We start from the raw sequence: 57,671 nt of genomic DNA on the forward strand, positions 1-57,671 counted from the left end.
GAGCCGTCGAACAGTTGCAAAAGCTGGTCCGGCCCCATACGCAGCACGCGGCCTACGTGGTTGGCGGCGTCGTCGCTTAAAGCGGTTTCAGTATTGATGCTGAGGAGCTCAGGGTGATAAATGCGGGGAATGCGCATAACGATAATCCGGTCAAAGGCGTTCCCCCTTACATGAGGGGGGGACGGCAGTTTTCAATGCCCGGTAGTGTAGGTTAGCTCTTTTGGGCCTGGCAAGCCTGCTGAACATAGGGGTTGTGATTGCCCTGCACGCTGGCGATCCGCTCATCGCGCTCGCATTCCCACACGCTTACCGGGTAAAGCTTATTCCAGGCGTTGAATAGCTGGGTTTGCTGACGAGACAGCGTCAGAGAATATTTATCGCGCATATAGAAGTAGGTGCGGGCGATGGCCCCACGTGCGCGTGCTGGCGGCTCGGCTAATTTTTCTTTGAAATCGACTTTCATGGCGCATTGGCCGTACTGGCCCTCACCGCCATTCCATTGGCTGTACATAAAGTTGCCGCGATCGCCGTTTACTTCACCCACAGCAGGCTGCAGGTTGTGCATATCGCTTTCCATGGCGCGATAAACCGGATCTTTGGCGCAGTTTTTCCGGCCGCCGTCCTGCCAGCACTGGCGCTGATGGCCGAATTGCCAGGCGGGCACCACGTGCTCCCATTCGATGCGCGAGGCGCGGTTTTCATTTTTTCGCACTTTATAGCCACAAGATTCCAGATCGGGGATGCCTTTTTTCCCCTGCCAGGTAATCTTGCAGCCGCAATAAAAATCGCCTGGCGCGTTAGCGTTCACTTTTACCCCGGCGGCCTTGGCCTGGGAAAAGTTATTAATCCCCGCGCTGAATGCGCTCCACGAAAAAGCGGCTGCAACGCCTGCAACCGCCAGAATAAATTTGCGAGACATCCCGGACTCCGTGTCAAAACGAGCCCGCACCGTAACCAACGGTGGCGTCAGATTCAATCAGTCAGATCAGAAAATTTCCGGATAACGCGCTAAAAATTACTCGGTTGCCAGTTCCGGTGTGAGTTTCTCGCCGCAGTGTACGCAACGGTACTCGGTTTCGCCACGCAGTACGCGATTATGACGCCGCACGGTAAGCTGATGGAGTTGGCAGCTACAGCGGTAGGGAAAGGTGTTGCGCGCCAGCGAATCCAGCGCGAACTGATGGGTTCGCCGAGCCGGAATGCCCAGCACGCTCTCCATCATCCATTTCCACTCTTTGCCATGAGGTGGAACGCGGCCAAACTGTTTCCACACCAGCAAATGCGCCAGTTCGTGGGGCACCACTTCTTCAACAAACGCCTGAAGGTTTTCCTGTAGCAACGTGGGGTTGAGACGGATTTCATAGCGTTCAAGCCAGGCGGTACCCGCAGCGGTGCCACGCTGTTGGTAGACCAGTTTTGGTTCAGGATAGTCACGGCCAAGATGTTGGTTAGCCCGCGCTAAATTCTCGCGCAGACTGCGCATCACGGCTTGTTGAGTAGCAATAGGGAGACGCAGGGTTTTCATAACGGCAAGGATAGAGGGAAGGGGATAGCGCTGCAACCGAAAGACGCCCCCTCCGCAGAGAGGGCGTAACGATTAATGGTGTGAGCCGATTTCGCGCAGGCGACGGCCTTTCATCAGGTTGCGTTCGATGTGCTCCAGGGAGATGTGTTTGGTCTCCGGCACCAGCCACAGGGTCAACACGATAAAGAACAGGTTCAGGCCAGCGTATACCCAGAAGGTATTGGCGTTGCCCAGCGTATTCAGCATCGTCAGGAAGGTCGCACCAACAATCATATTGGCGATCCAGTTAGTGGCGGTGGAACAGGTGATGCCGAAATCACGGCCTTTCAGTGGCTGGATTTCCGAGCACAGCACCCAAATCAGCGGACCGGCGCTCATGGCGAAGCCTACGATAAACATCAGCAGCATTGCGACGGCAAAATACTGGCCGGTTGCGGTTTCGATACCGACATGCATCTGATAACCCAGAATCCCCATGCCTGTCGCCATTACCAGGAAGCCCAGCACCAGCGTCGGCTTACGGCCCCAGCGGTCTACCAGACCGATAGCGATAAAGGTCGCCAATACGTTGGTTAAACCAACGATCACCGTACCCCACATCTGTTCTTTGGTATTGGCATAGCCCGCCAGTTCAAAGATTTTCGGCGCGTAGTACATGATGACGTTCATCCCGGTGAACTGCTGCATCACCTGCAACAGCACGCCCAAAAAGACCGCACGACGGAAATTGCTGTTGCCTTTAAACAGCGCCCAGCCGCTTTGCTTCACCTTCAGGCTTTCGCGGATCTCTTCCAATTCACGCTTTGCTTCAGCGCTGGAATCACGCAGATGCATCAACACGCGCTCCGCATCGTGGAAGCGACGCTTTGCGGCAAACCAGCGCGGGCTATCGGGAAGGAAGAACACGCCAATCAGCAGCAGCACCGCCGGAAGGGTGATGATCCCCAGCATCCAGCGCCAGGCGCCCGCATCGCTAAAGGCGGTATCAGAAAGATAAGCGGCGAGAATACCGATGGTAATCATCAGTTGATACATAGAAATCATGCTGCCGCGGATTTTTTCCGGGGCGATTTCTGAGAGATACAGTGGGGCAGTGTAAGAGGCGATACCCACAGCCAGGCCGAGCAGCACGCGGGAAACAATTAAGATCTCAACGTTCGGTGCGGCAGCGGAACAGAGCGAACCTACCACAAAAAGCACCGAGCCGATCATCAGGCTTTTTTTACGCCCGAGAGAGGATGACAGCCATCCGCTGCCCACGGCACCCACGGCGGCACCGAACATCATCGAACTTACCACCCATTCCTGCTGGTGCGAGGTGATCTGGAAGTCGTCGGTGATAAACGGTAGCGCGCCCGCAATAACGCCGATATCCAGGCCAAACAGTAACCCCGCCAGTGCAGCCAGAAAGCAGACGAAAAACGTCATACGTCTATTTTTGTTTTTGTCAGGCATCACGCCCTCCCATTGAATTATTGGTTTTATCAATGAAGAAGGTAGGCGGTGAAAGTGTAAAGATATGTGGGAAAATTCGTAATTATGTAATCGCTTCCATTGGTAAGTAGTGAATAAACGGTAACGGAAGTGATTGAATAAATTCAATTGCTGGAATAACCAGGACAGTAACTACTGGGTTTCATTATCCGGTTGGAGTACGATTTCTGCTCTGTTTGCGTTGCTTATACATGGAGGTTGAATGAATGCTCTGAAGCAAAATAGATGGAGTTCTACAGGAACGATTCTGGGGGCTATTGCTCTGATTCTCGGTATTTTCCATTTTTCAGTAGGGCCTTTTCACCCCGCACCAACACTTGAAGGCGTGGTCGCCAGAGAGGTATCAGCCATCAAGAAAGGGATTATTGCGGGCCTGAAAGGCGAAGAAGTCTCTGAGCCCGTTCACCATCAACGCCTTGATGTGGATAAAATTCTGGATAACGCCGGGACCGCGCTGGCAATTGTTGCGCTGATATGCGCCTTTATCGGCGGCTTACGTAAGGAAAATCACTGGGGAATCAGTGGGGCGTTATTTTTTGGCGGAGCCACGCTTGCTTTTCACGTTCTGATTTTTGGTATTGGCCTGGTGTGCGGCATTATTTTGCTACTGCTGATATTCTCCTGGCTTAATGGCACAGGGCTGGGCTAGTCACGTTCGAACAGGTCTCAATCGTTTATGATCGCGGCTCTGATAAGCAAAAAATCCGGAAACGCAGAACGTTCCCGGATTTTTTTACAGCGTTTATTGAGTACGCAATAAACGCCTTTTACCTTAAGCGTAAAACTTATTTCAGACCGGCAGCGTCACGCAGCAGCGCGGCTTTGTCGGTTTTTTCCCACGGGAAATGCTCGCGGCCAAAGTGACCGTATGCCGCCGTCTCTTTGTAGATCGGGTGCAGCAGATCCAGCATCTGGATCAGGCCGTAAGGGCGCAGATCGAAGAATTCGCGAACCAGCAGGGTGAGCTGCTCGGTCGGCACTTTCTCAGTACCAAAGGTTTCCACCATGATGGACGTCGGTTCCGCCACGCCAATCGCGTAGGACACCTGGATTTCACAACGGTCAGCCAGGCCTGCGGCAACGATGTTTTTCGCCACATAGCGCGCCGCGTAGGCTGCGGAGCGGTCAACTTTAGACGGATCCTTACCGGAGAACGCGCCGCCGCCGTGACGAGCCATACCGCCGTAGGTATCAACGATAATTTTACGACCGGTCAGGCCGCAGTCGCCCATCGGGCCACCGATAACGAAACGGCCGGTTGGGTTGATGAAGTATTTGGTGGTTTCGCTCAGCCATTCTGCAGGCAGAACCGGCTTGATGATCTCTTCCATCACCGCTTCGTGCAGGGATTTCTGATCGATGTCTTCTGCGTGTTGAGTAGACAGCACCACCGCGTCGATACCAACGATTTTGTTGTTATCGTACTGGAAGGTCACCTGGCTTTTCGCATCCGGGCGCAGCCACGGCAGCGCGCCGTTTTTACGCACTTCAGCCTGGCGCTGCACCAGACGGTGCGCGTAGGTCACCGGTGCTGGCATCAGCACGTCGGTTTCGTTGGTAGCATAACCAAACATCAGGCCCTGGTCGCCCGCGCCCTGTTCCAAAGGATCGGTACGGTCGACACCCTGGTTGATGTCCGGGGATTGTTTGCCAATCGCACTCAGCACCGCGCAGGAGTTGGCATCAAAGCCCATATCAGAATGCACGTAGCCAATTTCGCGGACCGTGTTGCGGGTGATCTCTTCGATGTCTACCCATGCGCTGGTGGTGATTTCACCGCCCACTAAAACCATGCCGGTTTTCACATAAGTTTCGCAGGCCACGCGCGCTTTCGGATCTTGCTCCAGAATCGCGTCAAGGACTGCATCGGAGATCTGGTCAGCGATTTTATCGGGATGCCCTTCTGATACAGACTCGGATGTAAAAAGGTGTTTAGCCATATTCGTTTAAACTCGGTAATAATTAGTTAACTCAACGTATTGTATTTAAAGCGCTTACCTGCCTTGGGGCAGCGGCTTGCAGGCAATACAGGCGATGAGTGTTAATCCTCTTTTTCTCTTACCGGGCGATGTCGCCTTGTGCAAAGTGTCCTGAAGCACAGTGGGTATATAGATGGATTAACATCTGGACGGCTATTCTAGGTCATTTATTCGTCCCTTTTCCAGCAATTTTTATTCTGCATAAAACCGGCGAAACGGCGGAAATGGCAATATTTCCTGACATCAGCGTCAAACCCACGATTTTTATTTTGCATTTACCCCCTGTTGTCGGTATAAAACGGCGCGCGCGGCTTCCCCGTTTTCGCTTCTGTGGCGAAGGGTGAAAAAAGCGCACGACGATTGTTCGTGTCGCCACTTCCAGCCGGGTTGAGCATTAACCATTAGCTTTGCTTGTCGCTTGCCCATCAAGGTTGGCGTGGAGGTGATACGAAATAATGAATCGGAGTAATCTGCAGAATCTGTCACACCGTTCTGGTGTACTGTTGTCCCTCTCAACCTGCATCCCTTTTTTGCAAACCTGCCGATGTTCTACCCATCTCGGCGCTTCTCAGGATTCCCGGGCCGGTTAACAGCTTGCGATGACTGAACAAGGGCGCTCTTGCTAAGCAAGGGTTTTCTCGTGGTTTCGTCGAACCTGTCATACAGCGTTCGGATACGTGTTTTACAATGATATGAATATGAAACCGGTCGCACAGCGGGGCGGTCAGCGTACTATGCTGCCAGGTCCGGCTGTTTATGGGTTGTTATCGCATTTTAACGCTGCGATAGTAGTCAACTTCGCTATGCCCGACGGTATCGGGTATACACTTTCAACAGAGTTTGAGGTTCGCTATGTCTGACGACATGTCTTCATTTTCGCCTTCGTCAGCAGGCGAACAGGGTGTACTACGTTCCATGCAGGAGGTTGCAATGAGTTCTCAGGAAGCCAGCAAGATGCTGCGCACCTACAACATTGCCTGGTGGGGCAATAATTACTACGACGTCAATGAACTGGGCCACATCAGTGTCTGCCCGGACCCCGACGTCCCGGAAGCCCGCGTGGATCTCGCCAAACTGGTGAAAGCCCGCGAAGCGCAAGGCCAGCGCTTGCCTGCGCTATTCTGCTTCCCGCAGATTTTACAGCACCGCCTGCGTTCTATTAATGCCGCGTTCAAGCGCGCGCGTGAATCCTATGGCTATAACGGCGATTACTTCCTGGTTTACCCGATTAAGGTTAACCAGCATCGTCGCGTTATCGAAACGCTGATCCACTCCGGTGAACCGCTGGGCCTGGAAGCAGGCTCGAAAGCGGAGCTGATGGCCGTACTGGCTCATGCGGGCATGACGCGTTCCGTTATTGTCTGTAACGGCTATAAAGACCGTGAATACATTCGTCTGGCGTTAATCGGTGAGAAGATGGGCCACAAGGTCTATCTGGTTATCGAAAAAATGTCGGAAATCCGCATCGTGCTGGAAGAAGCCGAGCGTCTGAACGTGGTGCCGCGCCTGGGTGTGCGTGCGCGTCTGGCGTCTCAGGGCTCCGGCAAATGGCAGTCCTCCGGCGGCGAAAAATCAAAATTCGGCCTGGCGGCGACTCAGGTGTTGCAACTGGTTGAGATGCTGCGCGAAGCGGGCCGCCTCGATAGCCTGCAACTGCTGCACTTCCACCTCGGCTCGCAGATGGCCAATATTCGCGACATCGCCACTGGCGTGCGTGAATCGGCACGTTTCTACGTTGAACTGCATAAGCTGGGTGTTAACATTCAGTGCTTCGACGTGGGCGGTGGTCTGGGTGTGGATTATGAAGGCACCCGCTCGCAGTCCGACTGCTCGGTGAACTACGGCCTGAATGAATATGCCAATAACATCATTTGGGCGATTGGCGATGCCTGTGAAGAAAACGGCCTGCCGCACCCGACGGTGATCACTGAGTCTGGCCGCGCGGTGACCGCGCACCATACCGTACTGGTGTCCAATATCATCGGCGTCGAGCGCAACGAATACACCGTTCCGACTGCGCCTGCCGAGGATGCGGCGCGTGCGTTACAGAGCATGTGGGAAACCTGGCAGGAGATGCACGAGCCGGGCACCCGCCGTTCGCTGCGCGAATGGCTGCACGACAGCCAGATGGACCTGCACGACATTCACGTGGGTTATTCTTCAGGCGCGTTTAGCCTGCAGGAGCGCGCGTGGGCGGAGCAGCTCTACCTGAGCATGTGCCATGAAGTGCAGAAACAGCTCGATCCCAGCAACCGTGCGCATCGTCCGATCATCGACGAATTGCAGGAGCGCATGGCGGACAAGATGTACATCAACTTCTCCCTGTTCCAGTCCATGCCGGATGCCTGGGGTATCGACCAGTTGTTCCCGGTCATGCCGCTGGAAGGGCTGAACCAGATCCCTGAACGCCGCGCGGTGCTGCTGGATATCACCTGCGACTCTGACGGTGCCATCGATCACTATATCGACGGCGACGGGATTGCCACTACCATGCCGATGCCGGAATACGACCCGGAGAACCCGCCGATGCTGGGCTTCTTTATGGTGGGCGCGTATCAGGAAATTCTCGGCAACATGCATAACCTGTTCGGCGATACCGAAGCGGTTGACGTGTTTGTCTTCCCTGACGGCAGCGTGGAAGTTGAACTGTCTGACGAAGGGGATACCGTGGCGGACATGCTGCAATACGTGCAGCTTGACCCGAAAACGCTGCTTACCCAGTTCCGCGACCAGGTGAAAAACACCGATCTGGACGATGCGCTGCAACAGCAGTTCCTGGAGGAGTTTGAAGCCGGTCTTTACGGGTACACCTACCTCGAAGACGAGTAGTCACCCGGCTGGGTCTGCCTGGCTATACTGATAGTCATGCAGACGCTTGAACCCGGCATGAAACACGGCGATAATTCGCGCCAGCAAACTGACTCTAATCAATCCCTTCCTCGTCGGGCTTAACGACGCGGAGGGGATTTTTTTTACATCGACTTTACGAAAGAGGTCATATCAATGAGCACCTTAGGCCATCAATACGATAACTCTCTGGTATCCAACGCCTTTGGTTTTTTGCGTTTACCAATGAATTTCCAGCCCTACGACAGCGACGCTGACTGGGTGATCACCGGCGTCCCGTTTGATATGGCGACGTCTGGCCGCGCAGGTGGTCGTCACGGCCCGGCGGCGATCCGCCAGGTTTCCACCAACCTTGCGTGGGAGCACAACCGCTTCCCGTGGAACTTCGACATGCGCGAGCGTCTGAACGTAGTGGACTGTGGCGATCTGGTTTACGCGTTCGGCGATGCCCGTGAAATGAGCGAAAAACTGCAGGCCCACGCGGAGAAGTTGCTGGCTGCGGGCAAACGCATGCTCTCTTTCGGCGGCGACCATTTCGTTACCCTGCCGCTGCTGCGCGCTCACGCTAAACACTTCGGTAAAATGGCGCTGGTGCACTTCGATGCGCACACTGACACCTACGCGAACGGCTGCGAGTTTGACCACGGCACCATGTTCTTCACCGCGCCGCAAGAAGGCCTGATCGACCCGAACCACTCCGTTCAGATCGGCATTCGCACTGAATTCGATAAAGACAACGGCTTCACCGTACTGGACGCCTGCCAGGTGAACGATCGCGGCGTGGACGATATTATCGCCCAGGTTAAACAGATCGTTGGCGATCTGCCGGTTTACCTGACCTTCGACATCGACTGCCTGGATCCGGCGTTTGCACCGGGCACCGGCACCCCGGTGATCGGCGGGCTGACCTCCGATCGCGCCATCAAGCTGGTGCGTGGTCTGAAAGATTTGAACATCGTGGGGATGGACGTGGTGGAAGTGGCGCCGGCCTACGACCAGTCTGAGATCACGGCGCTGGCCGCAGCCACCTTAGCGCTGGAAATGCTGTATATCCAGGCCGCTAAGAAAGGCGAGTAATCTGGCTATTTTGCTTGCCATTTTGAACCCGGGCAGTGCTCGCCATCCTCACGTATCGCATGTACGTTCCGGTAGCTGCGCGCTGGCCGAGTCCAAACTGCCTGCGCCAATAACGCCAGATCAAAACCGATAAAAAAGCGCCTTTCGGCGCTTTTTTATTACTTAATCCCATCGGCTTTCATGCGATCGCGAATATGCTGGGCGCGTTCGGCAGAGCCCGGGTGATCGTCAAACATTGAGCTTTGACGGCCCGCTTCCAGCGTCTGGAGCTTTTCGAAACTGGTTGCCAGCCCGATAGGATTGATGCCGCGTTTGCGCAACAGATCATAAGAGTAATCATCCGCTTCGGATTCCTGACGCTGAGAGAACTGTGCGTTAACCAGCTTCTCGCCTAAATCGCCAAGCTGCGACTGTGACAGGCTGCCGATCACGCCGCCCGCCGAGGCGGCGGCAACGCGCGCGGCGTTAGTACCCAGCGCCACCTGCATGCCTTTCTTCACGTGCCCCAGCGCGACGTGGCCCATTTCATGGCCGATAACCGCTTCGACTTCGTTATCGTTCATCATGTCCATCAGCCCGCTGTAAACGCGGATACAGCCGTTCGCCATCGCGAAGGCGTTGACGTCTTTTGCCATGTAAACCTTATAGTTTACCGGCTGGCCGTTGATGTTATCGCCCAGCGCAGAGGCGATGGTATTCAAACGTTGAGCGTACTGGCTGCCCGCAGGCGCAATCGTCGCCTTGCCATCCATCTCTTTACAGGCTTCATCGCTGAGCGCTTTGACCTGCGCATCGCTTAAGGTATACGCCTGAAACGCCTCGGCGCCGGAGGTGAGCAACCCGTTGGAGTCCATATTCTGGCAACCGCTCAGCAGAGCAACGGCAACCAGGCCTGGCAATATCGCGCGCATCTTCATGTGTAGGCTTCCGCTAAAAGTGTCGTAATCAGTTTTTGTTTAGCACATTAACGTGCCGGTAACACTCAGTATAAAGAAGTGCTGAGGGTCTGGGCGAGAAGCTTGCGCAAGCTGCGAGAAGGATCCAGAGATTTCTTAAGCGGTAAAAGGATGCTCCATGTACATAGAAAGCGGCTTGGGTTACATTGTTGTTCAATTTTTCCGGGCGTAGCCCATAACGTGCCATCGTCAAGCCGTTAACACGCTTTGTCCTTTAACTATCCGATCTGGAGTCAAAATGTCCTCTCGTAAAGAGCTTGCCAATGCTATTCGTGCGCTCAGCATGGACGCAGTACAGAAAGCCAAATCCGGTCACCCGGGCGCCCCGATGGGCATGGCTGACATTGCCGAAGTCCTGTGGCGTGATTTCCTGAACCATAACCCGAACAACCCGGCCTGGGCTGACCGCGACCGCTTCGTGCTGTCCAACGGCCACGGCTCAATGCTGATTTACAGCCTGCTGCACCTCACCGGCTATGACCTGCCGATTGACGAGCTGAAAAATTTCCGCCAGCTGCACTCGAAAACCCCGGGCCACCCGGAAGTGGGCTACACCGCCGGCGTGGAAACCACCACCGGTCCGCTGGGCCAGGGCATCGCCAACGCCGTGGGCATGGCTATCGCCGAAAAAACGCTGGCGGCGCAGTTCAACCGTCCGGGCCACGACATTGTCGACCACTTTACTTACGCCTTTATGGGCGACGGCTGCATGATGGAAGGCATCTCCCACGAGGTGTGCTCCCTGGCCGGTACCCTGAAGCTCGGCAAGCTGGTGGCGTTCTATGACGACAACGGCATCTCCATCGACGGCCACGTGGAAGGCTGGTTTACCGACGATACCGCAAAACGCTTTGAAGCCTACGGCTGGCACGTGGTGCGCGGCGTTGACGGTCACGATGCGGACGCGATCAAACGCGCCGTGGAAGAAGCCCGCGCGGTGACCGACAAGCCGTCCCTGCTGATGTGCAAAACCGTTATCGGCTTCGGTTCACCGAACAAAGCCGGTACGCATGACTCCCACGGTGCCCCGCTGGGCGACGCAGAAGTGGCGCTGACCCGCGAAGCGCTTGGCTGGAAACACGCTGCCTTTGAAATCCCGTCTGACATCTATGCCCAGTGGGATGCGAAAGAAGCCGGAGCCGCAAAAGAATCCGCATGGAATGAGAAATTCGCTGCCTACGCGAAAGCCTTCCCGGAGCAGGCTGCTGAGTTTACCCGTCGTATGAAAGGCGAAATGCCGGCTGATTTCGACGCGAAAGCCAACGAATTTATCGCTAAGCTGCAGGCTAACCCGGCGAAAATCGCCAGCCGTAAAGCGTCCCAGAACGCCATCGAAGCCTTTGGCCCGCTGTTGCCGGAATTCCTCGGCGGCTCTGCTGACCTGGCCCCGTCCAACCTGACGATCTGGTCCGGCTCGAAAGCGATTAACGAAGACACTGCCGGTAACTACATCCACTACGGCGTGCGCGAATTCGGTATGACCGCTATCGCCAACGGTATCGCCCTGCACGGCGGCTTCCTGCCGTACACCTCCACCTTCCTGATGTTCGTGGAATACGCCCGTAACGCGGTGCGTATGGCGGCCCTGATGAAACAGCGCCAGGTGATGGTTTATACCCATGACTCCATCGGCCTGGGTGAAGACGGCCCGACCCACCAGCCGGTAGAGCAGACCGCTTCTCTGCGCGTGACCCCGAACATGTCCACATGGCGTCCGTGTGACCAGGTGGAATCCGCAGTGGCGTGGAAATACGGCGTTGAGCGTCAGGACGGCCCGACCGCGCTGATCCTTTCCCGTCAGAACCTGGCGCAGCAGGAGCGTACTGAACAGCAACTGGCAGACATCGCCCGTGGCGGTTACGTACTGAAAGATTGCGACGGCCAGCCGCAGCTGATCCTGATCGCCACCGGTTCTGAAGTTGAACTGGCTGTAGCGGCATGGGATCAACTGTCAGCGGAAGGCGTGAAGGCGCGCGTGGTTTCCATGCCGTCTACCGACGCGTTCGAGAAGCAGGATGCGGCGTACCGTGAATCTGTGCTCCCGAAAGCGGTTGCTGCGCGTGTGGCGGTTGAAGCGGGTATCGCTGACTACTGGTACAAATACGTCGGCCTGAACGGCGCCGTTGTCGGCATGACCACCTTCGGTGAGTCTGCTCCGGCAGAGCAGCTGTTTGAAGAGTTCGGCTTCACCGTGGAAAACGTGGTGAAACAGGCGAAAGCGATTCTGTAATTCGCCAGAGTAAAATATGAGGGCCGCTGATGCGGCCCTTTTTTATGCGTTAACCAGAAGCTGTTCCGGCGAGCCGTCCTGGCTGATTCGCCCCTCGCTGAGCCGGACCACGCGCGGAAAGTGGCGGCGTGCGAAATCGTAATCATGGCTGATGGCGACGATGGTATCACCGCGCCGTTTACAGCCCGTGAGCCAGCGCTCGAAAATGGCCAGCCAATACGCGTCAAAATCCCGGCTCGGTTCATCCAGTAAAATCAGCGGCGGCGCCATGGCTTCCAGACTGGCAACCGCCACCATCCGGCGTTGCGCCACATGCAAATCCAGCGGGTGCGCCTGCGCGATTTTCTCCAGCCCGCATAGCGCCAGGGCCGCTTCGGTACGCTGGCGTATTTCCGCTTCAGGCCGTTTCTGCAATCGTAAGCCAAACGCCACTTCGGTATAAACCTGGCTGTGGAGGATCTGGTGTTCCGCTTCCTGAAACAGTACGCCGATAAGCCGGGCGCGTTGCCGGGCTTTCAGTGTCGCCAGCGATTCGCCCTGCACGTGGATCTCGCCCTGAGTCGGTTGAAGTAACCCAGCCATCAGACGCAGCAACGTTGATTTGCCTGCGCCGTTATCGCCGATCAGCGCGACGCTTTCTTGTGGCGCAACCGCTAACGATAGCGCGTTGAGGCAGGATTGCGCTGTTTTCGACCACGAAAAATCAATCTGGTTTATCTTCAACATAACGGCGTGAGCTCTCCTGCCTTCAGTTGCCAGGATGCCTGGCAATAATCGAGAAACGGCTGGCGGTTGCGCTCAAACAGCACGATCAGCGCCTGCCGCTGCTGGGCCCATGCGGCAAGCACCGTTAATATCCGCCGGGTCGCCTGCGGTGTTAAGCGACTGAAGGCTTCATCCAGCAGCAGCAGGCGGGGCCGCATCGCCAGCGCGCTGGCGATCACCACGCGCTGGGATTCGCCGCCCGACAAGGTTGCAGGATGCCGATGGCGCAGCGCCTGGCAGTCGGTCAGCGTCAACGCCTCATCGATGCGTTGCAGGATCTCCTGTTCCGTCAGACAGAGGTTTTCCGGTCCGAAAGCCACTTCTTCCTCCACGCTAAAGGTACAGCCGGAAAGTTGCAGGGCAGGGGATTGCTGCACCAGTTGCACGGTTGGCGATTGCTCGACTAAAGATTGTAGGCCGATGGGCTGACCGAGCAACTGGCCTTTGCCGCTGATTTCACCGGGCAGAAAATCGGGATACCACCCGGCAAGCAGTTGGGCGAGGGTGCTTTTTCCGCTGCCGTTGCCGCCGAAGATCGCCACCACTCCCGGCAGCGAATAGTGGAAATTGAGTCTGCCCGAGGGCTGTGTTGCATGGCGCGGGCAATAGCAAAAATCGTCTAGCGTAACCATAGCCAGGCTCCCGTTTGCGCAAACATCAAAGCAATAAGCCCGTAGCGCGCAATGCGTTGAAGGGCGCTGTCCGCAGGAGCCCAGAGCGTAGTGCGGCGTGGATGCAGGCGAAACCCACGCATATCCAGCGCCGCGCCGCGTACCGCTAAATCATTCAACGCATTATGGGTCAGCGGAACGATCAGCGCCGGAATGGCACGCAAGCGCTGATGCCAGCGGCCATCAAGCGGCACACCGCGCGCCCGTTGTGCTTCGTTGATGCTGGTAAGCTGGCGCTTAAGTTGTTCCACTACCAGCAGTGGCCCGGCAAAGACATAGGCGATGCCCGGCGGCAGGCGGCTTGCGAACAGGGCGCGGGTAAACTGGCGGGCCGGAACAAATCCCATCCACAGTTGTGAGGTGGAGACTATCGCCAGAATGCGCAACCACAGCGTGGTGGCGTCTGCCCAACGTTGGGCATCGCGCGGCTGGCCGCTGATCCACTCGGCTAGCCAACCGCCGTGAACAAGCCATAAGCCCGCACCCAGCGAAAACATCAGCCAGGCGACGTATCGCGCCCTGGGGCGCGTCGCCTTAAACATCAGCAATGAGACAAACGCCGTGGCGCTATAAATAGTCAGAACCAGGCCAGCGGGAAGCAGGAGCGTGGCGCAAGCGGCCCACGCCCACAGCGTTAATGAGGTAAACGGGTGCATTTACCGCACAGCCGACATGGTCGGGAAGTGGCGGGTTGTGCGCAGAGGAAGCTGGCGCAGCAGGATCCAGACGATCACCGCCGTCAGGATTTTATCCACCAGGTTGGCACCCAGCACCGTCACAGCAACAGACTCCACCAGGTTCTGGCCCATCGAGTGCATCCAGGCGACGAACAGATCAGCGCCGCTGCCGGTCACGCCCGCAAACAACGCGGTACGCAAAGGAACCGCCACCACGGTCACGGCGAGGGTGATGATCACGCCGCTGACGATCACTTTCGGCAGGGTGCGGAACCAGCCTGCTTTCGCCAGCCATCCGGCCACCAGGCCAATCACCATCGCCACCGGCGCGAAAGCTGCGGCGATGGGGTCGGTAAGCAGGCCCCAGATCAGGTTAGTGATAAGCCCGGTCAGCATGCCGATTAACGGGCCGAGCAGCACGGCGCTGATCAGCGTGCCGATGGAATCGAGGAAAATAGGCAATTTCAGCATGCTGATTAATTGCCCGCCGATCATGTTGATGGCGATGGCGATAACGATAAGTGCCAGCGTTTGACTGGAAAATTGGCGCTGAGCCATAAAATGACCTCTTGTTAGATTAGTAACGGGGATGGACGACCAGTTCTTCGTAACTGGAAATTTCACAGGGTTGGCGGCTAAAGGTCAGCGCCGTTAGCTCGCCGATAATAATTTCCAGCGTAGTGCGAACGGTGCAGCCAGGCATCATATGGCCGCCGAGCATCGCGCCTTGTGGATCGGAAATAGAAAGATGTAAATGCTCGCCGGTAAGTTCCAGCGTCCCGCTCAGGGATATTACCTCCCAGGTGCCGCGCAGCTGGGTGGTTTCTTCCCGCCCCGCATAACGCAGCGCGACATCGGTCATACTGCCGGTACACCCGGCAATCCAGGCGGCGTGCAGTTGATGGTGTTGAATAAATGCGCGTAACTGGCTTAGTACCTCGTCGCCGGGAAGCAGACGTAACGCGTAAAAGCGCGCCCCGGAAGCGGGTGAAGATGTAAGAGATGTTTTTGACATGGATTCGGGTTACTCCGAGACTCGGACGTGAGGCTGATAATATAAGGACGCAAGAAATGAATTGCTGATATAAATCAGGAAACGGGAGCCAGAACAAACAATAGATCCAGCAATGCTTAGCGATAATTCTGCGATTGGAATAATTTGCTGGTCGGATTTGCAGGAAAGTGTGATGCAGATCAGATATCAGTTTTTGTTCACGCCTGATGAATATCTTTTATTCCGCGTTTCGCTTATCCTAGCTGAAGCGTTTCAGTTTGTATTTCGCTCGACAAATAAACGGTTGGCATGGGTTTATGGTCGGCAAGCATTCCCCTGGTGACGTCGCTGCATTACCCTGTCAGCCACTTCTCTCACCTGGAATGCCTTGCAGGGGATATATGACATTACGCATTGCGGTAAACGGGTTCGGGCGCATTGGGCGCAACGTGGTTCGCGCGTTATACGAATCCGGGCGTCGTGCGGAAATCACACTGGTGGCCATCAACGAGTTAGCCGATGCCGAGGGCATGGCGCACTTGTTAAAATACGACACCACGCACGGACGCTTTTCCTGGGATGTTCGCCAGGAATGTGAACAACTCTGGATTGGTGATGATGTGGTCCGGCTTCTTCATCACCGTGAGCTTCAGGATTTGCCCTGGCGTGAGCTGGGTATTGATGTGGTGCTGGACTGCACCGGGGTTTACGGATCGCGCGCCGATGGCGAAGCCCATCTGGCGGCGGGGGCGAAAAAAGTGCTTTTCTCCCACCCCGGAGGTAATGATTTAGACGCCACGGTGGTGTACGGCGTCAACCATGACGCGTTGCTGGCGGAGCATCGTATTGTCTCCAACGCCTCATGCACCACCAACTGTATTATCCCGGTGATCAAGCTGCTCGATGAAGCTTTTGATATTGATTCCGGGACCGTGACGACGATCCACTCGGCCATGAACGATCAACAAGTTATCGATTCCTGGCATTCAGATTTGCGTCGTACGCGGGCGGCCAGCCAGTCGATTATTCCGGTGGATACCCGGCTGGCGGCGGGGATTACGCGTATTTTCCCCAAATTTAACGACCGTTTTGAGGCCATTGCCGTTCGTGTGCCGACGATTAACGTCACTGCCATTGATTTAAGCGTGACGGTGAACAAAGCGGTTAAAGCCTGTGAAGTCAACGGGTTGCTGCAAAAAGCGGCGCGAGAGACATTTCGTGGTATAGTTGACTATACGGAGTTACCGTTGGTCTCAAGTGATTTTAACCACGATCCGCACAGCGCTATTATTGATGGCACTCAAACGCGGGTTAGCGGTTCGCATCTGATCAAAACGCTGGTCTGGTGTGATAATGAATGGGGCTTTGCTAACCGAATGCTCGACACGACGTTAGCGATGGCCGCTCAAGGTTTCCGGTAAGGTGCAATTTGTGCCTGCAAAACTTTAAGAATCAACGAGAGGATTCACCATGTCTGTAATTAAGATGACCGATCTGGATCTGGCAGGTAAACGCGTACTGATCCGTGCCGATCTGAACGTGCCGGTTAAAGAAGGTAAAGTGACTTCTGATGCCCGTATCCGCGCATCGCTGCCGACCATCGAAATGGCCCTGAAACAAGGCGCGAAAGTGATGGTAACCTCTCACCTGGGTCGCCCGACCGAAGGTGAATACAACGAAGAATTCTCTCTGCTGCCCGTTGTTAACTACCTGAAAGACAAACTCTCCAACCCGGTCCGTCTGGCTAAAGACTACCTGGACGGCGTAGACGTGGCTGAAGGCGAGTTAGTGGTTCTGGAAAACGTTCGCTTTAACAAAGGCGAGAAGAAAGACGACGAAACGCTGGCGAAAAAATACGCTGCGCTGTGCGACGTGTTTGTGATGGACGCATTCGGTACTGCGCACCGCGCGCAGGCGTCTACCCACGGTGTGGGCAAATTTGCCGATGTGGCTTGCGCAGGCCCGCTGCTGGCAGACGAACTGGAAGCGCTGGGTAAAGCCCTGAAAGAGCCGGCTCGCCCGATGGTGGCTATCGTTGGCGGTTCTAAAGTTTCTACCAAACTGACCGTACTGGATTCACTGTCTAAAATCGCCGATCAGCTGATCGTCGGCGGCGGCATCGCTAACACCTTTGTGGCTGCCCAGGGGCACAATGTGGGTAAATCCCTGTACGAAGCGGATCTGGTAGATGAAGCTAAACGCCTGCTGAGCACCTGCGATATTCCGGTTCCGACCGATGTTCGCGTAGCAACTGAGTTCTCTGAGACCGCTGAAGCGACCCTGAAATCTGTTGCTGACGTGAAAGATGGCGAACAGATCCTGGATATCGGCGACGTTTCCGCACAGAAACTGGCTGAAATCCTGAAAAATGCCAAAACCATTCTGTGGAACGGCCCGGTTGGCGTGTTCGAATTCCCTAACTTCCGTAAAGGTACCGAAATCGTGGCTAACGCCATCGCAGACAGCGAAGCGTTCTCCATCGCAGGCGGCGGCGACACGCTGGCAGCCATCGATCTGTTCGGTATTTCCGACAAAATTTCCTACATCTCTACTGGCGGCGGCGCATTCCTTGAGTTCGTGGAAGGCAAAGTGCTTCCAGCCGTAGCTATGCTCGAAGAGCGTGCTAAGAAGTAAGCGTTGAACAGGCGGGGAAACCCGCCTGATTTTCAAATAACTTTTCTACCCAATGGATTTTAGGTCGCAGGAAGGCGGCAAAACGATGCGCTGATTTGAAGCTACGGTTTCGGATGCGCCGGTTTAGCCATCACGCCAGCGGCGCGAATGACAACGGGTAAAAGATGGTCGACGATACAGGACAACCTAAACATGTCTAAAATTTTTGATTTCGTAAAACCGGGCGTAGTCACGGGTGATGACGTACAGAAAATCTTCCAGGTGGCTAAAGAGAATAACTTTGCTCTGCCAGCGGTTAACTGTGTAGGCACCGATTCCATCAACGCAGTGCTCGAAACCGCTGCAAAAGTTAAAGCTCCGGTCATTGTTCAGTTCTCTAACGGCGGCGCTGCGTTTATCGCGGGCAAAGGCCTGAAAGCAGAAGGCCAACAGGCTGCGATTCTTGGCGCGATCTCTGGCGCGCATCACGTGCATCAGATGGCTGAACACTACGGTGTGCCGGTGATCCTGCACACTGACCACTGCGCGAAGAAACTGCTGCCGTGGATCGACGGTCTGCTGGACGCGGGTGAGAAACACTTCGCAGCCACCGGCAAACCGCTGTTCTCTTCTCACATGATCGACCTGTCTGAAGAGTCTCTGGAAGAGAACATCGAGATCTGCTCTAAATACCTGGAGCGCATGTCCAAAATGGGCATGACCCTGGAAATCGAACTGGGTTGCACCGGTGGTGAAGAGGACGGCGTGGACAACAGCCACATGGACGCTTCTGCACTGTACACCCAGCCGGAAGACGTGGATTACGCGTACACCAAACTGAACGCTATCAGCCCGCGCTTCACCATCGCAGCTTCTTTCGGTAACGTTCACGGCGTTTACAAGCCGGGTAACGTAAAACTGACCCCGACTATCCTGCGCGATTCTCAGGACTATGTGTCCAAAAAACACAACCTGCCGCACAACAGCCTGAACTTCGTGTTCCACGGCGGTTCCGGTTCTTCTGCTCAGGAAATCAAAGATTCCGTCAGCTATGGCGTGATCAAAATGAACATCGATACCGACACCCAATGGGCGACCTGGGAAGGTATTCTGAACTATTACAAAGCTAACGAAGCGTATCTGCAAGGTCAGTTGGGCAACCCGAAAGGCGAAGACCAGCCGAACAAGAAATACTACGATCCGCGCGTATGGCTGCGTTCTGCCCAGACTTCTATGATCACCCGTCTGGAGCAGGCTTTCAAAGAACTGAACGCGGTTGACGTTCTGTAATTTGCAGCGCTAACGCCTGTCTATAAAACCCGCCTTGTGCGGGTTTTTTCTTAATTTCTCCCGCTAAACCCGCTTCGGTATGCTATTTCTGTGAGCAACTTGGCACACTTCCCTGTTTTTGTTTACCCTTTATAAACCGTGATTCAAAGCCCAGCGGGGCAGTGAAGACCCTAATTAGCGATAGCAAAAGGAACCGTGAATGGAAGATTTGAATGTTGTCGACAGCATCAACGGTGCTGGCGACTGGCTGGTGACCAACCAGGCGCTGCTGTTGAGTTATTTAGTTAATATCGTTGCGGCCATCGCGATTATTATCGTGGGTATGATTGTGGCGCGCGCGATTTCCAATACCGTCAACAAGCTGATGCTGGCGCGCCATATTGATGCCACCGTGGCGGATTTCCTGTCCGCGCTGGTGCGTTACGGCATTATCGCGTTTACGCTGATTGCCGCGCTGGGGCGCGTGGGCGTGCAGACGGCCTCGGTGATCGCCGTGCTGGGTGCTGCGGGTTTAGCCGTGGGCCTGGCGTTGCAGGGGTCGCTGTCGAACCTGGCGGCGGGTGTGCTGTTGGTCACCTTCCGTCCGTTCCGCGCCGGGGAATATGTCGATCTCGGTGGGATTGCAGGCACCGTGCAGCACGTGCAGATTTTCTCGACCACATTGATCACTGCCGACGGTAAATACGTGGTGGTACCAAACGGTAAGATTATCGCAGGCAACATTATTAACTTCTCTCGCCAGCCGGTACGCCGTAACGAGCTGGTGATCGGCGTGTCCTACGATGCGGATATCGATCGCGTCCGCGAGATCCTGACCGATATCGTGATGTCCGATGAACGTATCCTGCCGGATCGCGAAAGGACGGTACGAATGAACGAGTTGGGCGCTTCCTCTATCAACTTCGTGGTTCGCGGCTGGAGCAAAAGCAGCGATTTGCAGGACGTTTACTGGGATATCCTTGAGCGCGCCAAAAAAGCGCTGGATGCCGAGGGGATTAGCATCCCGTATCCGCAGATGGATGTGAACGTCAAACAGCTGGCACAGCCTAAGCAGGAACAACCAGAGAGGCCGCAACGCGAGCCTAAGCCTTCTGCAATTATTACTGAATCGACGGCGCAGGATATTAAAGCCCCGTCTTTCGAGAAGCCTAAAGATACGCTTTAAAACGACAAGGGCCAGCATATTGCTGGCCTTTTCGTTTTAATAATAAATGTTGCTGCTTAATAAAATCCAAATTAAAAGTTTCAATTAGAAATGGTTATTTCTGAATATATGATAATTTATGAGGAATGTAATTTAGTACGTTAAAACACTCGCGACTCTCTCTGCGCCGGAAAGTAATTATAATTCCCTTGGTTTTTAACCAAAACACCAAAAGGGAAATACTCATGAAAAACATTAAATCGACGTTAGCAATAAGCGCGCTTATATTTTCAGGCGGCGTATTCGCAGCGGGAACAACGGATGATACATCCGCAACCCTGACAATCACGGGCGCGGTTAACGCCTCTGCGCACTGTGACTTATCGCTCTCCCAGAGCACGTTGCCTGTTTCAGCAGATATCGACCATTTGATAGACCAGGGTTATAAAAATTATGATGAAAGCGGGCCGCAGTTGTTAATTTATTTAACCGGCGGGCAGGCATGCAGTGACTTAGTGAATCAAGGAAAAGTTGTTTTACACTTTATCGGTGAGGCAGACACGAGCCTTGGTACTGTCATAAGAAATGACGACACTTCTGCTGAAGGTGCCAGAGGCGTAGGCGTAGGCATATTTGATAGTGAGCACACGCCAATCAACCTCAATCAGAATGTATTAAAAGCGACCGGACAAAATAACTCGATTTTTTTACAAATGGTTAAGTTGCGAAATCAAACGGCAACTACGGGTAATTATCAGGGGTCGTTAATGATTCAGGAGGAACAACTATAAATAATTAAATGCCCCTCTTTGAGGGGCATTTAATTACCGGGTCTTGATTGTGGCATGTTTATTAATTTTGCTAATGGGATATTATTTTTATCCATTTCAGTTAATGACCAGCAACTTGTATAGTGCCTGCTGTTAAGAACATTCAGGACAGCAAAAGATGTTATCTTTTTACTTTCAAGGGCTTGCTCTTGGCGCAGCCATGATCCTCCCCTTAGGCCCGCAAAACGCGTTTGTAATGAACCAGGGCATTCGCCGCCAGTATCATTTAATGATTGCGCTGCTCTGCGCTATCAGCGACTTAGCGCTGATTTGCGCAGGGATTTTCGGCGGCAGCGCGATTTTGATGCAGTCGCCGTGGCTGCTGGCGTTAGTCACCTGGGGCGGCGTCGGTTTTTTACTGTGGTATGGCTGGGGCGCGTTTCGTACTGCGATGAGCCAGAATATCGAACTGGCCAATGCCGAAGTGATGCGCCAGGGGCGGCTGCGTATTATCGGCACGCTGCTGGCGGTAACCTGGCTGAACCCGCATGTTTATCTCGACACTTTTGTGGTGCTGGGCAGTTTGGGTAGCCAACTCGAAGAAGGGCCAAAACGCGCCTTTGCGTTAGGCACGGTCAGCGCGTCGTTCCTGTGGTTTTTCGGGCTTGCGCTACTGGCTGCCTGGCTTGCGCCGCGTCTGCGTACCGCCAAAGCGCAGCGGATTATCAATGGGGTAGTCGGGCTGGTCATGTGGGTGATTGCTTTCCAGTTGGCGAAAGATGGCGTTAACCATTTGTCACACCTGATTAACTAATCTTTCTCTTATAGACATTCGCACGGCAGCGGCTAAGCTTGCACGTGGCGCCCGTGTTATTTCCGGGCGTGTGATCTGGAACGTACACGGAGGAAGAACAGTGAAGTTTAAAGTGATGGCCCTGGCGGCAATGATTGGATTAGGCGCGGGTGGCGTACAGGCGAACGAACTGCCTAACGGCCCACATATCGTGACGTCAGGGACGGCCAGCGTCGATGCGGTGCCGGATATCGCGACACTCGCTATCGAAGTGAATGTTTCAGCTAAAGACGCCGCCGCAGCTAAAAAACAGGCTGACGACCGCGTTGCGCAATACCTCACTTTCCTGCAGGAAAACGGGGTAGAGAAAAAAGATATCAATTCGGCAAATTTGCGTACCCAGCCGGATTACGACTACCAGAACGGCAAAAGCATTCTTAAAGGCTATCGCGCGATCCGTACCGTTGAAGTCACTGTACGCCAGCTCGATAAGCTTAATAACTTGCTCGACGGGGCGTTAAAAGCGGGCCTGAACGAAATTCGTGCAGTCTCCTTAGCCGTAGCGGACCCGGAGCAATACAAAGATAAAGCGCGTAAAGCGGCGATTGATGACGCCACCCACCAGGCGCAACAGCTGGCGGAAGGTTTCGAAGGCAAACTCGGCCCGGTTTACAGCGTGCGTTATCATGTTTCCAACTATCAGCCGAGCCCGGTGGTTCGCATGATGAAAGCAGACGCCGCGCCTGCGGTATCCGCTCAGGAAACCTACGAGCAACCGACCATTCAGTTTGACGATCAAGTCGATGTGGTGTTTGAACTGCAGCCAGGTCAGGGGCAGACCACCACGCCTTCGCAAACCGCGCAGTAATAACAACAAACCCGCCAACTGGCGGGTTTGTTTATACCTGGCGCAACACTCTGTGTCCGTATTCCAACAGTGCATCGGTGACGTTGCGCATCATCCGGCTTTCCGGCGCAAAACGGTGCCAGTAGAGCATCCGGCGCTGAAACAGGCCCGGCGTCAGGTCGATTAGCTCACCGCTTGCCAGCTCTTTTTCAATCTGCAGATGCGGGATCATACAGCAGGTGGTGCCCTGACGCGCCAGTTGCACAAAGGCTTCAGACGAGTTGACGATGTGGCAGGGTACGCTGCCCGGCGACAGGTCGAAGTTCTGCTGCAAAAACGCCTGATGCATATCGTCCAGATGATCGAACGCCACGGCAGGGGCTTTCAGCAATGCGGCGCGGGTAACGCCGTTAGGGAAATAGCGTTCCGCAAAGGCTTTCGAGGCCACAAACAGGTAATCCAGCGCGCCCAGTTGATCCACAAGGCAGCTTGGCAGCGGTTGGGGCTGAATACTCACCGCGCCGACCACTTCGCCGCGACGCAGGCGTTCCTGGGTACGGGTTTCATCTTCGACCTGAAGATTGAGGCGAATCGGCGAATCCACCAGCACCGGCGCTAACGCTGGCAGCAGCCACGTCGCCAGACTGTCGGCGTTGACCGCCAGCGACAGCAGCAGCGGCGTCGAGCCGGTTTGCTCATCCCCCAGCCACTCATCTTCCAGCAGCTCCACCTGGCGCAGCAGTGCCAGCAGTTTTTGCCCTTGTTCGGTCGGGCGGGGCGGCACGGTACGCACCAGCAACGGCTGGCCGAACAGAATCTCCAGTTGCTTTATCCGCTGCGACACCGCCGATTGAGTGATGCACAGTTTCTGCGCCGCGCGCTCAAAACCGCGTTCACGAATGACTGCGTCCAGCGCCTGCAATGTTCTGTAGTCCGGGCGTTTCATGTCTCGGGGCTGCTCCTGAATTCCTGATAATCGGTACTATTGGGCACTATGACATAATTTTCCCGGCGTTACCGACAAAAACAGAATCTGGCGGATATTTGCCGCGCCAATAGATACCCCTTTTCGTCACGCCTTGTTCTATAATGCGCCACAGATTTCATACCACAGGCAAAAGACCATGACGCAGGATGAACTGAAAAAAGCAGTGGGTTGGGCAGCGCTTCAGTATGTGCAGCCCGGCACCATCGTAGGAGTGGGTACAGGATCGACCGCCGCACATTTTATTGATGCGCTTGGCACCATTAAGCATCAAATCGATGGCGCGGTTTCAAGCTCTGATGCTTCCACCGAAAAACTCAAGGCGCTCGGCATTACCGTTTACGATCTCAACGAGGTGGATTCGCTGGGGATCTACGTTGACGGCGCTGACGAGATCAACGGCCATATGCAGATGATCAAAGGCGGTGGCGCGGCGTTAACCCGCGAGAAAATCATAGCCTCGGTGGCGGAGAAATTTATCTGTATCGCGGATGCGTCCAAACAGGTGGATATTCTTGGCGCGTTCCCGCTGCCGGTGGAAGTGATCCCGATGGCCCGCAGCTGCGTGGCGCGTCAACTGGTTAAGCTGGGCGGCCGTCCGGAGTATCGCCAGGGCGTGTTGACCGATAACGGCAACGTGATCCTTGACGTGCATGGCCTTGAAATCATTGACCCTGTGGCGCTGGAAAACGCAATTAACAGCATTCCGGGTGTGGTCACGGTAGGGCTGTTTGCTAACCGTGGCGCTGACGTCGCACTGATCGGCACCGCCGACGGCGTGAAAACTATCGTGAAATGATCTGAGCGGGGTACGAAAGTACCCTGTTCCAGAAAAAAATTTCCCCTGGGAAATTTGGTGACATCTGTCACAATTACGACACACTCCTGTCATTCCTTTCGTCTTTATTCTTTCGGGCAATATTTTATTCTGGCTTTTGCAGTTGGATGATATTTCTTCAAAATCGTGACGCAAACGTTCATATTGCCGGGCCGCGAAATTTTGATATGTTGGCAGAAGGGTGACTTATTACCCAGCACAACATCAGCTCAGAATAACAGGGTCGGGAAATGGCAAAAGTATCACTGGAAAAAGACAAGATTAAATTCTTACTGGTGGAAGGTGTTCACCAGAAAGCCATCGATAGCCTGCGCGCAGCAGGGTATACCAATATCGAATATCACAAAGGCGCGCTGGACAGCGAGCAACTGAAAGAGTCCGTCCGTGATGCCCATTTCATCGGCCTGCGATCCCGTACTCATCTGACTGAAGAGATCTTCGCTGCGGCGGAAAAACTGGTGGCGGTAGGCTGTTTCTGCATCGGCACCAACCAGGTTGATTTGCAGGCGGCGGCGCGTCGTGGCGTGCCGGTGTTTAACGCGCCATTCTCTAATACCCGTTCGGTTGCCGAACTGGTGATCGGCGAACTGCTGCTGCTGCTGCGCGGCATACCTGAAGCGAACGCCAAAGCGCACCGCGGTATCTGGAACAAACAGGCGGCGGGTTCTTTTGAAGCGCGTGGTAAAAAACTGGGGATCATCGGCTACGGCCATATCGGCACCCAACTGGGCATTCTGGCGGAATCGCTGGGCATGCACGTTTACTTCTACGATATCGAAAGCAAGCTGCCGCTGGGCAACGCCACGCAGGTACAATTTCTCTCTGAACTTCTTAACATGAGCGACGTGGTTAGCCTGCATGTGCCGGAAAACGCCTCCACCAAAGATATGATTGGCGCGGAGCAGCTGGCGCTGATGAAGCCGGGCTCGCTGCTGATCAACGCCGCGCGCGGCACCGTGGTAGATATCCCGGCGCTGTGCGATGCGCTGTCACGCAAACATCTGGCGGGTGCGGCAATCGACGTATTCCCGACCGAACCGGCTACCAACAGCGATCCGTTTAACTCACCGCTGTGCGAATTCGATAACGTGATCCTGACGCCGCACGTGGGCGGCTCCACCCAGGAAGCGCAGGAAAACATCGGCCTGGAAGTGGCAGGTAAACTGGCGAAGTACTCTGATAACGGCTCGACCCTGTCAGCCGTGAACTTCCCGGAAGTGTCGCTGCCGCTGCACGAAGGGCGCGTCAGCCGTCTGCTGCACATTCACGAAAACCGTCCGGGTATTCTGACCGCTATCAACCAGATCTTCGCTGAGCAGGGCGTGAACATCGCGGCCCAGTATTTGCAAACCACGTCGCAAATGGGTTATGTGGTGATTGATATCGATGCGGAGGAAGATGTTGCGTTTAATGCACTACAGGCGATGAAAGCGATCCCGGGCACCATCCGCGCGCGTCTGCTTTACTGATTTTTCTGAATTGAAAAAGCCCACTTCGGTGGGTTTTTTTATTGCCATTCCAAGGTAGCGGTCGGCGTGATCACGGCGGGCAGTGGGATATCCCACTCTTCAACCGGCAGGGATTCTACATGCTGGCAATCATGGGCATAGCCAACCGGGAAAAGGCCGTGTTGACGCCAGTTTTGCAGCGTGCGGTCATAAAAGCCGCCGCCCATGCCGAGGCGCTGACCAGCGGAATCAAACGCTACCAGCGGGGTAACCAGTACATCGAGTTGGTGGAGCGGTAAAACGTGGCGCACATCCAGCACTGGCTCATGAATTTTAAACTGATTGAGCACCAGATCGCTGTCAGGAAAGTAGCGCAGAAACAGCAGATTCCCCGGACTAAACGGATGCAGTACCGGCAGATAGACTTTTTTACCTGCGCGCCATAGCCCTTCGATTAATGGCCGGGTATCCAGTTCGCCATCGAAAGAGAGAAACAACGCCACGGTGTGCGCCTCAACAACCGGCGCAAACGCCATCATACGTGCGGCACCCTGCTGGGCGGCGTGCAACTGTTGCTGCTGGGTAAGGGATTTTCGGCGTAATCTGATCTGCTGGCGGATTTGCTGGCGCGTTGAAATGGGTAAAGGCTGTTGGATCATGAAACAGTATCCTTCAGTGTGAAGGTGTCGCTGTTGGCGTGGCTGATTAGGTAGGGAAGGGAATCTCCGAGATGCCGCCGCAGGCTGTAACCCTTGAACCCTTGGTTCAAGGTGAATGTGTCGTCATGGTCTTAAGGCTTCTCGGACGAACCGAGCATGCTCACCGACCGTGGAGCGCCACATTCTGTTGGTATGAAATATCGGCTCAGGGGACTGGCCCGCTTGCGAACATCTCAGAGAAATTTTTTCTTCACGGTCACTCTACCATAGTAGACCCTGAAGTGTTATTCAAACTTCGGCCCTGTTCTCTCACTTATGCGACCTTGCTCAAGTAATGCCTGTTCAATGGTCTGCTGGAGCATTCTGATACGCTGTTCCATGCTTTCAGCGTAGTCGCGAGTCTTGGCCTTTTCCTGCGTTAGTTCATAGCAAATGTTGAGTGCTGCGATGAAGACTAACTGCTCGGTATTTGTGACTCTAGTGCGAACTTTTAAATCTTGCAACCGTTGATTCAGCTCTTCTGCAGCCTGATTCAACGCATCTTTTTGTTCAGGCGGACAATTCACCCGCAGTGAACGCCCAAAAATTTGGATATCGACTGGTTGTGCAGACATTCCACCTTCCTGCTGTTGACTCGCCTGCTACCGCAGCCGGGGCTGCGAAGGGGCGACACTATAGCTACCCTTATATGAAGATACAAGCCCTTTTCTGGTATCCCCAGGGCCCAAAGTGGTAGCATAACACGAACTTTTCCTCCCAACGACGATGAATGCGCATGTCTATACAGAACGCTTTACCTGGTTACGATGACGTTAACCAGTTACTCACCCAACAGGGTGTGGGACTGACGCCCGCCGAAATGCATGGCCTCATCAGTGGGATGCTGTGCGGCGGCAACCATGACAGTAGCTGGCAGCCGCTGTTGCACGACCTGACCAACGAAGGTCTGGCCTTTGGTCAGAACCTGGCGCAGGCGCTGCGCCAGATGCACTCCGCCACCAGCGATTCGCTGGAAGACGACGGTTTTCTGTTCCAGCTCTACCTGCCGGATGGCGATGACGTCACGGTATTTGACCGCGCCGATGCGCTGGCGGGCTGGGTTAACCACTTCCTGCTGGGCCTCGGCGTTACCCAGACTAAGCTGGATAAAGTTACCGGCGAAACCGGCGAAGCGATTGACGATCTGCGCAATATCGCCCAGTTGGGTTACGATGAAGAAGAAGATCAGGAAGAATTAGAAATGTCTCTGGAGGAGATAGTCGAGTACGTCCGCGTTGCCGCGCTGCTTTGCCACGACACCTTTAGTCGCCAGCAGCAGCCGACCGCGCCGGAAGTGCGTAAACCGACACTCCATTAATTTTCGTCACCGCGTAGGAGGCGCCATGACCCAACAGGAATTCCTTCGTCGTCGCCAGCAATTACTGGCAAAAATGGCGCCAGGCAGCGCCGCGTTGATTTTCGCCGCGCCGGAAGTGAACCGCAGCGCCGACAGCGAATACCCATTCCGCCAGAACAGCGATTTCTGGTACTTCACCGGATTTAACGAACCCGAAGCCTTGCTGGTGCTGATCAAAAGCGACGATACCCATAACCACAGCGTACTGTTTAACCGGGTACGCGATAAAACGGCGGAAATCTGGTTTGGCCGCCGTCTGGGGCAAGACGCCGCGCCGGAAAAACTGGCCGTAGACCGCGCGTTAGCCTGGGATGAGCTCAACGAGCAACTGTTCCAGTTGTTGAACGGGCTCGACGTGGTGTACCACGCCCAGGGCCAGTATGATTTTGCCGATACGGCGGTGTTCCACGCGCTGGATAAACTGCGTCGCGGCTCGCGCCAGAATCTCACCGCGCCCGCCACGCTTACCGACTGGCGTCCGTGGGTACATGAAATGCGCCTGTTTAAATCCGAAGAAGAGATCGCCGTGCTGCGCCGCGCCGGAGAAATCACCGCGCTGGCGCACACCCGGGCTATGGAGAAATGCCGCCCAGGAATGTTCGAGTATCAGCTCGAAGGCGAAATCCTCCATGAATTCAACCGCCACGGCGCGCGTTTTCCCTCTTACAACACCATTGTCGGTGGCGGCGAAAATGGCTGCATTCTGCATTACACCGAAAACGAATCGCAGTTGCAGGATGGCGAACTGGTGCTGATCGACGCGGGCTGCGAATACCAGGGCTACGCGGGCGATATCACCCGTACCTTCCCGGTCAACGGCAAATTTACCCCGGCTCAGCGCGACATCTATGACATCGTGCTGGCGTCGCTGGACGCGGCGCTTGAGCTGTATCGTCCTGGCACCTCAATGCTGGAGGTCACCCAGCAAGTGGTGCGCATTATGGTCACCGGCCTGGTGAAGCTGGGCATTTTGAAGGGCGATGTCGAGCAACTGATTAGCGAAAACGCCCACCGGCCTTACTTTATGCACGGCTTAAGCCACTGGCTGGGGCTGGATGTGCATGACGTCGGAGTTTATGGCCCGGATCGCTCCCGGACTCTGGAGCCGGGCATGGTGATTACCGTGGAGCCGGGCCTGTATATCGCGCCGGACGCCGACGTACCGCCGCAATACCGCGGCATCGGTATCCGGGTTGAGGACGATATCCTGATCACCGCCACCGGTAATGAAAACCTGACGGCAAGCGTCGTGAAGCGCCCCGACGATATCGAAGCGCTAATGGCTGCGGCGAAACAGCCATGAGTATCATCATCGTCGGCGGAGGAATGGCAGGCGCGACCCTGGCGCTGGCGATTTCCCACTTAACCCAGGGCAAGCTGGCGGTGCATCTGGTTGAGGCGACGCCGCCTTCCAGTACCGCACATCCTGGGTTTGATGCGCGCGCAATCGCGCTGGCCCAGGGCACCGTAGCGCATCTGGCGCGCATCGGCATATGGCAAAATCTGGTCGACTGCGCCACTGCCATTGAAACGGTGCATGTCAGCGACAGAGGCCACGCCGGGTTCGTCACCATCGACGCGCGCGATTATCAGATTGATGCGCTGGGGCAAGTGGTTGAGCTGCATGAAATCGGCCAACGGCTGTTTACCTTACTCAAACGCGCCCGTGGCGTGACGCTGCACTGTCCGGCCAGAGTGACAAAAGTCGTGCGCGACGAACAGCACGTCGATGTCACCCTGTCCAACGGCCAGCAGATTCGCGGCGCGCTGTTGGTAGCGGCAGACGGTTCGCGTTCCGCTATCGGCGAGCAGTGCGGCATCCGCTGGCAAAATATTCCTTATCAACAGTTGGCGGTCATCGCTAACGTTACCACCGCGCAGCCGCACCGTGGCCGCGCGTTCGAGCGCTTTACTGAAAATGGGCCGCTGGCAGTATTGCCGATGACCCAGGGGCGCTGTTCGCTGGTGTGGTGCCATTCGCTGGAAAACCAGCAGGTGCTGGACTGGAGCGATGCGCGGTTCTGCGATGAATTGCAGAAAGCGTTCGGCTGGCGGTTGGGCCGCATCACCCATGCAGGGGCCAGAAGCGCCTATCCGCTGGTGCTAAGCCGTGCCGAATCGTCGGTATCCCATCGCGTCGCGCTGGTGGGCAATGCCTCCCAAACGCTGCATCCCATTGCCGGGCAGGGGTTTAACCTCGGTATGCGCGATGTGATCACTCTGGCGGAAAACGTGGCGGCGGCCTGGCAAGCGGGGCAGGATGTGGGCGCCTTCGCGGTACTCAACGGCTGGCAGCGCCAGCGCGAGCCGGATCGCGAAGCCACCGTAGGCGTAACCGACGGGCTGGTGCATCTGTTTGCCAATCACTGGTCGCCGCTGGTGGTGGGGCGAAATTTAGGGCTGATGGGCGTTGAGATATTCACGCCAGCGCGCGATGCGCTGGCCAGGCGGACCCTGGGTTGGGTTGCGCGCTAAGGAGAAAAATGTGCAAAGCGTAGATGTGGCGATTGTAGGCGGCGGAATGGTCGGGCTGGCACTGGCGTGCGGATTGCAGGGCAGCGGCCTGCGCGTCGCGGTGCTTGAGCAGCAGCAACCGCAACCGCTGGCGGCGGATGCGCCTTTTGCGCTGCGGGTATCCGCCATTAACGCGGCCAGCGAAAAACTGCTGGAAAAGCTCGGCGTCTGGCAAGCCATTCTGGAACAGCGCGTCAGCCGTTATCACGGCATGGAAGTGTGGGACAAAGACAGCTTCGGGCGCATCGCGTTCGACGACAAAAGCATGGGCTACAGCCACCTCGGCCATATCATCGAAAACAGCGTGGTCCATCAGGCGCTGTGGGAGAAAGCCTCCCGTAACGCAGACACCACGCTAATTGCCCCGTCGCAGCTACAACAGGTGGCATTCGGTGAAAATGAAGCCTTTCTGACGTTGCAGGACGGCACCATGCTGACGGCGCGGCTGGTGGTGGGTGCGGATGGCGCGAACTCCTGGCTACGCAACCGCGCGGATATTCCGCTGACGTTCTGGGATTACGGGCATCACGCGCTGGTAGCGACGATCCGCACCGCAGAGCCGCACGGCGCGGTGGCGCGGCAGATTTTTCATGGTGAAGGCATTCTGGCATTCCTGCCCTTACCCGATCCGAACCTGTGCTCCATCGTCTGGTCACTGTCGCCAAAAGAGGCGGAGCGGTTACAGCAGTGCGATGTTGAGACCTTTAACCAGGAACTGTGCATCGCCTTTGATAACCGGCTCGGCCTGTGTTCAGTGGAAAGCGAGCGTCAAATCTATCCGTTGACCGGGCGCTATGCCCGCCAGTTCGCCGCCCATCGTCTGGCGCTGGTGGGCGACGCGGCACACACCATTCATCCGCTCGCCGGACAGGGCGTCAACCTCGGCTTTATGGATGCGGCAGAACTGATTGCCGAGATCCGCCGTCTGCACAAGCAGGGCAAAGATATCGGGCAGCACCTCTACCTGCGCCGCTACGAACGCAGCCGCAAGCACAGCGCGGCGGTAATGCTGGCGAGTATGCAGGGGTTTCGCGAACTGTTTGCCGGGAGCCATCCGGCCAAAAAACTGCTGCGCGATGTGGGGCTGAAGCTGGCGGATAAATTGCCGGGCGTCAAACCGCAGCTTATTCGTGAGGCGATGGGCCTCAACGACCTGCCTGACTGGTTACGTTAACTCGATCACACTTCCCTTTTCAGGCACTGAAAAGGGAAGCTTCTCCTCATTTGAATTATTCTAATTTGACCGGATTTTTCGAATTAGTTTTATTAATGTGGCGATTTTTGGCTTTTAGCGATTTCGTCCGAATTTCCGACGTAAATGCTTCCTCGTAAAAAATCACTCCCCTTTATGTTGCGTTTATGTGTCTGTATTCGCATTTTTCCAGTGAATTCCACTGTAGCCTTCTTTTCCCATTTTGGTCATAAGCTAATGTAATGACCCATTTTCGCGTGTGGTTTGTCCCCGCGTTAGATGGTAACGTCAGGCCAAAGGTAACGTTTGCGTCGGTGGCGGGAATGATGCCGACGCCGGGTTTCGTCCAGTAGTAAAGAGGCAACAGGCCTCTGCTGACTGAAAGAGGAAAAGATGGCTCAACAGACTCCTTTGTTCGAACAACATACGCTCTGCGGCGCGCGCATGGTGGATTTCCATGGCTGGATGATGCCGCTGCACTACGGCTCGCAGATCGATGAACACCACGCGGTGCGCAACGATGCCGGAATGTTCGATGTATCCCATATGACCATCGTCGACCTGCATGGCGATCGCACCCGCGAGTTTCTGCGCTATCTGCTGGCAAACGACGTGGCGAAGCTCACCCAGCCGGGTAAAGCGCTGTACAGCGGAATGCTCAATGCCTCCGGTGGCGTGATTGACGACCTGATTGTTTATTTCCTCACTGAAGATTATTTCCGCCTCGTTGTTAACTCTGCCACCCGTGAAAAAGACCTCGCCTGGATCACCCAGCACGCCGAACCGTATGCCATCGACATCACCGTTCGCGATGACCTGGCGCTGATTGCCGTTCAGGGCCCGCAGGCGAAACAGAAAGCCGCTACCCTGCTTACTGATGAACAACGCCAGGCCGTGGACGGCATGAAGCCGTTCTTTGGCGTGCAGTCCGGTGATGTGTTTATCGCCACCACCGGCTACACCGGCGAAGCGGGTTATGAAATCGCGATGCCGGTAGAAAAAGCGGTCTCTTTTTGGAGCCAGTTAGTTGAGGCAGGCGTGAAGCCGTGCGGGCTTGGCGCGCGCGATACGCTGCGCCTGGAAGCGGGTATGAATCTGTACGGTCAGGAGATGGACGAAGGCGTTTCACCGCTGGAAGCCAATATGGGCTGGACCCTTGCCTGGCAGCCGGAAGATCGTGATTTTATCGGCCGTGAAGCGCTGGAATCCCAGCGCGAAAAAGGCACCGACCAACTGGTTGGCCTGATCATGAAAGAGAAAGGCGTACTGCGTAATGACCTGCCGGTGCGTTTCACCGATGCGCAGGGCAACGTGCAGGAAGGCAAGATCACCAGCGGATCGTTCTCACCGACCCTGGGCTACAGCATTGCGCTGGCACGCGTTCCCGCCGGGATCGGCGACACCGCCATCGTGCAGATCCGTAACCGCGAAATGCCGGTTATGGTCACCAAACCGATTTTTGTTCGCGCCGGTAAGCCGGTCGTTCAGTAACTGTTTCGTTATTCGGAGAAAAAGAAATGAGCAATGTGCCAGGTGAACTGAAATACAGCAAAGAGCATGAGTGGCTGCGCAAAGAAGCGGACGGGTCTTACACCGTTGGGATTACCGAACATGCGCAGGAACTGCTGGGCGACATGGTATTTGTCGATCTGCCGGACGTTGGCGCAACCGTCAGCGCGGGCGATGACTGCGCGGTGGCGGAATCCGTGAAAGCGGCATCCGACATTTATGCGCCAATCAGCGGTGAAATCGTTGCGGTAAATGACGCCCTGAGCGATTCACCGGAGCAGGTGAACAGCGAGCCGTATGGCGCAGGCTGGATTTTCCGTATCAAAGCCAGCGACGAATCTGAGCTGGAAGCGCTGTTAGATGCCGCAGGTTACGAAGCGCTGTTAGAAGACGAATAAATACGCGTCATCCTTCATGTTGCAGGGGCGCTGGCTTCTGCAACATGAACAATTTTTCGAGTATCACCCGTTACCAATCGATTCACTGCACGTTTCAGGAACCCTCGCTCATGACCCAGACCCTCGACCAGTTGGAAAACCGCGACGCGTTTATTGACCGTCATATCGGCCCGGATAGCGAGCAGTTGCACACCATGCTCAACACCGTTGGCGCGGACTCCCTTGATGCCCTGACGGCGCAAATTGTCCCTGCGGACATTCAGCTGGCGACGCCGCCCGCGATTGGCGAAGCGGCTACCGAATTTGCAGCGCTGGCTGAACTGAAAGCCATCGCCGCCCGCAACAAACGTTTTAAAACCTTTATCGGTATGGGCTATGCCGCCGTGCACACACCGCCGGTGATCCTGCGCAATATGCTGGAAAACCCAGGCTGGTACACCGCCTATACGCCGTATCAGCCGGAAGTCTCGCAGGGGCGTCTTGAAGCGCTGCTGAACTTCCAGCAGGTGACGATTGACCTGACCGGTATGGATATCGCCTCGGCCTCCCTGCTGGATGAAGCCACGGCAGCGGCGGAAGCGATGGCGATGGCCAAACGCGTCAGCAAACTGAAGAATGCGAACCGCTTCTTCGTGGCGGCTGACGTACACCCGCAAACGCTGGACGTGGTGCGTACCCGTGCCGAAACCTTCGGCTTTGACGTGATTGTCGATGAACCGCAAAAGGTGCTCGACCATCAGGACGTGTTCGGCGTGCTGTTGCAGCAGGTAGGTACCACCGGCGAAGTGCATGATTACTCTGCGCTAATCGCAGAACTGAAATCACGCAAAGTGGTGGTTAGCGTCGCCGCAGATTTTATGGCACTGGTGCTGTTGACCGCGCCGGGCCACCAGGGCGCGGATATCGTGTTCGGCTCCGCCCAGCGCTTCGGCGTACCGATGGGCTACGGCGGCCCACACGCGGCCTTCTTCGGCGCACGCGACGAGCATAAACGCTCTATGCCTGGCCGTATTATCGGCGTTTCCAAAGACGCGGCGGGCAACACCGCGCTGCGTATGGCGATGCAAACCCGCGAGCAGCATATCCGCCGCGAGAAAGCCAACTCCAACATCTGTACGTCTCAGGTGCTTTTAGCGAATATCGCCAGCCTGTATGCGGTGTACCACGGCCCGAAAGGCCTGAAGCGCATTGCCGATCGCATCCACCGTATGACCGATATCCTGGCAGCGGGCCTGCAACATAAAGGCCTCAAACTGCGCCACAGTAGCTGGTTCGACACGCTTTGCGTAGAAATCGCCGATAAAGCCGCCGTGCTGAGCCGCGCCCAGGCCAAAGAAATCAACCTGCGCAGCGACGTGCTGAACGCGGTAGGCATTACCCTGGATGAAACCACCACCCGTCAGGATCTGCTGAACCTGTTTAATGTACTGCTGGGCGACAACCACGGGCTGGATATCAGCGAACTGGATAAAGACGTGGCGCACGACAGCCGCTCAATTCCGGACGCCATGCTGCGCCAGGACGCGATCCTATCTCACCCGGTGTTCAACCGCTATCACAGCGAAACCGAGATGATGCGCTACATGCATTCCCTGGAGCGTAAAGATCTGGCGCTCAACCAGGCGATGATCCCGCTGGGCTCCTGCACCATGAAGCTCAACGCGGCGGCGGAAATGATCCCCATCACCTGGCCGGAATTTGCTGAATTGCACCCATTCTGCCCGGTGGATCAGGCCGAAGGCTATCACCAGATGATCGCGCAGCTCTCCGAGTGGCTGGTGAAGCTCACCGGTTATGACGCGCTGTGCATGCAGCCGAACTCCGGCGCGCAGGGCGAATACGCTGGTCTGCTGGCGATCCGTCACTATCACGAGAGCCGCAACGAAGGCCATCGTGATATCTGCCTGATCCCGGCTTCCGCTCACGGCACCAACCCGGCCTCCGCACAGATGGCGGGGATGCAGGTGGTGGTGGTAGCGTGCGATAAGCAGGGCAACATCGACCTGACCGATCTGCGCGACAAAGCCGGGCAGGCGGGCGACCAGCTGTCGTGCATCATGGTGACCTATCCATCAACGCACGGCGTGTATGAAGAGACTATTCGTGAAGTGTGCAACGTGGTGCATCAGTTTGGCGGCCAGGTTTATCTCGACGGCGCAAACATGAATGCCCAGGTCGGCATCACCACGCCAGGCTATATCGGCGCGGATGTGTCGCACCTCAACCTGCACAAAACCTTCTGCATTCCGCACGGCGGCGGCGGCCCGGGCATGGGGCCGATTGGCGTGAAAGCGCATCTTGCGCCGTTTGTGCCAGGCCACAGCGTGGTGCAGATTGACGGCATGCTGACCCGCCAGGGCGCGGTTTCCGCCGCACCGTTCGGCAGCGCGTCGATTCTGCCGATCAGCTGGATGTACATCCGTATGATGGGCGCACAGGGGCTTAAACGCGCCAGCCAGACGGCGATCCTTAACGCAAACTACATTGCGACCCGTCTGAAAAGCGCGTTCCCGGTGCTGTATACCGGGCGCGATGGCCGCGTGGCGCACGAGTGCATTCTCGATATTCGTCCGCTGAAAGAGCAGACCGGCATCAGCGAGCTGGACATCGCCAAGCGCCTGATCGACTACGGATTCCACGCGCCGACCATGTCCTTCCCGGTTGCCGGGACGCTGATGGTTGAGCCGACCGAATCGGAAAGCAAACTGGAGCTGGACCGCTTTATCGATGCGATGCTGACCATCCGCGAAGAAATCGACCGCGTGGCGAAAGGCGAGTGGCCGCTGGAGGATAACCCGCTGGTTAACGCGCCGCATACCCAGAACGAACTGGCCGAAGAGTGGGCGCATCCGTACAGCCGTGAGCTGGCGGTGTTCCCGGCGGGCCACGCCAATAAATACTGGCCGACGGTGAAACGTCTGGACGATGTGTATGGCGACCGCAACCTGTTCTGCTCCTGCGTACCGATGAGCGAATATCAGTAACGCAGCGCGTTGTTCTATCCTGTAAGGGCACTTCGGTGCCCTTATTTTTTTGGGGAAGGCTATGACTATTGCACTGGTGACCGGCGGCAGCCGGGGAATTGGCAAAGCCACCGCACTGCTGTTGGCGCAGCAGGGAATGCGTGTGGTGGTGAACTATCATCGCGACCAGCAGGCCGCACAGGCGACGGTAGAGGAGATTATCCAGGCGGGCGGCGAAGCGCTGGCCTGGCAGGCGGATGTCTCTAACGAGCAGCAGGTGGTAACGATGTTTACCGCCATCGACGAGGCCTGGGGGCCGGTTAACGTACTGGTCAACAACGCGGGCATTCTTTCTACCCAGTGCCGGGTAGAAAACCTCACCGCTGAACGAATTAATCGCGTGCTGTCCACCAACGTCACCGGCTATTTCTTATGCTGTCGGGAGGCGGTGAAACGCATGTCTACCGAACACGGCGGCAGCGGCGGGGCGATTGTTAATGTCTCTTCGGTGGCGGCGCGGCTGGGATCGCCGGGGGAATACGTGGACTATGCGGCGTCCAAAGGCGCGGTAGATACGCTGACCACCGGGCTGTCGCTGGAAGTGGCGGCGCAGGGCATTCGCGTTAACGGCGTACGGCCTGGTTTTATCTATACCGATATGCACGCGTCGGGCGGCGAGCCGGGGCGAGTAGATCGCGTTGCGCCTGCCATCCCGATGCGGCGCGGCGGGCAGCCGGAAGAAGTGGCGCAGGCCATCGCCTGGCTGGTGAGTGATAACGCGTCGTACGTGACCGGCAGCTTTATCGATCTGGCGGGTGGCAAGTAGCCGCCCTGGCGGGCGGCTTTAAGATTTATTCCAGCGGCGCGGGTTTATACACGCCGTTCAGGCTTTGCAGAAACGCCACAATATCATCCACGTCGGGCTGCGGTAGCTCAGTGCCCACCTGGTAACGCAGCATCAGTTTTACCGCTTCATCCAGGGTCGCCACGTCGCCACGGTGGAAATACGGCGCGGTGAGCGCGATGTTACGCAGCGTTGGCACTTTCTGGCGCAGGCGGTCGCGTTCGTCATGGGTGACGTTCATACGCCCAATATCCGCCGGCAGTACGTCGCCAAACGTAAACTCTTTCTTCAGGCCCAGCGGCTCAAAGGTTCTGCCACCGAGGATCACGCCGGTATGGCAGGTGGCGCACTTGTTGTCTTTGAACAGCTTCCAGCCCTGTTTCTGCTGGGCGGTTAACGCGTTTTCATCGCCGCGCAGGTAGTTGTCGAACGGCGAATTTGGCGTAATCAGTGTTTTTTCAAACTCGGCAATGGCGTCGGTAATGGTGTCGCCGCTTAATCCTTCCGGATAGACGGCGGTAAAGTCGCGCTTGAGGATCGCATCCTGATTCAGTTTGGCGGTGATGTCATCCCAGGATTTGGACGCCATTTCAATCGGATTAAGCGGCGGGCCACCTGCCTGGGCTTTGAGATCCGGCGCACGGCCATCCCAGAATTGCACCACGTTAAATACCGAGTTAAACACCGTTGGCGCGTTTATCGGCCCGATTTCACCGCGCACGCCGGTTGAGGTTTTCCGTCCATCCACGCCGCCCGCGCCCAACTGATGGCAGCTTGCGCAGGAGATGGAGTTGTCATCGGAAATGCGCGGATCGTGGTACAGCCGGAAGCCCAGCGCGGCTTTACGCGCATCGTATGGGACGGTTTGCGGGATCGGCTGGACCGGCTCGTTGCGGTGCTGCTCCGCCATATCGTCGGCAGCGTAATACTTCAGACGCTGGGCTTTGATCCAGTCGAGCACTACGCCGCGTTCATCGTCGCTCATTTTGCCGTCCCAGTGCAGGGCGGTGTAGCGCGTCGGCGGCATGGTCTGGTGCGCCATCACCCATTCGATTTTGGTCAAATCGCTTTGCAGCGCGGGCGTGTCGTCAATCAGGCTCTGACGCAGCGGGGTGAGGTTGAACGATTGGTAGCCAAGATGCATATCGTAGTTCATCAGCTGCTTCGCGATCGGCAGTGAGGAATAGAATGGCAGATCGCTGGACACGGTATGGCAATAGTCACACCCTTTGTCACGCATGATCGCCAGCACTTTATTGTTTTGCGGTGAAGCAGAGGTTTGAGTCAACGCGCGGCTGTTATGCTCGCTGTCGTGGTGATACACATACGCCACGAGCCCGAGGTAGCCTACAAGACCGACGCCCACAACACCCAGCGCCAGTTTAGTGAGGTTTTTCATCTTATTATCCCTTCAAGGTGAATGAGGTCTCAGAGACCGCAAACTATCTGGTTCCTGAAAGGGCATAGTGTCAGTGTGGGAATTCTACCCCTTGATGGGTATCAATAAATTTCACAAGCCGGGCCTATCATTGGGATAGGTTTCATCAATGGTATTAATGCCTGGGCAGTAAAAAGGGGCGCTCAGGCCCCTGTGAGAATTACAGTTTTTCGCCGTTGCTGGCGATGACGTCTTTGTACCAGTTGAAGCTTTTCTTGCGGGAGCGGGACATATCCCCGGTGCCGTCATCGTGCTTATTCACATAGATAAAGCCGTAACGCTTGTTGTACTGGCCGGTGGTGAAGGAGACGCAGTCGATACAGCCCCACGGGGTATAACCCATCAGGTCCACGCCATCGTAGGTCACCGCTTTGATCATCTCTTCAACGTGGGCGCGCAGGTAGTCGATACGGTAATCGTCATTGATACTGCCATCTTCTTCCACTTTATCGTACGCGCCGAAGCCATTCTCAACGATAAACAGTGGCTTCTGATAGCGCTCATACAGCTCGCACAGCGCGTAACGCAGGCCAATCGGGTCAATCTGCCAGCCCCAGTCCGACGCCTTCACATGCGGGTTCGGGACGCTGCCCTGGAAACCGGTCAGCGCATCGCCGCTACCGCCTTCAGCTTTTACGGCATTGGTCATGTAGTAGCTGAAGCCCAGATAATCGCAGGTGCCTTCGCGCAGCGCCTGTTCATCGCCATCTTCCATGTTGATGTTGAAGCCGCGACGCTCCCATTCATTTAGCACATAGGACGGGTAGCCGCCGCGCAGCTGCACGTCGGTAAAGACATAGCGTTCGCGCATCGATTCCTGGGCAAACATCACGTCTTCCGGCTTACAGGAGAACGGGTATAGCGGCACCATCGCCAGCATACAGCCGACTTTCATCGCCGGGTTGATGCCGCGCGCCGCTTTCACCGCCAGCGCGCTGGCAACGAACTGGTGATGCAGCACCTGGTACATGGTCTCTTCCGGATTGTCATGCTCGGTGTACACCACGCCGGAACAGCAATAGCCGAATAACGGCGCACGCCAGTTGCGCTGGTTGTTGATCTCATTGAAGGTCATCCAGTATTTGACCTTGTTCTTGTAGCGCTCGAATACCACTTCAGCGAAGCGCACAAAGAAATCCACCACTTTACGGTGAGTCCAGCCGCCGTATTGCTGCACCAGATGCAGCGGCATTTCGAAGTGGGAGAGGGTGATCACCGGCTCGATGTTGTGCTTCAGCAGTTCGTCGAACATGTTGTCGTAAAACTGTAATCCCTCTTCGTTGGGCGTCAGTTCATCGCCGTTCGGGAAAATACGCGTCCAGGCGATAGAGGTGCGGAAGCATTTAAAACCCATCTCTGCGAACAGTTTGATGTCTTCTTTGTAGCGGCCATGGAAATCCACGGCTTCATGGTTGGGATAGTATTTTCCCGCTTCCACGCTGTGGGTAATCTCACGCGGAACGCCGTGCGCGCCGCCGGTCAATACGTCACAAATGCTGGGGCCTTTGCCGCCTTTATTCCAGCCGCCTTCAACCTGGTGCGCGGCAACCGCGCCACCCCATAAAAAGTCTTTGGGTAAAGTGAGTTTTTTCATCGTAGAGATCCCAGAACGTAGTGAGACAGGAGTTGAAGGCGAGTCTGGCAAAAGGAAAAGCAAATGTCACGATATAACAAAATCAACGGGTTGTGACTTGTTACCGCCAGAAAACAGGGTGTTTTATCCGCCCAGTTTGCTGGCGATTTTGCGCCCCAGAGTCTCAAGAATATAGACCACCGGGATTTGGGTGGTGATGTCGTAAACGCCTGCGATACGGGTCTGGGGGATATGCCAGGAGAGATTAAAATCGGCCAGTTTTGCCAGCGACGAATTGTCGTGGCTGGTGATCGACAACACTTTGCAATGGTGCAGGCTGAACTGGCTGGCGAAGCGCAGGATTTCCGCCGTTTCACCGGAAACCGACAGCACTATTGCCAGCGCGTTTTTCGCCATATCGTTAGTGACGGGGAAATAGGGGTCATCGATGTGATTACTGAATTTCCCGACGTTGGAGAAAAAGCGCGCGCCGTATTTTGCCAGCGAGCCGGAGGTTCCCGCACCGACAAAAATAATCCGTTCTGAGGCCAGGATGATATCCACGGCTTCATCCAGCAACTGCTCGAACTCGTCGTTATTCACGCTGCGGAAAAAGCTGATGATCTCGCTGGCCCCAAAATTGGCCTGCTGGGGCTCGTTTTGCTCAAGGTAGAGCTTAAAGCGCACCCGGAATTCCGAGTAGCCGTCGCAGTTGAGTTTGCGGCAAAAACGCAACACCGTGGTCGTAGAAACGCCCACCGCCTCGGCCAGCTCGCGGATCGTCATATACATCACTTTGTCGCGATTTTTGACGACGTAGTTATAGACCATCATTTCGATGTTATTCAGGCTGGCGACGGCGGAATGGGTGAATATCGTCACGGCGAGCGATCCTTTTTCATGCACTGTTTCAAGGATACTGGAATTGTGGTGTTGAACCCACCCCAGGAAAGGTAATATCCCCGCGTCCTGCGATTCACTTCAACGAGAACCTTATGAATGATATTACTTTCTTTGAGCGTTTTGAGAGCGACATTCTGGCTGGGCGTAAAACCATTACAATCCGCGACGAGAGCGAGGCGCACTTCAAACCGGGGCAAATTCTGCGGGTAGGGCGCTACGAAGACGACGGCTACTTCTGCACCATTAAGGTCCTGAGCGTCACGCCGACCTTGCTGAGCGCGTTAACCGACGAACATGCCCGCCAGGAGAATATGACGCCTGACGTGCTGCGCAATGTGATCAACGAGATTTATCCCGGCGTAAATCATCTATATGTCATTGCTTTTGAATTGGTTTCTGCTTAGGTTTTGGCTTTGCCGGGTAGCCGTACACCATCGGTAAAATAAATATTTTAGCGAACATGTGTACACTGAAATCATTCTCAATTAGGCTAGTGAAGCTGCTTTTATATTCAGTTTCCCCGGAGTCGCCTCATGGTTAGCAAACCATTAATTGAGAAGGGATATTCACTGGCTGAGGAAATAGCCAATAGCATCAGCCACGGTATTGGGCTGGTGTTCGGGATCGTTGGGTTGGTACTGCTGCTGATCCAGGCGGTGGACGCCAATGCTAACGTCATGGCGATCACCAGCTACAGCCTGTACGGCGGCAGCATGATTTTGCTGTTTCTTGCCTCAACGCTGTATCACGCCATCCCCCACGCCAGAGCGAAAATCTGGCTGAAAAAATTCGACCACTGCGCGATCTATCTTCTGATTGCCGGGACCTATACCCCATTTTTACTTGTGGGGCTCGATTCGCCGCTAGCTCGCACCCTGATGATTGTCATCTGGGGGCTAGCGCTGCTGGGCATATTGTTTAAATTAACCATCGCGCACCGCTTTAAGGTGTTGTCGCTGGTGACTTACCTGGCGATGGGCTGGCTGTCACTGATTGTGATTTATCAGCTAACGGAAAAACTCGCGCCTGGCGGAGTCACGCTGTTAGCCGCAGGCGGGATTGTCTATTCGCTTGGCGTGATTTTCTACGTGTGTAAACGCATTCCGTATAACCACGCCATCTGGCACGGCTTTGTGCTGGGCGGCAGTGTGTGTCACTTCCTGGCGATTTATCTGTACATCGGTCAGCACTAAAAGGTCAGCACTAAAAAACACCCCTCGCGGCCTGCGAAGGGCATTTCATCACGCCTCTTCTAACGAATACGGCAACGGCTCAATCGCCAGCGTGTGGCTGGGTTCATCACGCACCCGGAAGACGCTGGCGCTTTCCATGTCGTTATTCATCACCACTTGAACGCGCACGGTGCCGTCATCCAGCTTCACGGCAGCCAGTACGGTCCCGGTACGTCGCCAGTTGTCGCCCATTTTCAATTCCAGATCTTCCGCTGGCGCTGGCGTGCGGCTGGCGTTACCGACCAGCGTCCAGAGCGCGCGTTTATTGGCACCGCGGAATTTTGCACGTGCCACCATCTCCTGGCCGGTATAGCAGCCTTTTTTAAAGCTGATGCCGCCAAAGGCCTGAAGGTTGGTCGCCTGGGGAATAAATTGCGCGCTATTGGCTTCATCGATAATCGGATAACCGGCTTCGATATCCAGCGCCAGCCACTGTTGGCTGGCACTGAGCTGCGCCTCGCCGCGCAGGCTTTCGGTAAGCTGCTGCGCTTTTTCCTCTGTGGTGATCAGCAGGAAACGCTCTGCGGGCAACGGTAGCCAGAGCAGGGTGGTGTCGTCGTCATGGACCGCCGGGTTATCCGCATCCGGTAAAACGGAAAAGTGGTTCGCCAGGGCGGCGCGCGCCTGGAAACCCGCCACGCCTAACAGCACCGCGTTGTCGTCCGGCGTAATAGTGACCTTCGAGAACACGGCATACTTTTTCAGCGCAGTGAGTTGCGCGTCGCGTACGCTGCGGCGCTGGATCCAGGCGAAGCCTTCGTTCTGGCGAAACAGGCGCAGGTTGCTCCACATTTTGCCTTTCGCGTCGCAGTGGGCCACCAGCAGATGTTGGTTTTCCGTCATCAGCGCAAGATCCGCCGTGACCTGGCCTTGCATATACTTTTCGCTATCAGCGCCGGTGATGGTCGCCAGCGCCCAGTCCTCAAGAGAGATAAGCGTTAAAGGCAGTCGAGCGGCAGCCGTTGGCTGGCGCGGTGGAAACGGATTAAATGCCATAAAAGTGCCCCGGTTCATCATGCAGAGTCGAATGAGACTAATGGTAAAAGAGCCACAAGACATTGCAAGCGCTTTGACATTGCCATTCGTGCCGTCTTTTTCTTTTACGAGATTTCACGCAAAAAACGCGTAATAGTTTCATTTTTAATAAGGTTTTTTGGAAGATGACGCGTAAATGACAACATTCCATTAAATGAAGTGCCGAAAAAGAGTTACACTAGCAGGCATCTCCCAGAGTGATTACCCAGGAAAGCAATCATGGATATTAATAATAAAGCCCGTATCCACTGGGCATGCCGTCGCGGGATGCGCGAGCTGGATATCTCTATCATGCCGTTCTTTGAACATGAGTACGACGCTCTGAGCGATGACGATAAACGCGTGTTTATTCGCCTGCTCGAATGCGACGATCCCGATCTTTTCAACTGGTTAATGAATCACGGTAAGCCTGCAGACAGTGAATTGCAGCGCATGGTGCAACTGATTCAGACGCGGAACCGGGATCGTGGTCCTGTGGCAATCTGATCTGCGCGTCTCGTGGCGCGCACAGTGGTTTTCTCTCATGCTGCACGGCATTGTCGCAGCGGTCATCCTGCTGCTGCCCTGGCCGTTAAGTTATATGCCGGTTTGGTTGGTTTTACTGTCGCTGGTGGTGTTTGATTGCGTGCGCAGCCAGCGGCGTATTCATTCGCTGCAGGGCGAGATGAAGCTTACGATGGATTACCGGCTACGCTGGCAGGGCGTGGAATGGGAATTGACCGGCGCGCCGTGGATGCTGCAAAGCGGTATGCTGCTGCGTTTACGGCATCCAGAGACGCAGCGCAGCCAGCATTTGTGGCTTGCGGCGGACAGTATGGATGCCAGTGAATGGCGCGATTTGCGCCGGGTGCTGTTGCAGCAACCGCAAAGCGGCCGCTCTTCATAATCACTCAGGAGAAATGTTCTGCCATTTCTCCGAGTATTTGTTCACACCACTGCTCAATACGCTCGTCACTTAAATCGTATTGATTGGTTTCATCCAGCGCGAGGCCGACAAACAGCTGACCATCAGCTATCACCGGTTTCGGGCTGGTAAATTCATACCCTTCCGTAGGCCAGTACCCCACGAACTTCACGCCTTTTGGCAGCAGCTTATCGTGCAGCATGCCTAAAGCGTCGAGGAACCATTCGCCGTAGCCAAGCTGGTCGCCCATGCCGTACAGCGCAACGATTTTTCCGTCGAGATCCAGCGTATCCAGTTGATCCCAGACGGCTTCCCAGTCTTCCTGAATTTCACCGAAATCCCAGGTCGGAATGCCGAGGATCAACACGTCGTACTGCGCCATCAGCGCCGGGGCGTCATCTTTCAGGTTATGTAACGTAACCAGCTCCGGCCCGATAATGTCACGGATTTTTTCCGCCGCCATTTCGGTGTAACAGGTGCTGGAACCATAAAAAAGACCCATTTTCATCGCGATTACATCTCATTTCTTGCTGTGCGGGTGGCTCAGTGTACCAGATCGCGGTCGCTATCATGCATAATGCAGCCCTGCATGATAAACGAGAGGCTCGTGTGGAACAGGATATTGCCCGCATCGAACAGTTTCTGGATGCGCTCTGGCTGGAGCGGAATCTGTCGGAAAACACCCTTAGCGCCTATCGTCGGGACTTGACGATGCTGGTGCAGTGGCTTCATCACCATGAGCGGGATTTACTCTCCGCCAGCCGTGATGATTTGCAGGGGCTGCTCGCCGAGCGCGTCGAAGGCGGTTACAAGGCGACCAGTTCCGCGCGCCTGCTCAGCGCCATCCGGCGGCTGTTTCAACATTTGTACCGGGAAAAAGTGCGTCCGGACGATCCCAGCGCTCAACTGGCCTCGCCGAAACTCCCCCAGCGCTTGCCGAAGGATTTAAGCGAAGCCCAGGTTGACCGGCTGTTGCAGGCCCCTGCGCTGGAAGGCAACCCGATTGAACTTCGCGACAAGGCAATGCTCGAAGTGCTTTACGCTACCGGGCTTCGCGTGTCTGAGCTGGTGGGGCTGGTGATGAGCGATATCAGCCTGCGTCAGGGTGTGGTGCGCGTGGTGGGTAAAGGCGATAAAGAGCGCCTGGTGCCGCTGGGCGAAGAAGCGGTGCACTGGCTGGAGCAGTATCTTGAACACGGTCGCCCGTGGCTGCTCAACGGCCAGTCCAGCGATGTGCTGTTTCCCAGTAACCGCGCGCAACAAATGACGCGCCAGACTTTCTGGCATCGCATTAAGCATTACGCCACACTGGCAGGTATTGATAGCGATAAACTGTCGCCTCACGTTTTACGCCATGCCTTTGCTACGCATTTGCTCAATCACGGCGCGGATCTGCGCGTGGTGCAAATGCTGTTAGGACATAGCGATTTATCAACGACCCAAATTTATACGCACGTGGCGACTGAACGCCTGCGCCAACTTCATCAACAGCATCACCCGCGTGCGTAAGTGCTTGCTGACTAAAGGACATGTTATGAAAAAAGGTTTTATGCTGCTCACCCTTCTGGCAGCCACGGTTTCCGGTATGGTTCACGCTGACGATGCGGTGATTAAACAGTCGCTAGTGAAACTGGGCGTGCAAAGCGCAGACATTCAGGCTTCTCCGGTGCCGGGCCTGAAAACCGTGCTGACCAGCAGCGGCGTGCTGTATGTCACCGAAGACGGCAAACACATTATCCAGGGGCCGCTGTATGACGTCAGCGGCAGCTCGCCGGTCAATGTGACCAACAAGCTGTTGATGGGCAAACTCGTCCAGCTCGAAAAAGAGATGATTGTCTACAAAGCCCCGCAGGAAAAACACGTGATCACGGTATTTACCGATATCACCTGCGGCTATTGCCACAAGCTGCATGAAGAGATGAAAGACTATAATGCGCTGGGCATCACCGTGCGTTATCTGGCGTTCCCGCGTCAGGGCATTCAGAGCCAGGCGGAGAAAGACATGAAATCTATCTGGTGCGCCAAAGACCGCAATAAAGCCTTTGATGATGCCATGAGTGGCAAATCCGTACCCGCCACCAGTTGCGATATCGACATCGCCGATCACTACGCGCTGGGCGTGCAATTCGGCGTCACAGGTACGCCAGCGATTGTATTGAGCAATGGCTACGTGGTGCCGGGCTATCAGGGGCCGAAAGAGATGAAAGCCTTCCTCGACGAACATCAGAAACAGACCAGCGGGCAATAACGGGTGACGCAACAATCGCAACTCCGTCGGCGGACGGTAGATGAAACCGCCGTTCTGCCGTCAACGCTTTCGCCGCTGTTAAAACGGCTTTATGTCAGCCGGGGCGTGCGCGGCGCGGAAGATCTCGAGCGCAGCGTAAAAGGCATGCTTCCCTGGCAGCAGTTAACCGGTATCAATGCCGCCGTCGAGATGCTGTATCAGGCGTTTAAAACCGGGCAGCGCATTGTGGTAGTGGGGGATTTTGACGCCGATGGCGCAACCAGCACCGCGCTCAGCGTGCTGGCGCTACGCAGTCTCGGTGGGAAAGAGATCGGTTATCTGGTGCCGAACCGTTTTGAAGACGGCTACGGCTTAAGCCCGGAAGTGGTGGATCAGGCAAAAGCGCTGGGCGCTGAGCTTATCATGACGGTGGATAACGGCATTTCCTCCCATGCGGGCGTGGAGCACGCGCATCAGTACGGTATTCCGGTGCTGGTGACCGATCACCACCTGCCCGGCGCCACGTTGCCGGCCGCCGAAGCCATCATCAATCCTAATCTGCCGGACTGTGAATTCCCGTCGAAATCTCTGGCGGGCGTCGGTGTGGCGTTTTACCTGATGTTGGCGCTGCGCAGCCACTTGCGCGACAAGGGCTGGTTTGACGAGCAGGGCATCGCTATTCCCAATCTGGCGGAATATCTCGATTTAGTGGCATTAGGCACCGTGGCGGACGTGGTGCCGCTCGACGCCAATAACCGTATTTTGACCTGGCAGGGGTTGAGCCGCATTCGCGCCGGGAAATGTCGGCCAGGCATTCGCGCACTGCTGGAAATCGCCAACCGCGACCCGCAAAAGCTGGCGGCAAGCGATCTGGGGTTCGCCCTCGGCCCGCGTTTAAACGCCGCCGGGCGGCTGGATGACATGTCGGTGGGTGTGGCGCTGCTGCTGTGCGATAACCCTGGCGAAGCGCGCGTACTGGCGAATGAACTGGATGCCCTGAACCAGACCCGTAAAGAGATCGAACAGGGTATGCAGGCGGAAGCGCTGGCGCTGTGCGATGCCTGCCTGAAAAGCGCAGACGACCTGCCGATCGGGCTGGCGATTTATCATCCTGAATGGCACCAGGGCGTGGTGGGGATTCTGGCGTCGCGCATCAAAGAGCGTTTCCATCGACCGGTGATCGCGTTCGCGCCTGCGGGCGACGGCACGCTCAAAGGCTCAGGCCGTTCGATTCCCGGGCTGCATCTGCGCGATGCGCTGGAGCGGCTCGATACGCTGAATCCGGGGCTGATCCTCAAATTCGGCGGACATGCCATGGCCGCGGGCCTGTCGCTGGAAGCCTCAAAAATCGAGGCCTTTCAGCAGCGCTTCGCTGAACTGGTAGAACAATGGCTCGACCCGGCGTTACTGGAAGGGGAAGTGTGGTCGGACGGCCCGCTACAGCCCCAGGAGATGACGCTGGACATCGCGGAGATGCTGCGCGATGCCGGCCCGTGGGGCCAGGCGTTCCCGGAACCGGCGTTTGACGGGCGTTTTCGCCTGTTGCAGCAGCGGCTGGTGGGCGAGCGGCACCTCAAAGTCATGCTGGAACCCGCGCAGGGTGGCCCGCTGTTAGACGGCATCGCGTTTAACGTCGATACTGCCCGCTGGCCCGACGCGGGGGTACGCGAGGTGGAAATCGTTTATAAGCTGGATATCAACGAGTTTCGCGGCAATCGCAGCCTACAGCTAATAATCGACCATCTCTGGCCGCTTTAACGCCAGTTTCGCTATAAAAAAGGGCGAATTTCCGGTAAACTTTCGCCCTTACGACCGCATTCTGACTACCGTCATCACTTAAAGATCATACTGACCATGTTTGAAATTAACCCGGTAAAAAACCGTATTCAGGACCTCACCGAGCGCACCGACGTTCTTAGGGGGTATCTTTGACTACGATGCAAAGAAAGAACGTCTCGAAGAAGTAAACGCTGAACTTGAACAGCCTGACGTCTGGAACGAGCCCGAACGCGCCCAGGCGCTGGGTAAAGAGCGCTCGTCTCTGGAAGCCATCGTCGATACGCTGGACCAGTTAAACCAGGGCCTGGAAGATGTCACCGGTCTGCTGGAACTGGCGGTAGAAGCCGATGATGAAGAAACCTTCAACGAAGCCGTTGTTGAGCTCGAGCAGCTTGATGCCAAACTGGCGCAGCTGGAATTCCGCCGTATGTTCTCCGGCGAATACGACAGCGCCGACTGCTATCTCGACCTGCAGGCCGGTTCCGGCGGCACCGAAGCCCAGGACTGGGCCAGTATGCTGCTGCGAATGTACCTGCGCTGGGCTGAAGCGCGCGGCTTCAAAACCGAAGTTATCGAGGAATCCGAAGGCGAAGTGGCCGGTATTAAATCCGCCACCATCAAGATTTCCGGCGAATATGCATTCGGCTGGTTGCGCACTGAAACCGGCGTTCACCGCCTGGTGCGCAAGAGCCCGTTTGACTCCGGCGGCCGTCGCCATACTTCGTTCAGTTCCGCGTTTGTCTACCCGGAAGTGGATGACGATATCGATATCGAAATCAACCCGGCGGATCTGCGCATCGACGTTTATCGCGCATCCGGCGCGGGCGGCCAGCACGTTAACCGTACGGAATCCGCGGTGCGTATTACCCACGTTCCGACCGGTACGGTGACGCAGTGCCAGAATGACCGTTCTCAGCACAAGAACAAAGATCAGGCTATGAAGCAGATGAAAGCGAAGCTGTATGAGCTTGAAATGCAGAAGAAAAACGCTGAGAAACAGGCACTGGAAGATAACAAATCGGATATCGGCTGGGGCAGCCAGATCCGCTCTTACGTACTGGATGACTCCCGCATCAAAGACTTGCGTACCGGTGTTGAGACCCGTAACACGCAGGCGGTGCTGGATGGCGATCTGGACAAATTCATCGAAGCAAGTTTGAAAGCAGGGTTATGAGGAACCAACATGTCTGAACAACACGCGCAGAACGCAGATGCGGTAGTCGATCTTAATAACGAACTCCAGACTCGTCGCGAGAAGCTGGCGCAACTGCGTGAGCAGGGCGTCGCGTTCCCGAACGATTTCCGTCGCGACCACACCTCTGACCAACTGCACGCTGAATTTGATGCCAAAGAAAACGAAGAGCTGGAAGCGCTGAACGTTGAAGTGGCGGTGGCCGGTCGTATGATGACCCGCCGCATTATGGGTAAAGCCTCTTTCGTAACCCTGCAGGACGTTGGCGGCCGCATTCAGCTGTACGTTGCCCGTGACGATCTGCCGGAAGGCGTTTACAACGAGCAGTTTAAAAAGTGGGATCTGGGCGATATCCTGGCGGCGCGCGGCAAGCTGTTTAAAACCAAAACCGGCGAGCTGTCGATTCACTGTACCGAACTGCGTCTGTTGACCAAAGCCCTGCGCCCGCTGCCGGATAAATTCCACGGCCTGCAGGATCAGGAAGCACGCTACCGCCAGCGTTATCTGGATCTCATCTCTAACGATGAATCCCGCAACACCTTCAAAGTGCGTTCCCAGATCCTGGCGGGTATCCGTCAGTTCATGGTGGGCCGCGGCTTTATGGAAGTGGAAACCCCGATGATGCAGGTGATCCCTGGCGGCGCGTCTGCCCGTCCGTTTATCACCCATCACAACGCGCTGGATCTGGACATGTACCTGCGTATCGCGCCGGAACTGTACCTGAAGCGTCTGGTGGTTGGCGGCTTCGAGCGCGTGTTCGAAATCAACCGTAACTTCCGTAACGAAGGTATCTCGGTGCGTCATAACCCAGAGTTCACCATGATGGAACTCTACATGGCGTATGCGGATTACAAAGATCTGATCGAGCTGACCGAATCGCTGTTCCGCACCCTGGCGCAGGACGTGCTGGGCAAAACCGAAGTGCCTTACGGCGATGAAGTGTTCGACTTCGGCAAGCCGTTCGAAAAACTGACCATGCGCGAAGCGATCAAGAAATACCGTCCGGAAACCAATATGGCCGATCTGGACAACTTCGACTCCGCCAAAGCGATTGCTGAATCCATCGGCATCAAGGTTGAGAAGAGCTGGGGTCTGGGCCGCATCGTGACCGAGATCTTCGAAGAAGTAGCAGAAGCGCATCTGATCCAGCCGACCTTCATCACCGAATACCCGGCAGAAGTGTCTCCGCTGGCGCGTCGTAATGACGAGAACCCGGAAATCACCGACCGCTTTGAATTCTTTATCGGTGGCCGTGAAATCGGCAACGGCTTTAGCGAGCTGAACGACGCGGAAGACCAGGCGCAGCGTTTCCAGGATCAGGTGAATGCCAAAGATGCGGGTGATGACGAAGCCATGTTCTATGACGAAGACTATGTGACCGCACTGGAACACGGCCTGCCGCCGACCGCGGGCCTGGGCATTGGTATCGACCGTATGGTTATGCTGTTCACCAACAGCCACACCATTCGCGACGTGATCCTGTTCCCGGCGATGCGTCCGGTTAAATAAGTTTTCTGACTTATCATCAGCCCCGGTTTTCACACCGGGGCTTTTTTTATCTCACTCCCCTGATTCCTGATTTTTCTTCACTTTGCGCAACAGCAGCCACATCCGCACCGTTCTCACCGACTTGCCGCTAACGCACGACGGCTCTTCCGCCAGCCCGGTTTGTGGATGGTAACCGTTGAAAAACAGATTCAGCGTCACCGCGCTAAAGGTCGCGAGCATGATCCCGCTGTGCAGTAGCGGCTGGAGGACGGCGGGGAACTGTGAGAAAAAGTTGTGGGACAGCATCGGCGTCATCCCCACGCCCAGGCTTATCGCCACGATATAGAGGTTATAACGGTTCGTGGTGTAATTGATGCGGGCAAGAATGCGAATGCCCGTGGCGAGCACCATCCCAAACATCACCAGCCCCGCGCCGCCGAGCACAAATTGCGGGATAGACGCCACCAGCACCGCCATTTTTGGCACCATGCCGAAGAGGATCAAAATGATCCCCGCCGCCACGCACACCCAGCGGCTGTAAACGCGGGTAACGCTCACCAGCCCGACGTTTTGTGAAAACGAAGTATGCGGGAAGCTGTTAAACAATCCGCCAAACAGCGTGCCGACGCCGTCCACCCGCAGGCCGCGCACAATATCCTGCGACGTCAGTTTACGCCCGACGATCTCCCCGAGCGCCAGAAACATCCCCATCGATTCGATAAAGACGATAATCAACACGGCAGTCATGGTGAGGATCGACACCGGATCGAATACCGGCGTGCCCAGCGCCATCGGGGTGACGATGGCAAACCATTTGGCATCGTGCAGGCCGGTCAGATTCACTTCATTCACCATCAGCGACAGCACAAAGCCAAACACGATCCCCAGCAGCACCGCGACGTTAGACATAAACCCTTTAGCAAAGCGGGTCACCACCAGAATAAACAGCAGCACGGCAAACGAGATGCACAGATAAACTGGATCGCCATAGTGCGGGTTGCCTCTGCCGCCCGCCGCCCAGTCGATGCCCACCTGAATAATGCTTAGCCCAATCGAGGTGATCACCACACCGGTCACCAGCGGCGGGAACAGCGGGATCAGGCGGCCAATCACCGGGGCCAGCAGGGTGGTGATCAAGCCCGCCGCGATCGTCGCGCCGAAGATCCCCGTCAGGCCGATATCCGGGTTGAGGCCAATGGCGATCATCGGCGTTACGGCAGCGAAGGTCACAGACATAATCACCGGCAACCGAATCCCCATAAACCGGCCCACGCCCAGACATTGCAGCAAGGTCACCACGCCGCAGCAGAACAGATCGGAACTGATTAGCAGCGCGATGGTTTCCTTATCAAGCCCAAGCCGGTCGCCAATCATTAGCGGCACCGCCACCGCACCGGCATACATCACCAGCACATGCTGTAATCCGAGAATGCACAATTTTGCCGGAGACAACACGCGATCGACTTCGTCCGTCGGCGCGGCGCTATCGTGGGGGAGCGTTTGTGGTCGTGAATCAAGCGTACTCATGAATGCCTTCCTTTTGTTAAACCCGCGAGCAGACCAGGCGCTGCCTGCGTGAATACGGCTTCCTCTGACGACGGTCTGAGACGACCCGGATCTGCCGTGATGTGATTACGGTTGCCAACCCCTGACACCATGCTCAGAAAGTGCCAGTTTTTCGTTCAGGCGAAAGGAAGTGATTAAAACGCGGAGGAGTTCACAAAGTTGCCGCTTTGCGCAGACCTCAGGAGGGATCGCTACGCAAGCGTTTGCATTTGATAAAAACGCAGATTCTCAGATTGATAACCCAGGGGGTTCATTGTGGATCGGTAATCTCAGGATCGCGTGCGGATAAAATCGTTCTTTATGCATCATTCCCGCCTCTCATTCTGAGAGCGCAACCACTGCCTTATAAAACCGCTTGCCACAGTTCTGGCACTATTAATTTGACGGCATTCACAACATTCCTCTCTGCCTGCGGGGAAATCACAACATCGCCCGGTTCTTGCATTGCTATCAGAAACGTAATTTCACAAACCGAAACATAAAGGATGCCTATGAACAGATTGATTGTCGCCGATGCCAGGGAGTGCATCGGTTGTCGCGCTTGTGAGGTTGCCTGTGTGGTTGCGCATAACGACGGCTGGCCGCAGCAGCGCAGCGATTTCCTGCCGCGCATTCGTGTGATATTCAATGGCGAACACAGCAGCGCGGTAACCTGCAAGCATTGCCTGGATGCGCCCTGCGTCAAAAGCTGCCCGGTGGATGCGCTGCACTATGACAACCACGCGATCCAACTGGATTCAACACGCTGTATCGGCTGTAAAAGTTGCCTGGTGGCCTGCCCGTTTGGGGCGATTGATATTGTCGTTACGCCTGATGAAAAGGGCCTGCTGGCCCAAAAATGCGACTTATGCCAGTCGGTAGAGGGTGCCCAGCCTGCTTGTGTGACCCATTGCCCGACCCAGGCGTTACGCGTCTTGGACGGTAACGGGCTTGGGAAACTGCGGCGCGCCCGCCAGTTGCAGGCGGCGAACCCGCAGGGGTTTATGCCGGAGCCGCCGAACAAAATTATCTTGCGTAAGCCGCCGCGCAAGGGCGCGGAAAAGCGCGACGCCGCCGAGCGCAAAACCCATTTTGATGAGATCTATCACGGGCTGGATCCGGCGCAGGCCAGCTATGAAAGCGAGCGCTGCCTGTACTGCGCGCAGAAAGCCTGGTGTAACTGGACCTGCCCAGTGCATAACGCCATTCCTGATTTGATCCGCCTGGTTCAACAGGGGCGAATTAAAGAGGCGGCACAGCTTTCCCACCAGACCAGCTCATTACCGGAAATATGTGGTCGCGTTTGCCCGCAGGATCGCCTGTGTGAAGGCGCCTGCACCCTGAAAAACCGCAGCGGCGCGGTCACCGTCGGCAACCTCGAACGTTATATTACCGACAGCGCGCTGAAAATGGGCTGGCGGCCCACCTTTATCGCCGCACTGCCGCGCCGCGAGCGGGTCGCGGTGATTGGCGCAGGGCCTGCTGGATTAGGCTGCGCCGATTTCCTGGCGCGCGAAGGCGTAAAAGTCGACGTGTTCGACCGCCATCCTGAAATCGGCGGGCTGCTGACTTTCGGCATTCCGCCGTTCAAGTTAGACAAATCGCTGTTAAGCCAGCGGCGCGAAATTTTCAGCGAGATGGGCATTCAGTTTCATCTTAACTGCGAGATTGGCCGCGATAAGACGTTCCATCAGTTAACCGAAGAGTACGACGCGGTCTTCCTCGCGATGGGAACGTATGGATTAATGACCGCCGGGCTGGAGCATGAAGATGCGCCTGGCGTGATTCAGGCGCTGCCGTTTTTAATCGCCAATACCCGGCGGGTGATGGGCCTGGAGGATTCACCCGACTACCCGTGGACCGAACTGAAAGGTAAGCAGGTGGTGGTGCTGGGCGGTGGGGATACCGCGATGGACTGCCTGCGTACCTCGGCGCGGCGCGAGGCGGCCAGCGTCACCTGCGCCTATCGCCGGGATGAAGCCAGTATGCCAGGCTCGCGCAAGGAGGTGACCAATGCCCGGGAAGAGGGCGTGGAATTCTTATTCAACGTCCAGCCGCAGTACATTGCCCGTAACGCGCGCGGCCAGGTGAGCGGTATTGGGCTGATTCGCACCGAGATGGGCGCAGCAGGCGCGGATGGGCGGCGGCGGCCTCAGCCGATAGCCGGTTCTGAATTTGAACTGCCCGCCGATGTGCTGATTATGGCGTTTGGCTTCCGGCCTCACGCGATGCCATGGCTCCAGGGCAGCGGCGTGCGGCGCGATGACGATGGGCTCATCATCACCGGCGGTGCGCGTCGGCTGGCAACGCAAACAACCCGCGATAACGTGTTTGCCGGGGGGGATGCGGTGCACGGCGCGGATTTGGTGGTCACGGCGATGGCGGCCGGGCATCAGGCAGCGCGGGATATGCTGGCGATGTTTGAGCGCAACGCCGCAAGCCAGCTGGCCGTTTAGTTACCGCCAATAAAAAACCCGCTTCGCGAAGCGGGTTTTTTGTTTTTATCAGAAGGTTAAATTGCCCAGCCCCCGGCATAGAAAATCACTAACACGGCGGCAATCACCACCGTACCCATGTTCAAGCGATCCCATTCACGGGCAAACACCCGGCCAACCACCAGCGTCACGAAGCCCAGCATAATCCCGGTAACGATATTACAGGTCAGCACGATAAACACCGCGCACACCAGGCCAGACATGGCGTCGATAAAATCGTTGAAGTTGAGTTTTGAAACGTTGCTCAGCATCAACAGGCCAACGTACATCAGCGCAGGCGCGGTGGCGTAACCCGGTATCAGATACGACAGCGGTGACAAGAACAGGATCAACAAGAATAACGCGCCGACCACCACCGCCGTCAGGCCGGTTTTACCGCCCGCCGCCGTTCCCGCCGCCGATTCGATATACACCGCCGCCGGTGCCGCGCCCACTAACCCGGAGAAAATCGAACTCACCGAGTCGCTGGTCAGCGCCTTACCGCCGTTAATAATCTGGTTATCTTTATCCAGCAAATTGGCCTGGCCCGCCACGGCGCGAATGGTGCCGGTGGCGTCAAACACCGCGGTCATCACCAGCGCCAGCACGCTGGGCAGCACATGCGGTTGCAGCGCGCCCATAATATCCAGGCTGAAAATCAGCGACTTGCCGTCTTCACCGCTCAGGCTCGGCATCGCTACCAGACCGTGATACTTCACCGCCGGGTCGAAAATTAACCCAATGATCGAGATGCCGATAATCACCAATAGGATCCCGCCAGGAATGCGTGATTTCTCCAGCCCGAAGATCATCGCCAGGCCCAACAGGCTCATCATCACCGGAAAAGAGGTAAAGGAGCCCAGTGCCACCGGTAAACCTTCCAGCGGGTTTTTGATCACCATGCCGACGCCGTTGGCGGCGATCAGCAACAGGAACAGGCCGATCCCGATACCGGTGCCGTGGGCAATGCCCATCGGCAGATTACGTAAGATCCAGGTGCGCACGCCGGTCACGGAAATGGCGGTGAAAATCACCCCCATCAGAAATACCGCGCCAAGCGCCACCGGGATACTGATCTGCTGGCCGAGCACCAGGCTGAATGCGGTAAACGCGGTTAGCGAAATGGCGCAGCCAATCGCCATCGGCAGGTTTGCCCACAGCCCCATCAGCAGCGAGCCAAAGCCTGCCACCAGACAGGTCGCGACAAACACCGCGCCCGGCGGAAAGCCCGCTTTGCCTAACATCCCCGGCACCACGATGACCGAATAGACCATCGCCAGAAAGGTGGTTAAACCCGCCAGTATCTCCTGGCGCGTGGTGCTGCCGCGCTCGGAGATTTTAAAATAATGGTCCAGTGCATTGCGCGGCTGCGCGGTATTGGGTGTGTGTAGCGTATCGCCAGACATAAGAATGCCCTCAGTTAACATTGTAATAATCAGGTGCGTTCATAAACCAGACGGCCATCGACGTAGGTACGGTAAATTGAGCGATCGTCGCCGAGCGTAATCATCACAAACAGCTTGTCCACCAGTGAAACGGAGTTGTCGTAGCGCAGTTGCTGGAGCGGGGTGGCGGTGGGTTCCAGCACCACAAAATCGGCCTCTTTACCCGGCGTAAAGTTGCCGATGCAGTGGTCCAGCCCCAGCGAATGTGCACCGCCCAACGTCGACAGATAAAATGCCTCGTAGGCCGAAAGCCGGTAGCCCTGTAGCTGCACCACTTTATATGCTTCATTCAGCGTCTGGAGCATGTTGAAGGTGGTGCCCGCGCCGATATCGGTGCCGATGCCTACTTTGATTTTTTTGCGCCACGCCTGTTGTAGATTGAACAAGCCGCTGCCGAGATAGAGGTTGGAGGTCGGGCAAAACGCGATGCTGGACCCGGTTTTGCTCAGGCAATCCCACTCTTTTTCCTCCAGGTGTACGCAGTGGGCAAACACGCTGCGTTTCCCGGTTAGCCCGTACTGGTGATACACATCCAGATAGCCGTCGTGTTCCGGGAACAGCTCTTTCACCCAGGCGATTTCCTGCTTGTTTTCGCAAAGATGGGTATGCAGCCAGGTGTCGGGATACTCCTCGCGCAGCCGTTGCGCCATCGCCAGCTGTTCCGGCGTGGAGGTCGGGGCGAAGCGCGGGGTGATGGCATATAGCAGGCGGCCATTTTTATGCCAGCGCTCAATCAGCGCTTTGCTTTGCAGATAGCTGCTTTCGGCGTCGTCCAGCAGATAGTCCGGGGCGTTGCGGTCCATCATCACTTTCCCGGCGATCATCCGCATATTGATTTGGCTGGCGGCCTCGAACAGCGCGTCCACCGATTCCGGGTGCACCGTGCCGAATACCAGCGCCGTGGTGGTGCCGTTGCGTAATAGCTGTTTGAGGAAAAAGGTCGACATTTCCCTGGCGTATTCCGCATCCTGATAGCGGCGTTCGGTGGGGAAGGTGTGTTTATTCAGCCACTCCAGCA

General features: G+C 56.1%; 54 protein-coding genes and 1 other RNA gene (2 of these 55 cut by a window edge). 32 read left to right on the plus strand and 23 right to left on the minus strand.

Going from position 1 to position 57,671, the window contains the following annotated elements; genetic code table 11:
* From rsmE to RT120_RS05975, 4 genes are all read right to left on the minus strand, one after another.
* Positions 1 to 137, minus strand: the 5' portion of a protein-coding gene (gene rsmE / locus RT120_RS05960; protein ID WP_312980655.1) for a 16S rRNA (uracil(1498)-N(3))-methyltransferase. The gene continues 595 nt to the left of window position 1, outside the view; 137 of the gene's 732 nt are visible here — the first part of the coding sequence; its start codon is at positions 135 to 137; the stop codon falls past the left edge of the window.
* 74 nt (positions 138 to 211) lie between these two features.
* Complete coding sequence (endA, locus tag RT120_RS05965) at positions 212 to 919, minus strand: deoxyribonuclease I (protein ID WP_312980657.1); 708 nt, start codon at positions 917 to 919, stop codon at positions 212 to 214.
* A 96-nt stretch (positions 920 to 1,015) separates the two neighbouring features.
* Positions 1,016 to 1,525, minus strand: a complete 510-nt coding sequence (locus tag RT120_RS05970) for a SprT family zinc-dependent metalloprotease (RefSeq protein ID WP_312980931.1) — start codon at positions 1,523 to 1,525, stop codon at positions 1,016 to 1,018.
* Between the two features lie 72 nt (positions 1,526 to 1,597).
* Entirely contained in the window at positions 1,598 to 2,980 is a 1,383-nt protein-coding gene (locus RT120_RS05975) for a sugar porter family MFS transporter (protein WP_312980660.1), read from the minus strand.
* 241 nt (positions 2,981 to 3,221) lie between these two features.
* On the opposite strand from RT120_RS05975, the gene RT120_RS05980 reads away from it, so the two are divergent.
* A complete protein-coding gene (locus tag RT120_RS05980; RefSeq protein ID WP_312980665.1) occupies positions 3,222 to 3,668 on the plus strand; it encodes a hypothetical protein in 447 nt (148 codons plus the stop codon).
* Positions 3,669 to 3,804: 136 nt separating this feature from the next.
* On the opposite strand, the gene metK is transcribed toward RT120_RS05980, so the two are convergent.
* Positions 3,805 to 4,959, minus strand: a complete 1,155-nt coding sequence (metK, locus tag RT120_RS05985; RefSeq protein WP_312980668.1) for a methionine adenosyltransferase — start codon at positions 4,957 to 4,959, stop codon at positions 3,805 to 3,807.
* Positions 4,960 to 5,696: 737 nt separating this feature from the next.
* On the opposite strand from metK, the gene yqgB reads away from it, so the two are divergent.
* From yqgB to speB, 3 genes are all read left to right on the plus strand, one after another.
* Positions 5,697 to 5,858 carry an acid stress response protein YqgB gene (gene yqgB / locus RT120_RS05990; RefSeq protein WP_409515027.1) on the plus strand — a complete coding sequence of 54 codons (162 nt, stop codon included), beginning with the start codon at positions 5,697 to 5,699 and terminating at the stop codon, positions 5,856 to 5,858.
* Positions 5,851 to 7,827, plus strand: coding sequence for a biosynthetic arginine decarboxylase (gene speA, locus RT120_RS05995; protein WP_312980674.1), 1,977 nt, complete (start codon positions 5,851 to 5,853; stop codon positions 7,825 to 7,827). Before yqgB ends, speA begins: the two co-directional genes overlap by 8 nt.
* Positions 7,828 to 8,001: 174 nt before the next feature.
* Positions 8,002 to 8,922, plus strand: coding sequence for an agmatinase (speB, locus tag RT120_RS06000; protein WP_312980676.1), 921 nt, complete (start codon positions 8,002 to 8,004; stop codon positions 8,920 to 8,922).
* A 158-nt stretch (positions 8,923 to 9,080) separates the two neighbouring features.
* On the opposite strand, the gene RT120_RS06005 is transcribed toward speB, so the two are convergent.
* Positions 9,081 to 9,839 (minus strand): M48 family metallopeptidase, encoded by a 759-nt coding sequence (locus RT120_RS06005; RefSeq protein WP_312980677.1) that lies wholly within the window; start codon positions 9,837 to 9,839, stop codon positions 9,081 to 9,083.
* 277 nt (positions 9,840 to 10,116) lie between these two features.
* On the opposite strand from RT120_RS06005, the gene tkt reads away from it, so the two are divergent.
* Positions 10,117 to 12,108, plus strand: coding sequence for a transketolase (gene tkt, locus RT120_RS06010; protein ID WP_312980680.1), 1,992 nt, complete (start codon positions 10,117 to 10,119; stop codon positions 12,106 to 12,108).
* A gap of 42 nt (positions 12,109 to 12,150) precedes the next feature.
* On the opposite strand, the gene RT120_RS06015 is transcribed toward tkt, so the two are convergent.
* The 5 genes from RT120_RS06015 to RT120_RS06035 are packed head-to-tail and all read right to left on the minus strand — an operon-like array spanning position 12,151 to position 15,236.
* Positions 12,151 to 12,834, minus strand: a complete 684-nt coding sequence (locus RT120_RS06015; protein ID WP_312980683.1) for an energy-coupling factor ABC transporter ATP-binding protein — start codon at positions 12,832 to 12,834, stop codon at positions 12,151 to 12,153.
* Positions 12,828 to 13,505, minus strand: coding sequence for an ABC transporter ATP-binding protein (locus RT120_RS06020; protein ID WP_312980686.1), 678 nt, complete (start codon positions 13,503 to 13,505; stop codon positions 12,828 to 12,830). The genes RT120_RS06015 and RT120_RS06020 overlap by 7 nt, the downstream gene beginning before the upstream one ends.
* Entirely contained in the window at positions 13,493 to 14,200 is a 708-nt protein-coding gene (locus tag RT120_RS06025; protein ID WP_312980689.1) for an energy-coupling factor transporter transmembrane component T, read from the minus strand. Before RT120_RS06025 ends, RT120_RS06020 begins: the two co-directional genes overlap by 13 nt.
* Positions 14,201 to 14,779: an ECF transporter S component gene (locus RT120_RS06030; protein ID WP_125293241.1), complete on the minus strand. Its 579-nt coding sequence runs from the start codon at positions 14,777 to 14,779 to the stop codon at positions 14,201 to 14,203.
* 19 nt (positions 14,780 to 14,798) lie between these two features.
* Positions 14,799 to 15,236, minus strand: a complete 438-nt coding sequence (locus tag RT120_RS06035; protein WP_312980690.1) for a DNA-binding protein — start codon at positions 15,234 to 15,236, stop codon at positions 14,799 to 14,801.
* A gap of 380 nt (positions 15,237 to 15,616) precedes the next feature.
* On the opposite strand from RT120_RS06035, the gene epd reads away from it, so the two are divergent.
* The 7 genes from epd (at position 15,617) to RT120_RS06070 (ending at position 22,693) form a co-directional block, all read left to right on the plus strand.
* Complete coding sequence (gene epd, locus RT120_RS06040) at positions 15,617 to 16,636, plus strand: erythrose-4-phosphate dehydrogenase (RefSeq protein ID WP_312980692.1); 1,020 nt, start codon at positions 15,617 to 15,619, stop codon at positions 16,634 to 16,636.
* A gap of 49 nt (positions 16,637 to 16,685) precedes the next feature.
* Entirely contained in the window at positions 16,686 to 17,849 is a 1,164-nt protein-coding gene (gene pgk / locus RT120_RS06045) for a phosphoglycerate kinase (RefSeq protein ID WP_312980694.1), read from the plus strand.
* Positions 17,850 to 18,041: 192 nt separating this feature from the next.
* On the plus strand, positions 18,042 to 19,118 hold the full coding sequence (fbaA, locus tag RT120_RS06050; RefSeq protein ID WP_312980696.1) for a class II fructose-bisphosphate aldolase: 1,077 nt from the start codon (positions 18,042 to 18,044) through the stop codon (positions 19,116 to 19,118).
* 199 nt (positions 19,119 to 19,317) lie between these two features.
* Positions 19,318 to 20,283, plus strand: coding sequence for a small-conductance mechanosensitive channel MscS (gene mscS, locus RT120_RS06055; RefSeq protein WP_312980698.1), 966 nt, complete (start codon positions 19,318 to 19,320; stop codon positions 20,281 to 20,283).
* A 224-nt stretch (positions 20,284 to 20,507) separates the two neighbouring features.
* Positions 20,508 to 21,053, plus strand: coding sequence for a fimbrial protein (locus RT120_RS06060; protein WP_312980700.1), 546 nt, complete (start codon positions 20,508 to 20,510; stop codon positions 21,051 to 21,053).
* 157 nt (positions 21,054 to 21,210) lie between these two features.
* Positions 21,211 to 21,846, plus strand: a complete 636-nt coding sequence (gene argO / locus RT120_RS06065) for an arginine exporter ArgO (protein ID WP_312980702.1) — start codon at positions 21,211 to 21,213, stop codon at positions 21,844 to 21,846.
* Positions 21,847 to 21,946: 100 nt separating this feature from the next.
* Positions 21,947 to 22,693 (plus strand): oxidative stress defense protein, encoded by a 747-nt coding sequence (locus RT120_RS06070; protein WP_312980705.1) that lies wholly within the window; start codon positions 21,947 to 21,949, stop codon positions 22,691 to 22,693.
* A 31-nt stretch (positions 22,694 to 22,724) separates the two neighbouring features.
* On the opposite strand, the gene argP is transcribed toward RT120_RS06070, so the two are convergent.
* Positions 22,725 to 23,618, minus strand: coding sequence for a DNA-binding transcriptional regulator ArgP (argP, locus tag RT120_RS06075; RefSeq protein WP_312980707.1), 894 nt, complete (start codon positions 23,616 to 23,618; stop codon positions 22,725 to 22,727).
* A 178-nt stretch (positions 23,619 to 23,796) separates the two neighbouring features.
* Between argP and rpiA the strand changes: the two genes are divergently transcribed.
* Positions 23,797 to 24,456 (plus strand): ribose-5-phosphate isomerase RpiA, encoded by a 660-nt coding sequence (rpiA, locus tag RT120_RS06080; protein WP_183170162.1) that lies wholly within the window; start codon positions 23,797 to 23,799, stop codon positions 24,454 to 24,456.
* 269 nt (positions 24,457 to 24,725) lie between these two features.
* Positions 24,726 to 25,964: a phosphoglycerate dehydrogenase gene (gene serA, locus RT120_RS06085; RefSeq protein ID WP_312980709.1), complete on the plus strand. Its 1,239-nt coding sequence runs from the start codon at positions 24,726 to 24,728 to the stop codon at positions 25,962 to 25,964.
* Positions 25,965 to 26,002: 38 nt separating this feature from the next.
* Here the strand turns inward: serA and RT120_RS06090 are convergent, their stop codons facing one another.
* The 3 genes from RT120_RS06090 to zapA form a co-directional block, all read right to left on the minus strand.
* A complete protein-coding gene (locus RT120_RS06090; RefSeq protein ID WP_312980712.1) occupies positions 26,003 to 26,602 on the minus strand; it encodes a 5-formyltetrahydrofolate cyclo-ligase in 600 nt (199 codons plus the stop codon).
* A gap of 59 nt (positions 26,603 to 26,661) precedes the next feature.
* A non-coding RNA gene (gene ssrS / locus RT120_RS06095) (6S RNA) lies at positions 26,662 to 26,845 on the minus strand.
* A 41-nt stretch (positions 26,846 to 26,886) separates the two neighbouring features.
* Positions 26,887 to 27,216 carry a cell division protein ZapA gene (gene zapA / locus RT120_RS06100; protein ID WP_002434440.1) on the minus strand — a complete coding sequence of 110 codons (330 nt, stop codon included), beginning with the start codon at positions 27,214 to 27,216 and terminating at the stop codon, positions 26,887 to 26,889.
* A gap of 161 nt (positions 27,217 to 27,377) precedes the next feature.
* On the opposite strand from zapA, the gene RT120_RS06105 reads away from it, so the two are divergent.
* From RT120_RS06105 to RT120_RS06140, 8 genes are all read left to right on the plus strand, one after another.
* Positions 27,378 to 27,959, plus strand: coding sequence for a YecA family protein (locus tag RT120_RS06105; protein WP_312980715.1), 582 nt, complete (start codon positions 27,378 to 27,380; stop codon positions 27,957 to 27,959).
* 25 nt (positions 27,960 to 27,984) lie between these two features.
* Positions 27,985 to 29,301 carry a Xaa-Pro aminopeptidase gene (gene pepP, locus RT120_RS06110; protein WP_312980717.1) on the plus strand — a complete coding sequence of 439 codons (1,317 nt, stop codon included), beginning with the start codon at positions 27,985 to 27,987 and terminating at the stop codon, positions 29,299 to 29,301.
* Positions 29,298 to 30,473, plus strand: coding sequence for a 2-octaprenyl-6-methoxyphenyl hydroxylase (ubiH, locus tag RT120_RS06115; protein WP_312980719.1), 1,176 nt, complete (start codon positions 29,298 to 29,300; stop codon positions 30,471 to 30,473). The genes pepP and ubiH overlap by 4 nt, the downstream gene beginning before the upstream one ends.
* Positions 30,474 to 30,483: 10 nt before the next feature.
* Positions 30,484 to 31,686 (plus strand): FAD-dependent 2-octaprenylphenol hydroxylase, encoded by a 1,203-nt coding sequence (ubiI, locus tag RT120_RS06120; RefSeq protein ID WP_312980721.1) that lies wholly within the window; start codon positions 30,484 to 30,486, stop codon positions 31,684 to 31,686.
* Between the two features lie 411 nt (positions 31,687 to 32,097).
* A complete protein-coding gene (gene gcvT / locus RT120_RS06125; RefSeq protein WP_312980724.1) occupies positions 32,098 to 33,195 on the plus strand; it encodes a glycine cleavage system aminomethyltransferase GcvT in 1,098 nt (365 codons plus the stop codon).
* A gap of 26 nt (positions 33,196 to 33,221) precedes the next feature.
* The gene (gcvH, locus tag RT120_RS06130; RefSeq protein ID WP_312980727.1) at positions 33,222 to 33,611 is read left to right on the plus strand and encodes a glycine cleavage system protein GcvH; all 390 of its coding nucleotides are present in this window, start codon (positions 33,222 to 33,224) and stop codon (positions 33,609 to 33,611) included.
* Positions 33,612 to 33,721: 110 nt separating this feature from the next.
* Positions 33,722 to 36,595, plus strand: a complete 2,874-nt coding sequence (gcvP, locus tag RT120_RS06135) for an aminomethyl-transferring glycine dehydrogenase (protein ID WP_312980730.1) — start codon at positions 33,722 to 33,724, stop codon at positions 36,593 to 36,595.
* A 61-nt stretch (positions 36,596 to 36,656) separates the two neighbouring features.
* Positions 36,657 to 37,400: an SDR family oxidoreductase gene (locus RT120_RS06140; RefSeq protein ID WP_312980731.1), complete on the plus strand. Its 744-nt coding sequence runs from the start codon at positions 36,657 to 36,659 to the stop codon at positions 37,398 to 37,400.
* 25 nt (positions 37,401 to 37,425) lie between these two features.
* Here the strand turns inward: RT120_RS06140 and RT120_RS06145 are convergent, their stop codons facing one another.
* From RT120_RS06145 to RT120_RS06155, 3 genes are all read right to left on the minus strand, one after another.
* Positions 37,426 to 38,817, minus strand: a complete 1,392-nt coding sequence (locus tag RT120_RS06145; RefSeq protein ID WP_312980734.1) for a cytochrome c peroxidase — start codon at positions 38,815 to 38,817, stop codon at positions 37,426 to 37,428.
* Between the two features lie 199 nt (positions 38,818 to 39,016).
* Positions 39,017 to 40,450: a 6-phospho-beta-glucosidase gene (locus RT120_RS06150; RefSeq protein ID WP_312980736.1), complete on the minus strand. Its 1,434-nt coding sequence runs from the start codon at positions 40,448 to 40,450 to the stop codon at positions 39,017 to 39,019.
* A 123-nt stretch (positions 40,451 to 40,573) separates the two neighbouring features.
* Positions 40,574 to 41,305, minus strand: a complete 732-nt coding sequence (locus RT120_RS06155) for a MurR/RpiR family transcriptional regulator (protein WP_312980934.1) — start codon at positions 41,303 to 41,305, stop codon at positions 40,574 to 40,576.
* A 119-nt stretch (positions 41,306 to 41,424) separates the two neighbouring features.
* On the opposite strand from RT120_RS06155, the gene yqfB reads away from it, so the two are divergent.
* Positions 41,425 to 41,736 carry a N(4)-acetylcytidine aminohydrolase gene (gene yqfB, locus RT120_RS06160; RefSeq protein ID WP_312980739.1) on the plus strand — a complete coding sequence of 104 codons (312 nt, stop codon included), beginning with the start codon at positions 41,425 to 41,427 and terminating at the stop codon, positions 41,734 to 41,736.
* 129 nt (positions 41,737 to 41,865) lie between these two features.
* Positions 41,866 to 42,525, plus strand: a complete 660-nt coding sequence (trhA, locus tag RT120_RS06165; RefSeq protein ID WP_312980742.1) for a PAQR family membrane homeostasis protein TrhA — start codon at positions 41,866 to 41,868, stop codon at positions 42,523 to 42,525.
* Positions 42,526 to 42,573: 48 nt separating this feature from the next.
* On the opposite strand, the gene ygfZ is transcribed toward trhA, so the two are convergent.
* Positions 42,574 to 43,560, minus strand: a complete 987-nt coding sequence (ygfZ, locus tag RT120_RS06170; RefSeq protein WP_312980744.1) for a tRNA-modifying protein YgfZ — start codon at positions 43,558 to 43,560, stop codon at positions 42,574 to 42,576.
* A 258-nt stretch (positions 43,561 to 43,818) separates the two neighbouring features.
* On the opposite strand from ygfZ, the gene sdhE reads away from it, so the two are divergent.
* Both sdhE and RT120_RS06180 read left to right on the plus strand, forming a co-directional pair.
* Positions 43,819 to 44,085 (plus strand): FAD assembly factor SdhE, encoded by a 267-nt coding sequence (gene sdhE, locus RT120_RS06175; protein WP_312980747.1) that lies wholly within the window; start codon positions 43,819 to 43,821, stop codon positions 44,083 to 44,085.
* Entirely contained in the window at positions 44,066 to 44,485 is a 420-nt protein-coding gene (locus RT120_RS06180) for a protein YgfX (RefSeq protein ID WP_312980750.1), read from the plus strand. Before sdhE ends, RT120_RS06180 begins: the two co-directional genes overlap by 20 nt.
* A gap of 4 nt (positions 44,486 to 44,489) precedes the next feature.
* On the opposite strand, the gene fldB is transcribed toward RT120_RS06180, so the two are convergent.
* Positions 44,490 to 45,011, minus strand: a complete 522-nt coding sequence (gene fldB / locus RT120_RS06185; protein WP_312980753.1) for a flavodoxin FldB — start codon at positions 45,009 to 45,011, stop codon at positions 44,490 to 44,492.
* 101 nt (positions 45,012 to 45,112) lie between these two features.
* Between fldB and xerD the strand changes: the two genes are divergently transcribed.
* The 5 genes from xerD to lysS all read left to right on the plus strand — a co-directional run bounded on the left by xerD (position 45,113) and on the right by lysS (position 51,210).
* The gene (gene xerD, locus RT120_RS06190; protein WP_312980937.1) at positions 45,113 to 46,012 is read left to right on the plus strand and encodes a site-specific tyrosine recombinase XerD; all 900 of its coding nucleotides are present in this window, start codon (positions 45,113 to 45,115) and stop codon (positions 46,010 to 46,012) included.
* A gap of 25 nt (positions 46,013 to 46,037) precedes the next feature.
* Positions 46,038 to 46,751, plus strand: coding sequence for a bifunctional protein-disulfide isomerase/oxidoreductase DsbC (dsbC, locus tag RT120_RS06195; RefSeq protein WP_312980755.1), 714 nt, complete (start codon positions 46,038 to 46,040; stop codon positions 46,749 to 46,751).
* 3 nt (positions 46,752 to 46,754) lie between these two features.
* Positions 46,755 to 48,488, plus strand: a complete 1,734-nt coding sequence (recJ, locus tag RT120_RS06200; RefSeq protein WP_312980758.1) for a single-stranded-DNA-specific exonuclease RecJ — start codon at positions 46,755 to 46,757, stop codon at positions 48,486 to 48,488.
* 96 nt (positions 48,489 to 48,584) lie between these two features.
* A protein-coding gene (prfB, locus tag RT120_RS06205) for a peptide chain release factor 2 (RefSeq protein WP_312980761.1) occupies positions 48,585 to 49,683 on the plus strand; the annotation gives its coding sequence in 2 pieces (ribosomal slippage) (positions 48,585 to 48,659 and positions 48,661 to 49,683; 1,098 coding nt in all).
* Positions 49,684 to 49,692: 9 nt separating this feature from the next.
* Complete coding sequence (gene lysS, locus RT120_RS06210; protein ID WP_312980764.1) at positions 49,693 to 51,210, plus strand: lysine--tRNA ligase; 1,518 nt, start codon at positions 49,693 to 49,695, stop codon at positions 51,208 to 51,210.
* Positions 51,211 to 51,261: 51 nt separating this feature from the next.
* Here the strand turns inward: lysS and RT120_RS06215 are convergent, their stop codons facing one another.
* On the minus strand, positions 51,262 to 52,716 hold the full coding sequence (locus tag RT120_RS06215) for a nucleobase:cation symporter-2 family protein (protein ID WP_312980767.1): 1,455 nt from the start codon (positions 52,714 to 52,716) through the stop codon (positions 51,262 to 51,264).
* A 530-nt stretch (positions 52,717 to 53,246) separates the two neighbouring features.
* Here RT120_RS06215 and RT120_RS06220 point away from each other — a divergent pair.
* Positions 53,247 to 55,190: an FAD-dependent oxidoreductase gene (locus tag RT120_RS06220; RefSeq protein WP_312980770.1), complete on the plus strand. Its 1,944-nt coding sequence runs from the start codon at positions 53,247 to 53,249 to the stop codon at positions 55,188 to 55,190.
* A gap of 56 nt (positions 55,191 to 55,246) precedes the next feature.
* On the opposite strand, the gene RT120_RS06225 is transcribed toward RT120_RS06220, so the two are convergent.
* Both RT120_RS06225 and guaD read right to left on the minus strand, forming a co-directional pair.
* Entirely contained in the window at positions 55,247 to 56,614 is a 1,368-nt protein-coding gene (locus RT120_RS06225) for an NCS2 family permease (protein WP_312980772.1), read from the minus strand.
* Between the two features lie 29 nt (positions 56,615 to 56,643).
* Positions 56,644 to 57,671 carry the 3' portion of a guanine deaminase gene (gene guaD, locus RT120_RS06230; protein WP_312980776.1) on the minus strand. It continues 289 nt past the right edge of the window, so 1,028 of the gene's 1,317 nt are visible here — the last part of the coding sequence; the start codon falls outside the window, past its right edge; the stop codon is at positions 56,644 to 56,646.

Origin of the sequence: Atlantibacter sp. (genome assembly GCF_032062175.1) — a bacterium.
Lineage (GTDB): Bacteria > Pseudomonadota > Gammaproteobacteria > Enterobacterales > Enterobacteriaceae > Atlantibacter.

Excerpts from the sequence above, each read along its gene's own strand:
- endA (WP_312980657.1), bottom strand. The coding sequence starts at position 919 with ATGTCTCGCAAATTTATTCTGGCGGTTGCAGGCGTTGCAGCCGCTTTT.
- RT120_RS05970 (WP_312980931.1), bottom strand. The coding sequence starts at position 1,525 with ATGAAAACCCTGCGTCTCCCTATTGCTACTCAACAAGCCGTGATGCGC.
- RT120_RS05975 (WP_312980660.1), bottom strand. The coding sequence starts at position 2,980 with ATGCCTGACAAAAACAAAAATAGACGTATGACGTTTTTCGTCTGCTTT.
- RT120_RS05980 (WP_312980665.1), top strand. The coding sequence starts at position 3,222 with ATGAATGCTCTGAAGCAAAATAGATGGAGTTCTACAGGAACGATTCTG.
- metK (WP_312980668.1), bottom strand. The coding sequence starts at position 4,959 with ATGGCTAAACACCTTTTTACATCCGAGTCTGTATCAGAAGGGCATCCC.
- yqgB (WP_409515027.1), top strand. The coding sequence starts at position 5,697 with ATGAAACCGGTCGCACAGCGGGGCGGTCAGCGTACTATGCTGCCAGGT.
- speA (WP_312980674.1), top strand. The coding sequence starts at position 5,851 with ATGTCTGACGACATGTCTTCATTTTCGCCTTCGTCAGCAGGCGAACAG.
- speB (WP_312980676.1), top strand. The coding sequence starts at position 8,002 with ATGAGCACCTTAGGCCATCAATACGATAACTCTCTGGTATCCAACGCC.
- RT120_RS06005 (WP_312980677.1), bottom strand. The coding sequence starts at position 9,839 with ATGAAGATGCGCGCGATATTGCCAGGCCTGGTTGCCGTTGCTCTGCTG.
- tkt (WP_312980680.1), top strand. The coding sequence starts at position 10,117 with ATGTCCTCTCGTAAAGAGCTTGCCAATGCTATTCGTGCGCTCAGCATG.
- RT120_RS06015 (WP_312980683.1), bottom strand. The coding sequence starts at position 12,834 with ATGTTGAAGATAAACCAGATTGATTTTTCGTGGTCGAAAACAGCGCAA.
- RT120_RS06020 (WP_312980686.1), bottom strand. The coding sequence starts at position 13,505 with ATGGTTACGCTAGACGATTTTTGCTATTGCCCGCGCCATGCAACACAG.
- RT120_RS06025 (WP_312980689.1), bottom strand. The coding sequence starts at position 14,200 with ATGCACCCGTTTACCTCATTAACGCTGTGGGCGTGGGCCGCTTGCGCC.
- RT120_RS06030 (WP_125293241.1), bottom strand. The coding sequence starts at position 14,779 with ATGGCTCAGCGCCAATTTTCCAGTCAAACGCTGGCACTTATCGTTATC.
- RT120_RS06035 (WP_312980690.1), bottom strand. The coding sequence starts at position 15,236 with ATGTCAAAAACATCTCTTACATCTTCACCCGCTTCCGGGGCGCGCTTT.
- epd (WP_312980692.1), top strand. The coding sequence starts at position 15,617 with ATGACATTACGCATTGCGGTAAACGGGTTCGGGCGCATTGGGCGCAAC.
- pgk (WP_312980694.1), top strand. The coding sequence starts at position 16,686 with ATGTCTGTAATTAAGATGACCGATCTGGATCTGGCAGGTAAACGCGTA.
- fbaA (WP_312980696.1), top strand. The coding sequence starts at position 18,042 with ATGTCTAAAATTTTTGATTTCGTAAAACCGGGCGTAGTCACGGGTGAT.
- mscS (WP_312980698.1), top strand. The coding sequence starts at position 19,318 with ATGGAAGATTTGAATGTTGTCGACAGCATCAACGGTGCTGGCGACTGG.
- RT120_RS06060 (WP_312980700.1), top strand. The coding sequence starts at position 20,508 with ATGAAAAACATTAAATCGACGTTAGCAATAAGCGCGCTTATATTTTCA.
- argO (WP_312980702.1), top strand. The coding sequence starts at position 21,211 with ATGTTATCTTTTTACTTTCAAGGGCTTGCTCTTGGCGCAGCCATGATC.
- argP (WP_312980707.1), bottom strand. The coding sequence starts at position 23,618 with ATGAAACGCCCGGACTACAGAACATTGCAGGCGCTGGACGCAGTCATT.
- rpiA (WP_183170162.1), top strand. The coding sequence starts at position 23,797 with ATGACGCAGGATGAACTGAAAAAAGCAGTGGGTTGGGCAGCGCTTCAG.
- serA (WP_312980709.1), top strand. The coding sequence starts at position 24,726 with ATGGCAAAAGTATCACTGGAAAAAGACAAGATTAAATTCTTACTGGTG.
- RT120_RS06090 (WP_312980712.1), bottom strand. The coding sequence starts at position 26,602 with ATGATCCAACAGCCTTTACCCATTTCAACGCGCCAGCAAATCCGCCAG.
- zapA (WP_002434440.1), bottom strand. The coding sequence starts at position 27,216 with ATGTCTGCACAACCAGTCGATATCCAAATTTTTGGGCGTTCACTGCGG.
- RT120_RS06105 (WP_312980715.1), top strand. The coding sequence starts at position 27,378 with ATGTCTATACAGAACGCTTTACCTGGTTACGATGACGTTAACCAGTTA.
- pepP (WP_312980717.1), top strand. The coding sequence starts at position 27,985 with ATGACCCAACAGGAATTCCTTCGTCGTCGCCAGCAATTACTGGCAAAA.
- ubiH (WP_312980719.1), top strand. The coding sequence starts at position 29,298 with ATGAGTATCATCATCGTCGGCGGAGGAATGGCAGGCGCGACCCTGGCG.
- gcvT (WP_312980724.1), top strand. The coding sequence starts at position 32,098 with ATGGCTCAACAGACTCCTTTGTTCGAACAACATACGCTCTGCGGCGCG.
- gcvH (WP_312980727.1), top strand. The coding sequence starts at position 33,222 with ATGAGCAATGTGCCAGGTGAACTGAAATACAGCAAAGAGCATGAGTGG.
- gcvP (WP_312980730.1), top strand. The coding sequence starts at position 33,722 with ATGACCCAGACCCTCGACCAGTTGGAAAACCGCGACGCGTTTATTGAC.
- RT120_RS06140 (WP_312980731.1), top strand. The coding sequence starts at position 36,657 with ATGACTATTGCACTGGTGACCGGCGGCAGCCGGGGAATTGGCAAAGCC.
- RT120_RS06145 (WP_312980734.1), bottom strand. The coding sequence starts at position 38,817 with ATGAAAAACCTCACTAAACTGGCGCTGGGTGTTGTGGGCGTCGGTCTT.
- RT120_RS06150 (WP_312980736.1), bottom strand. The coding sequence starts at position 40,450 with ATGAAAAAACTCACTTTACCCAAAGACTTTTTATGGGGTGGCGCGGTT.
- yqfB (WP_312980739.1), top strand. The coding sequence starts at position 41,425 with ATGAATGATATTACTTTCTTTGAGCGTTTTGAGAGCGACATTCTGGCT.
- trhA (WP_312980742.1), top strand. The coding sequence starts at position 41,866 with ATGGTTAGCAAACCATTAATTGAGAAGGGATATTCACTGGCTGAGGAA.
- ygfZ (WP_312980744.1), bottom strand. The coding sequence starts at position 43,560 with ATGGCATTTAATCCGTTTCCACCGCGCCAGCCAACGGCTGCCGCTCGA.
- sdhE (WP_312980747.1), top strand. The coding sequence starts at position 43,819 with ATGGATATTAATAATAAAGCCCGTATCCACTGGGCATGCCGTCGCGGG.
- fldB (WP_312980753.1), bottom strand. The coding sequence starts at position 45,011 with ATGAAAATGGGTCTTTTTTATGGTTCCAGCACCTGTTACACCGAAATG.
- dsbC (WP_312980755.1), top strand. The coding sequence starts at position 46,038 with ATGAAAAAAGGTTTTATGCTGCTCACCCTTCTGGCAGCCACGGTTTCC.
- lysS (WP_312980764.1), top strand. The coding sequence starts at position 49,693 with ATGTCTGAACAACACGCGCAGAACGCAGATGCGGTAGTCGATCTTAAT.
- RT120_RS06215 (WP_312980767.1), bottom strand. The coding sequence starts at position 52,716 with ATGAGTACGCTTGATTCACGACCACAAACGCTCCCCCACGATAGCGCC.
- RT120_RS06220 (WP_312980770.1), top strand. The coding sequence starts at position 53,247 with ATGAACAGATTGATTGTCGCCGATGCCAGGGAGTGCATCGGTTGTCGC.
- RT120_RS06225 (WP_312980772.1), bottom strand. The coding sequence starts at position 56,614 with ATGTCTGGCGATACGCTACACACACCCAATACCGCGCAGCCGCGCAAT.